Below are 57,671 nucleotides of genomic sequence, written 5' to 3'. Positions count from 1 at the left end.
AGCCTCCAATAGCAGGTGCCGCTCTAAGAATTCCAAAACCTTCAGAGCCTACTTTTAAAATATCTGTTGCAAATACGGGCAACAAAGCAATGGCACCCCCAAATAAGACGGCAAACATATCTAAAGAAATAGCATTTAAAATGGTTTTGTTTTGAAAAACGAAATGCAAGCCTTCTTTTAAACTTTGCATGACTGGTTCGCCTCGTTTGGGATTTAAAATTGGTTTTTTATCAATTTGAAGCAGACCAAAAATACCCACTACAACACAAACCACTACAATACACATGGATGCAAAAATACCAATCCAACCAATTAAAAAACCCGCTAATGCCGGACCAAAAACCGCTGCAATTTGCCAAGTAGAACTACTCCATGCAGCTGCATTAGGTTTTTCTTTATTAGGGACAATTAATCCTAATAAACTAAACACTGCAGGAATAATAAAAGCACGAATGATGCCACCAACAAATACCAATCCATAAATAGCAAAAAGTATAGTATCTTTTTCTAACTGCGCTGCAATATCTGTTTTTACTAATAAACAAAAAGCTATACTGATTAAGGCCAAACCAGAAAAACACTTAATTAACATGCTCTTTTTTTCTGATTGATCCACTATATGACCTGCAAATAAAGCCAAACTAATTGCCGGAATCACTTCCATTAACCCAATTAAACCAAGCGACCAAGGGTCTTTAGTAAGGCGGTACACTTCCCATTCGATTAACACAAATTGCATGGACCAAGCCAATACAATACCGAGACGCATAAATAAAAACCATTTAAATTCTTGGATTCGAAGTGATGAAAAGGGGTCTTTTTTAGTCATAATGTACTTTTGAAAAACAAAGGTCGGAAAGATTTTTAAAATGTATTATACTTTGAAAGTAATTTAACGAATATCTTTTAACTGCAATTGCAAATTAATTTTCCCTTTCCATTCATTTTCCTCTATAGAATAAACCGCTTCAAAACCTTGTTTATTTTTTAAAACATCTAATTTAGTTCCCAATTTAAAACCAACGACACCAAAACTTTCACTACCCTTTTGTTTTACAAACCCTCTAATATGTTCGTCGTTTGCCCCTATTGTTTTGGCATAACCTGAATCTTTGAGATGAGAAGAATAAAAAACAGGTGTCATGTTGCCGGGCCCAAATGGTTCAAATTGTTTTAAAATACGAATTAACTTTGGAGAAATATCAACGAGGTTAATTGCTGCATCGATTTCAATTTCAGGGGTTCGTAAATCGGGATGAATCGTTTCCTGCACCACTTTTTCAAAAGCCTTTTTGAACGCTACATAATTCTCTTCTTTCAGAGTCATGCCAGCTGCATACATGTGTCCACCAAATTGTTCCAAATGTTCCGCACATGCTTCTAAAGCATTATACACATCAAAATCTTTAACCGAACGAGCAGAAGCAGCTAACTTATCACCACTTTTAGTAAAAACAAGAGTAGGACGATAATAATTTTCAACCAAGCGAGAGGCTACAATTCCGATTACTCCCTTATGCCAATCTTCCTGATAAACAACGGTTGAAAACTGATTTTCTTCATTATTCTCAATAATTTGTGCCAGCGCTTCTTTAGTAATTTTTTGATCCAATTCCTTTCTATCGGCATTGTGTTGTTCAATTTCAGAAGCAAAAATTTCGGCTTGATCTAAATCATATTCCGTTAAAAGAGCCACCGCTTCATTGCCATGTTTAATTCTTCCTGCAGCATTGATTCGAGGAGCAATGACAAAAACTACATCCGAAATTGTCAATTCCTTTTTTTTGATATTTTGCACCAGGGCTTTAATTCCTGGCCTTGGATTAGAATTAATGACCTGTAAGCCAAATTTAGCCAAGACACGATTTTCTCCGGTTATTGGCACAATATCCGCTGCAATGGCGGTTGCAACCAAATCTAAATAAGGAATTAATTCAAACATCGTAATATCGCGTTTAAACGATAAAGCCTGAATTAGCTTGAAACCAACACCACATCCACACAATTCATCATAAGGATAAAAACAATCTTCTTGTTTAGGATCTAAAACCGCAACCGCATTTGGGATTTGCGCTCCAGGTCGATGGTGATCACAGATTATAAAGTCGATTCCCTTTTCTTTCGCATACGCCACATGATCAATAGACTTAATCCCACAGTCAAGCGCAATGATTAGTGAAAATCCATTGTCGTCGGCAAAATCAATGCCTTGATAAGACACCCCATATCCTTCGTTATAACGATCGGGAATATAGGTAGCGACATTCGGATAATAACTTCGCAAATAACTAGAAACCAACGAAACAGCGGTTGTTCCGTCTACATCATAATCGCCAAAAATTAAAATATTTTCTTGATTTTCAATGGCTAATTCGATACGAGCCACAGCTTTATCCATATCTTTCATCAAGAAAGGATCGTGCAGGTCGTCAAGAGTGGGTCGGAAAAATTGTTTGGCTTGATCGTAGGATTCAATCCCACGTTGTAGTAATAAAGTAGCGACAATTTCGTCTACTTGCAGTGCATTTTGTAAGGCTTGTACTTTTTCTTTTTCTGGCTTAGATTTGATAGTCCAACGCATAGTTTTATATGAATTTGAAATTATAAATTATGATTTTTGGCGTATAGTATTGAATTGTAAATATATGAAAATTTTTATTTCACGCAGATTGAAAGGATTTAAAAGGATTTTTTCACTTATCACTTTTGCCTTTTCACTTATAACTTGGATCTTTTTACTTTTTTACTAAAGCGACTCTTTCAAACTGGATGCCATCCCAACCAAAAATCATAAAATTTCTTATATTTTGATGATCGGTCCCTTCAGGTGTATTTTGAACATCTTGGAAGTATTGACCGAATAATTCTAAGGTGTCTTTTTGGCTCAATTGTTCCTGTTTTGCATACGCAAATACTTTACACGATCCATTATTTTCACCTGCCTGATTAAAGTGGTTGCCGTTTTTAAAAGCTGTGGGAGTAAAATGGTAGTTTTCATCAATGAAAGCGATGAAATCTTGGAAGGATTTTATTTCTTTATTCATCATCTTCTTTAACTTTTAAAGCTGTTGGTTTAAGTATATTAAAAACAAGAAAATCTAGAAAAACATTAGACATTTCATATTGTATGCTTATTTTAAAAACACTTGCATTTAAATTTAATTTATCATCTTCTTTAAAGTGCATATATTTTCTATTCAACAACACTAAAATAGAGTCTCTAGATTTAAGAACCTCATCTTTTTTTGAATAATCAAGATTAGCAATTTTATTGGATAATTTTTTCACTAAATTATAACATGAGTCGCATTTCTTTAATTCGTTAGGATAATTTTTATACTTATCACAACCTTTTATGTAAATATCATTATAATTTAGTTCATTTTGCTTTGTAATATCAGTTATTTTATTCAATAAATAAAAACAATTATCATCTTTCATATTCTTTTTACATGAATAAAAAAAAGTTAAAAAAATTAAAATTAATATTTTTTTCATGTCTTAAGTTTTATGAAATTATATTGAATAAATCACTTCTTCCCCGCCACACAAACCACAATTTCACCTTTAGGAGGCTTGCTTTCAAAGTACTTCAATACTTCTTCCGCAGTTCCCCTCACCGTTTCTTCGTGTAATTTAGACAATTCACGGGATACGGTAACGTGTCGGTCCGCACCAAAATACTGAATAAATTCGGCTAAGGTTTTCAGTAATTTATGAGGAGACACATATAAAATCATGGTACGAGTTTCTTCTGCTAATGCTAAAAAACGAGTTTGTCGGCCTTTCTTATCTGGCAAGAAGCCTTCAAAAACAAATTTATCATTTGGCAACCCACTATTCACCAATGCAGGTACAAAAGCAGTCGCACCCGGTAAACATTCCACTGCAATTCCGTTTTCAACACAAGCACGGGTCAAAAGAAATCCTGGATCAGAAATCGCAGGAGTTCCCGCATCTGAAATTAATGCTATCGTTTCCCCAGCCTGCATCCGTTTTACTAGTGTTTCTACTGTTTTATGTTCGTTGTGCATATGATGACTTTGCATAGGCGTACCTATTTCAAAGTGTTTGAGCAACTTACCACTATTACGTGTATCTTCTGCTAAAATACAATCCACTTCTTTCAGCACTTTTATGGCTCTGAAAGTCATGTCTTCAAGGTTACCAATGGGCGTGGGAACGATATAGAGTTTTGACATTTAAGTTTATAATTTAGAAATTAGAAATACAATCTCTAAAATCATTATTTAAATTTATTTTCTACGATTTCTAAGAAACGAGTTTCATATTCATCCTTTCCAGACCAATTATTGTAATCCGGTTTTACAAAATCTAACACAAAAGACCTAGCCTCATCTAACGAAGTAAAAGTATTTAGTTGAGAAATAACACGATTTAAATCTTCGGTATTACCTGCAAAAAGATTCTTTTCAAAAGCTATTTTATCGTTTAAAGTCAACACAATCCCTTTTCCAACATTTCCTTCTGTTTTTGCGGCTACTTTAGGTTCTTCAACAACAGGTTTTACTTCTTCCACTACACTTTCAGGCTTTACTTCTTCCACCTTTTGTTCTTCAACAATTTTTACATCATCAAAAACAGGAACAGGAATTATATCTTCTTTTTTAACAAACAAAGTATCTTGATAATCGTGCACTAAAACCTCATCAATAGTAATTTGTTTTGTGACTTTGGTACCAATAATTGTCGTTTCTTTAGGCAATTCAGTGGTGATGTTTTCTTTTTTTGCATCGCCTATTGGATCAGGCAAGATTACTTCTTCCGTTTCCTTTTTATCCTCAACTACTTCAACAACATTACTAACAACTTCATTAAAAATAGGTGCATCATGTGTAACCTTTACATTTTCCATTAACTCTTGCTCAATTTTTTCTATATTTTCTGGAGAAGCCAACTCCACTACTTCATCTTCCAATTCTTCCTCTGGAATTTCAATCGTTCCAACAATCACTTTTTCAACTTTTTCTTCATATGCTGCAACCCCCATATCGCTTTCTATCGTTGTGAAATTTTCTTCATAGAAACGCAACAAAGTTAATTGGTCGTACAATTTTTTTACATCGTTATGCAATTGAACAGTATCTTTATAATTATTCATTTTTAATAAACGATGAGCAAGGCTTACTAATTCGGCTTCGATTTTTTTCTTCATAACTTTTTGCAGAATAAATTAAGTTGTAAACGATTTTTAATACTTTTGTTATACTTACAAAGTTACTATTTTTTACACATGTAAGCCTAAAGTTTTAAAAAATGTTTCTCGAAAATACCGTAAATCAAGAAGAACAATTTGGCTGGATTGAAGTAATCTGCGGCTCTATGTTTTCTGGCAAAACAGAAGAATTAATTCGTCGATTAAAAAGAGCCCAATTTGCCAAACAGAAAGTTGAAATTTTCAAACCTGCAATTGACACGCGCTACCATGAAGAAATGGTGGTTTCACACAACAAAAATGAAATTCGTTCTACTCCAGTACCAGCAGCAGAAAACATTAGAATTTTAGCTCAAGGTTGCGACGTAATAGGTATTGATGAGGCCCAATTTTTTGACGATGAAATTGTAGCTGTTTGCAATGATTTAGCGAATAGTGGAATACGTGTAATTGTAGCCGGATTAGACATGGATTTTAAAGGCAATCCATTCGGTCCTATGCCTGCATTAATGGCTACTGCAGAATACGTTACTAAAGTACATGCCGTTTGTACAAGAACAGGTAATTTAGCCCATTTTAGTTATAGAAAAGCCACAAGTGAAAACCTAGTTTTATTAGGTGAAACAGACGAATACGAACCTTTAAGTAGAGCTGCTTATTATAAGGCTATGCGAGAAAGTAAAGAAGAAGAATAATGAACTTCATTATTCTTCTTTAAAGCTAATTTACTTTTATTGAAATATTTTTATTTGAATGCAACATAAACTTTGCTTCTTTATACTCAGGAGGACCAAAATAGCCTCGAACATTATTTGAAAAACCAAAATCTTCCGTTGGAATTTTAAAAAAATTAGAATCTAATTTATTATTTAAATTTTCATCATGAAATATACAAACAGCGTATTCTCCGACTGGAATATTATCAAAAACAATAATAGCTTTTTTATTTTCAATTTTTTGAGTTTTCCCATAAACAAATACTTTTAAAAAAGTTTTTTCACTATTACATAACCCAACAACCACTTGACCTTTATTGTTTTCGAAACCAGTAACTTCTATAGTTAATTTTTTATTTTGACCTACAATTGTATTCATCAAAAACAAAAACATTATTAAAAAAACTTTAAACATAATTTACAGTTTAGTATTAATCATAGTCTTTTCTTTTTCCACTTCTTTTTGTTCTTTTTCTATTTCAAAATTCTCATTTTTCACATTTTTACTATTCCCAAAATGATACGTAATTCTGAAATTATACATACGTGTATCCTGTTTTTCTTTGTAATAAGCGTTTAAATTATCAAAAATACTAAACCCATGAATTTTATTAGTATTAAATAAATCATCTACTCCAATTAATACTTTTAATTTTTTATTAAAAAAGGATTTAGTTATCGAACAATTAAAAAACTGAATAGGCTCTATTAAGTCGAAAATTTGATAAGTCCCCTTAGACACTCTAGAATATTGAGCGATAAATTTTGTTTGATAAGGCATGTTAAATTGTGCATTAATATTATAAAACCAAAATGGTTTCCTCTCAAAATTGTATACATAATCACCTACATCATGGTTATTGTAGGCAATATTAAAATACAAATAATTAAGCTTATCGGGTGAAGAAGAATTATCCTGAACATATTTAACACCTTTTGATATAATTTCTAAAGGTAATGGAAATGAAAGATTAATATTTGTATTTCTGATAGTATAAAATGTTTTAAAGGAATCATTAGTTAAAATTGAATTGGGTTCAACTTGAAAATATCTAAAATTGGAACTTCTTAAAAAAGAAAAATTATATGTTAAATTAAAAAAGTTCATAAAACTAATACCTGCTCTATAATTACTAGAAAAATTAGCTCTCAATAACGGATTCCCAATTTCAGAATTATAACTATCGAAATTTCCAAAGTTATTAGGATCTAAATAAGAATACGCAGGAATCTCAATTTTTCTACTATAATTACAGAACAATTTCAACATTGAATTTACTGCGTAATTAACTGAAAAAGAAGGGAATAAATTTGAATATTTTAATTCATTTAATCTATTACTATTCAAATCACTTGAAAACTGAACCAATTCCCATCTTAAACCTCCAGTTAAATTAATATTCCATATTTTCTTTTTTAAGTCGAAATACGAAGCAAAAGAACTTTGGTTAAAAAAGAATTTTTTATATTCATTAAAATTAGCATTTAAATCATTAATATTGTTTTGATTTAACAAATAATTTCCATCATTATGTACTTGCAAAATATCGTATTTAAAACCTAAATTATACTTTAAATCTAAATTAGAAAAACCTGAGTTTAAATCTGTTTTTACATAAAAATTAGATGAATCAAAATCAAAAAACAATTTTCCATACTGTGGATTATTATTAATCAATTGTTCAGAATATGAACTTTGCTTTTTATTTAAATTAGAATAATATAAAACAACATCAAAATTGGCATTATCAGACAATTTATTTTGTAATTTTCCAACCAATTCATTAAAAGTTTTATTATCATTTGATGTAGTAGAGTTATTCAAATTTAATGATGAGGCTCCATTAAGATTAAAAAAATCTCCACTATTATTTAAATAAATATTATAATTATTCAATACATAATTAAAAATTAATTTAGACTTTTTAGAAAGATTAAAATTTAAAGAAGGCCTAAAGAAAAAGACCCTTTTGATTGGAGTAGACACATTCTCTCTAACATAATTTTGGACTGGATTAAAATAAGAAAATCCATAATCTGAAGTAGTAGCTTTTTCAGATTCATAATAGGTATAGCCACTATACAAATTAAATCCCACTTTTTTATATGTACCATTTAAAATAACAGAAGGAGTAATTTTATCATAATTATTTTTAGAGTAAAAAAGCCCCATACTACCATTAATTCCTTTAACACCCTTACCTTGAGTAATTATATTAACTATCCCTCCAGAAGTATTTGCATCATATGCAGCACCAGGATTTTCAATAATTTCTACTTTTTCAACGTAATTGGCCGGTAAACTTTGTAAATAAGTGTTCAAATCTTCTCCTCGTAAATTAGTTTGAACACCATCTAAATAAACAACTAAGCTCTTCCCATTTATGGAAAAACCACCTCCAGTTGGAGCCATCATAATTCCTGGCAACTTAGAAATTGCATCATAAGATGTTCCTGAATCATATACTGGATTATCTTTAATTTGAACTATTGTTTTATCAGCATCAACTTTTATAAATTTGTTTAAATTGGATTTAACCACAACAGTTTCAATTTGTTTTTGAGTCGCTTTACTTTTCAACTCCATCAATAAATAAGTTGTTTCTACAAAGTCTTTATCTCTTGTAGAAAAATCCAAAATTCCAACTTCATATCCTGACGAACTTACTTCGAATTGGAAATCAACATTATTTTCTGGTAATTTAAACTCAATAAAACATTCCGTAAATACTTTACTAAAGACGAGTTTTTTTTCATCATTGTTTATTGTAAATACATTGATTTTTTTATCTGTAATTACATTTTCACATAAAATATCATCTGTTTTTATTTTAAGAACTATTTTCTTTTCTTGAGAAAAAACAATTTGTAAAAAGAATAAAAAGAAAAGAATTTTTGATAATTTAAACATTTTAATATAATTTATATAATCCATTAAAACTCATAAACATTTTATTGTTTAAACTTGTAAAGGAAGCTTTAACTTTAAGGTTATTATTATTGGAAGCGTTTTCAATTTGCACATTAACAGCAAAAGAAAGTTCGTTTTCGAAAATTGGATTAACAAATTTTACTTTGTCAATAGATTCTAAAGAAATATTTTCATTTTTTACAGCTGACATTATTATTTTTTTTAAAATATAGAGTTCTACTACTCCAGGCACAATGGGATAATTTCTAAAATGCCCATCAAACAAACTATGGCTAAAGTTTAAATCTATTTGACATGTGAATTGATTGTCAACGCTAGTCAAATTTTTAATTTTAAATACACCTTCGAGTTCCATACTATTTATTTACTAGAATCAAAATGCAATGTCATATCACAACTCATAATCTCAATTCCATCAAAAAAAGACTTTGCCTTGACAGAAATTAAATCATTAAATTCCATCATTAAATTAATTTCAGATTCTATAACATCGTGAATTTTTAACTCAAATTGTTCTTTTTTTAATCTACTTATTGATCCAATCATACCTATTTTGTTACCATGCAAATAACCATAAAACAAAGCTGAAGACTGAGCCAAATGTTCAATCACACCATGATATTCGAAATCTGAGTTACTAACAAAAACACTATCTTTAATCTGATAACTAGTATGGGCTTTAGATCCATCTATTTCTAATAAATTATCTACTAACAAAATTGGGGATCTTTGCGGAACATAATTCTCAACATTTTTAGCATCTACAAGCATATTTTCTAAATAATTAATTTCTATTTTAGCTACAAAAACTTAAATACTTTATTTCATATTTTTTATAATGATAGCAGCATTAGTCCCTCCAAAACCAAAAGAATTTGACAAAAAAGTATTAATTTCTTTACTTTCAGTTTTTGTAATTAGAGGCAACTGTTTACAGTCTTCATCTATTTCCTCAACATTAATATTTGGAGCAATAAAACCATTTTTCATCATTATGATTGAATAAATTAGTTCACTTGCTCCCGCCATCCAACATTCATGACCTGTCAACGACTTTGTTGAAGAAACGGGCGGGCAAGTTTCACCAAATACATTTAAAATGGCTTTTGCTTCATTAATATCTCCAACAGGAGTAGATGTAGCATGCGCATTGATATAATCAATCTCACATTTATTAATACCTGCAATTTGTACTGCTTTTTCCATAGCTCTTTGCGGACCACTTACATTAGGGGTAGATAAATGGTCTGAACCATTAGAACTGAAAGCATACGATAAAATTTCCCCATAAATTTTAGCTCCTCTTTTTAGGGCACTTTCATATTCTTCTAAAATTAATATTGCACCACCACCACTAGGCACCAATCCATCTCTATTTTTATCAAAAGGCCTTGACGCTTTTTGGGGATTAGTGTTATTTTTAGAAAAAACACCTAATGCATCAAAAGTTGCCATTGAAATTAATCCAGTCTCTTGAGCACCTCCACAAATAACTACATCTTGCTGTCCACATTTAATTAAATTGTAACCCAATCCTACAGAATGAGAACCACTTGCACATGCGGCACTAATAGTTAAATTAATTCCTCTAATTTTAAAAATAGTAGCTAAATTCATGGTAACGGTGGAATTCATACTTTTAAATATATGAGACGCTCCAAGTAAAGACGTGTCTTTTTTTAACTTCAACAAATCTAAAGATTCAGATGAATCAACGACAGTACTATCATTACCAATCAAAATTCCTACTTCATTAGATTCGAAAAAAGTATCATTGATGTTAGCGTCTTCAAGCGCTCTTTTCAATGCTATATATGCATATTTTGTAGGCTGACCAATACCCAATCTCTGTTTTCTTGATAAAAATTGACTTAAATCTGGTTCGCTAACATAACCCGTTAATCCAGATTGATAACCAAATTTTATGCGCTCTTCATCAAATACGATACCTGATTTTCCTTCAAAAAGAGATTGTTTTACCTCATCAATAGATTCACCCAAACAAGAATGAATTCCTAAGCCTGTTATTACTACTCTTCTTTCCATATTTATGTATGCATTCCACCGTTAACAGAAATTACCTCACCCGTTATATAGCTACTATCATTTGAAACTAAAAACCCTACACATTTAGCTACTTCTTCAGGATTACCAAATCGATTCATCGGAATTGTATTTTTAAGTTGGTCTTGATTTAAAGGGCTTGTCATATCTGTAGTAATAAAACCTGGCGCTACAGCATTTACTCTTACATTTCTTTTAGCAAACTCTACAGCTAAAGACTTAGTTACACCTATCAATCCTGCTTTAGCAGCTGCATAATTTGCCTGACCGGCAATACCTGTTAAACCCGCTACAGATGCAATATTTACAACAACGCCAAATCTTTCTCTTAACATATCGCCAATTACTGCTTGTGTTACATTGTAAAAACCGCCTAATGAAGTATTTATAACATTGTTCCAGTTATCCTTAGTCATCATTAAAAAAACACTATCATTTATTATACCGGCATTGTTAACAAGAATTGAAATCTTTTTACCTAGATTCTTCAATTTCCAATCCTCAATTGCCTTTGCAGTCTCTTCAAATGAACTCACATCAAAAGCAATTGTTTCAGCAGAATAACCCATTTTTTTTATTTCTTCTTCAACCAAATTTGCTGCCTCTTTATTACTTTTATAATTAATCAGAACATGGATATTTTTGCTTGCTAATTCATGACAAATTGCCCTACCAATTCCTCTTGACCCACCTGTAACGATAGCTATCTTATTTTCCATTGAAGATTTAGTTTAAACTAATTTTAATTTCCGTGTTCTGATTGATACTAATTTTTGCATCATTATATTTAGGCGGACCAAACTTTCCTTTAGCATTATTTGAAAAACCAAATTTTTCAATAGGCATACCATATTCATTAGTATCTAAGTTATTATTATTGTTTTCATCATGAAATAACGAAACAGCATATTCTCCACTTGGAATATTATCAAAAACCACTAAAACTTTTCCATTAGTAATTTTTTCAATTTTCTTATAAGTAAATTCTTTTAAAAACTGAACTTCCTTATCACAAATCCCAAGAATTAATTGTCCTTTATCATTATTAAAACCATTTACTTCAATAGTTAATTTATTTTGTGCTTTACTTGACATGGCAAAGCTTAGTATTATAAAAAAAATTAAATTTCTCATTTTTATTAATTTTTAATTTGATATTTTTTGCTACTTGGTTAATAAAGCTTGTGTTTCTTCATAAAGAAAAAGATGTAAATCATTTAAACAGTTAAAATCGGCAAAATTTTCCGCTTTAACCTTAACTTTATATTCTTCCTCAAGATATACGACTAAATCAATTAAATCTAAACTATCTAAACTTAAGGCTTCCGTAATCTTTAACTGATTATTAATCCCATGATTTATTTCAAATTTTTTTGCTAAAAACAAATTCACTTCATTTCTAAAATTTTCAAATTGCTTTTCCATTTAATACTATTTTTGGTTTATTTAAATTATTTTATATGAGTATATTTTTTTCAATGCAATTTTGAATTATCGTTCTATTGCATTTTGTAACATTTTTACTAAAAATAACATCGGTTATATCTGCATCAATTTCATAAGACAAATGAGTATTTTTATCCAATAAAAAATTGTTTTCTCCTAAGGAAAAGAATGCATATTTTTTAGAATTAAACTTTAACTTTTTTAATTTCTTATTGGTATTCGATTGATTTTCTGTAGCCTTTAAATTGGTAATATCTAACCATCTATGAATATATAACCAACCATCCCATTCTAACGGATTTGCCTTAACAACTTTTTCAAGGATTTTATATATATTAATAATTGAACTTTTACTAAAATCCTCCCTAGACATACTTCTATCCGGATGAATTAAATCAAAAGAAGTAATCTTCATTTTATTTTTTCTAATTCTAGTTGAAATAACAGGTAATATTGGCACATTAAACGCATAACTTAATGAAGGAAGACCATATTTTACTTTCACAACCTGTCCCATAAAGCTAAGCTCAACTCTATTTTTACTTTCAAACTTCATTATTCCATCCAAACCACTATTTCCGTCAACAAACATTAATAATATGAATCCTTCATTTAATAATTCCTTTGCTTTAAAAACAAAAAGTTCATCTTGAACAGACAAATATTGTATTTCTTCTATATCAATTGAAGGGTGTGCTTTTTTGTATTCCTGAAGACCTTTATTACTCTCGTCAATTATATTTTTTTTAACTGCAACTGTTTCATTTACTGCTACTATAAATTTTTTATTATTCTTAATTAAATAGGATGAAATTAGATGATATGAACCATAATGAAATCCAGCTATAATAAAACCTTTATCCGTATTTGGAAAAACAAAATCTTCATCATTAATAGTGTCAATCAACTTAAAGTTCAATCTTTCATACTTAGCTAAACTTGAATTAAAAAAAACTTTCATAAAATTTTTATGGTGATCTTTATAATTCATGTTGGGTAAAAAAACCTGAAAACTTGCCGAACAAAATGCTTCAGAAGCACTTAATTTTCTTTTATTGATCATCCAAGATTTTTTAAATTCTGCTTCAATTTTCCTTAATTTTATAGCATCAATATCAAAAAAACAAGCCTTAATTCCTTTTATCATTCTTTCTAATTTTATAGTATGAAAAAACAAAACCGTACACAATCCTAAAAGCTAGAATTAATGTTATAACATATCCCAAGAGATAATCGAGATTATTCTTTATTGAATGAAAAGTTTTTATTCTTTTAAAAAAAATATCAAAATTTAGCACTATATATTTTGTAATTAAACACCAAATGAATAGCATAAAAACAAAATACAACACTGCATAAACTTTCACTATAACTATCTCATTTTTTCTTGAACCATTTAGTTTTATTAATGAAACTAAATATGCATTTGCTTTAGCTCTAAGATTTGGAATTTTTAAAACATCCGAAAAAACCCAATATCCATCAAACTTAAAAAAGGGATTAAGATTAAATAAGATTATACCAAAATTGATTGTAAAAAATAAAAACAACAGATTTTTATAATCATTTAACCAATAAAAAAGACCTATTAAAATCAAATTAATAAACAATTGAAAATAAATTCCTCCTAAATTGACTATAACTTTTTCAAATTTATTTAGCTTCCAAATTTGTGTAAGATTTGTATATAACGCAGGATAAATAAAATAGAAGCCAAATCCAATTTCCTTTGGTATTATTTTAAATTTTAAAGAAGCTACAACATGACCTAATTCATGAATTAGCATAATAAAAACTAAAAAGAAAAAAGAAAAAAACCATTCTATTTTAAATTCTGCCATTTGATTATAAAAAGATAGGTTTTTATAAATAAACAAACTACTAATTACTAATTGAAAAATAAAAGCGGTCCAAAAAAAATTCAAATGAAATAACTTAATTAAGAATGAAAAATAATTAAGATGTTTTTCAGGTTTGATTACTGTAAATATTTTTTTTACTGGATTTTTACTATCATTCAATTGTGAATTAAACAATGGTGTAATTTCATTTTCTAGAAACTGATGTAATTTTAAAATAGTGAAATTTTCATAACCTTTAATTCCTTTAATATCATCAACAATTTCATCTTCAGATATCGATTTTTTAATTCTCGACAAAATCATATAAACAACTTCTCCAACTAGAAAACTCTTTTCATTTATTTCTAATATAAATTGATTTTCTTTGTTTTTAGTTATTTGAAAGTTATTGTTTATCATTAATTTAAGATTTGAAAAAACTTAAGATTAGAAATCTAATCTTAAGTTTTAAAAATTATTTAAAAATTGAAGTGCGTACCTACTTGCACTGAACCTGGACCAGTATGAATATCAATATTCACATCGCTATCTGAAGCAGCAACCATTTCAAATCGCTCTTCTAATTGCGAAATCGTTAATCCGCTTTCTAAATTATTTTGCTTCATGGTAGTGTCCTTCAATACTTACTGAGCTATCACCTTCTGCAACTGTTAATTCAAATCTTTCTTCTAATTGAACAATTGACAAACCATTCTCTAATTTTTCGATGTTTTTCATTTTATTTAATTTAATTTTAATTGTCTCCTAAACATTTTAAATCAGTTAGGACTCTGATTCACTTGCGCAAGTATTTTTTATTTATTAAATCATATAATTATTTACTATGAAATCTATTAACAACCAATTTTAATTATCATAATCAAATCTTTGGATCAATAATTCTGTTTACCTTAACCATTAAAATCATTAAAAGTTAATAGTAGTATCCATTTATCAATTTTTATATTCTCTAAAATATTTGTATTTCTACCTTTGTAGTTTTTTAACTACCTTTTAAAGGCTTAGCAAAGATATTTAATCAAAAAAAAGCTACATCAACTGAATTCAGGGGTTATACTGATAAAATTGTGTTAATTGCATTACTTGCATAATATCATTACATTTGTTTAAAAAAAAGTTGAATAAAGCTATTAGTAATATTGTTAAAACTTTAGGTTTTACAAATGTTGAAAATATAGACCACATTTCTATAGACAGTCGTTCGTTACAAAACGGGAATTCTACTTTGTTTTTCTGTTTAAAAGGACACAATCACGATGCGCATCAATATATAGAAGGATTAATTCAAAAAGGCGTTGAATATTTTGTAGTTGAATACATTCCTTCAGAAGTTAAAGACAAAGCACATTTTTGTGTGGTTAATAACACCACTGAAGCATTACAAAAATTAGCCCAAAAATATAAAGCTGAATTTCAAGAATTAGAAACCATTGCTATTACTGGAAGTAATGGAAAAACCATTGTAAAAGAATGGTTGAATTTTTTATTGAGTCCGGATTACTTTATTGTTAGAAGTCCAAAAAGTTTTAATTCGCAAGTTGGTGTTCCTTTATCCATATTTGGAATTAATGAAAAACACAATTTAGGAATTTTTGAAGCAGGCATTTCACAACGCAATGAAATGTTACTATTGGAAAAAATAATCCAACCTACTATTGGAATTTTCACTCATTTAGGTGATGCCCATAACGAAGGATTCACGACTATTGAAGAAAAAGTTAAAGAAAAAACCCAATTATTTATACATTGCAAAGTTGTTATTTTAGAAAAAAATGATTTCATAGAAAAACACCTTTCTGTCCCTAGCTTTACGTGGAGTTTTGATAATCCTGCCGCAGATATTTTTGTGATTTCCAAAGTTAAAAACAATCAAAAAACAACTTTAGAACTCCAATTACATACCGAAAAAATAGTTGTTACCCTACCTTTTTTAGATGACATATCAATTGAAAATGCTTTAACCTGTATTGCAACTTTAGCTTACTTGAAAGTAGATAACGCCACTATAAAAGAACGAGTTGCTAATTTATATGCTGTTGAAATACGATTACAAGCCAAAAAAGGCATTAACAATTGCTTACTGATTGACGACAGTTTTTCTAGTGATTATCAATCGTTAAAGATAGCGTTAGACTTTTTAGACCAACAAAAATTACATGATAAAAAAACCATCATTTTATCTGATATTTTTCAGAGTGGCTTAGCGGTTGATCAATTGTATCAAAATGTGACAAAAGCACTTCAAAACAACAAGATCGATCGAATTATTACCATTGGAGAAACCATTGGCAAACATTTAGAGCATTTACCTAATGTAATATCTTTTCCCACTACCCAAGCTTTTTTACAACAATTTAACACCCAATCATTTCAAAATGAAACCATTTTAGTTAAAGGTGCACGTAGCTTTCATTTTGATGAAATTGTAGTTCTTTTAGAGGAGAAAAAACACGAAACGATATTAGAAATTAATCTCGATGCCATTACTTATAACCTCAATTTTTACAAATCAAAACTTAAACCAGAAACCAAAGTAATGGTAATGGTAAAAGCCTTTGGTTATGGCAACGGAGGGTATGAGTTAGCCAAACATTTAGAATTTTTAAAAGTCAATTACCTTGGTGTTGCTTTTGCAGATGAAGGTGTTGACTTAAGAAAAGCAGGAATTACAATGCCAATTATGATTATGAATCCGGAAACGAGTAGTTTTCATACCATGATTGCCTATAATTTAGAACCGGAAATCTATTCGATAAGTGCTTTAGAAGCTTTTTTAAAAGTTTGCAAAGAAAAAAACGTAAGCAAATACCCTATTCATATCAAAATTGATACGGGGATGCACAGACAAGGATTTGAATATAAAGACATAAAAGATTTAGTAAATTTATTACGTCAAAACAATTTAATAGAGGTCACTAGCATTTTCACACACTTAGCCGCAAGTGACGCTTTAGAATATACTTCTTTTACAGAGCTGCAAGTAGAACGATATCATAATTTTGCTAAAGAATTAAAAGAAAAACTAGAAATTAAACCAATTGAACATATATTAAACACTTCTGGAATATTTAACTATAGTAAATATCAATTAGATATGGTTCGATTAGGCATTGGATTGTATGGGGTTGGAAATTCTGAAGAAGAGAACAAACAGTTACAACAAGTAAGCACCTTAAAAAGTATAATACTTCAAATTAGAGCGGTGGCTCCAGAAGAAAGCATAGGTTACAGCAGAAAATTTATGGTTACTCAACCTATTCGAGTTGCAACAGTTCCTATTGGTTATGCTGACGGCATAAGAAGAGCATGGGGAAATGAAAAAGGTTATGTAACAATTCACAATCAAAAAGCGAGGATTTTAGGCAATGTTTGCATGGACATGTTAATGGTAGACGTGACAAACATACCTTGTAGTGAGTTAGATGAAGTAATTATATTTGGTAATTCTCCAACGGTAGTTGAAATGGCAGAAGTTTTACAAACCATACCTTACGAAATCTTAACTAGTATTTCACAAAGAGTTAAAAGAATTTTTTATAAAAATTAAAAATATTGTTAAAATTTTCATAACTTCGATTTACCAAACTAATTAAACAATTAATTTATGTTAAAAGAATTTAAAGATTTTATTGCAAAAGGCAATGTTATGGATCTTGCCGTAGGGGTTATCATTGGTGGTGCATTTAGTGCCATTGTTACTTCATTAGTTTCTGATGTTATCACTCCAGCTTTATTAAATCCAGCTTTAAAAGCGGCACAAGTTGAAGATTTAGCGGGTTTAAAAACAGATGGTGGAATTTTATATGGTAAATTTTTAGCTGCTATTATTAGCTTTTTGGTAATTGCCTTTGTAATTTTCTTAATGGTTAAAGGATTAAATTCAATGAAAAAGAAAGAAGAACCTGCTCCTGCCGCGCCAGCTGGACCAACGCAAGAACAATTATTAGCTGAAATTAGAGATTTATTAAAAAAATAAATAAAAAATTTAATACTCTTTTTTACAACGTATTAATTATCTAAAACAAAAAAAGCTGCTTCACTTGAAGCAGCTTTTTTTAATATATACTATTTTATAATTCGTGTTTTGGGGTGAAACCATCTTCACTTAATTCTTTGTGTTCATAGTTAGCAACCATTAATTCACTATAGTTTACTTTTTCAGCCTTTCCAAATCTTCTTTTTAGACTATCAAAAATAGCATATACCACAGGTACCACCACTAAGGTTAAGAATAAAGATGAAATTAAACCTCCAATAATTACCCAAGCTAAACCATTATTCATTTCTGCTGCTGCACCTTTAGCCAATGCAATTGGAATCATACCAATCACCATAGCAATTGTAGTCATTAAGATCGGTCTTAAACGAGCATGATTGGCTTGTATCAACGCATTAAAAGTAGTTTCACCTTCTGCTTTTCTATGATTAGCGAAGTCTACTAGTAAAATAGCATTTTTAGTTACTAATCCAATCAACATAATAATACCTAAAATAGTAAAGATATTTAATGAATTATCTGTTAAAGCCAATGCAAATAAGGCACCAATAAAAGATAACGGAATTGAGAACAACACTACAAAAGGCGTAACAAAATCGTCGTATAAAGCAACCATTACTAAATATACTAAGATAATTGCAGCTAACAATGCTACTCCCAAAGTACCAAATCCTTCTGTTTGGTTTTCCATATCACCTCCCCAAACATAGTTAACACCAGCAGGACGTTCCATTTTAGAGAACACAGCTTCCCATTCTGTTGCTACAGTTCCTGATGGACGACCAACGGATTGTGCTTGTACAGTAACCGAAGTACTTTTATCTCTACGTTCCAACATACTTGGGCCTGAACTTTCAATTACCTCTGCAAATTGTGACAATTTCACTTGTTGTCCCATATTATTTGTAAATATTAAATTATTTACATCTTTAATATTAGAACGATCATTTTCATTGAAACGGATGTTGATATCATACTCATACTGACCTGCTCTAAATTTACCATCGGTATTTCCGTTAAATGCTGTTTGCATTGTTAAACCAACGGTTTGTAAATTCAGACCTAATGCAGCCATTTTATCTCTATCAACTTGAACTTTAATTTCTGGATTTCCAGCTTCTGAAGTCAATTTAATTTCCGTAGAACCCGGAATTTTTTTCAATTCAGCAGCAGCTTTTTGCGCAAATGCCATTACATCATCAAGATTAGAACCTGTAACCGTCAATACAATTGGAGCCTCATTTGCACCAAGTAATCCCATTGGAACTGTTTTTACTTTTGCACCAACCAACACCTTTTGCAACTCACGTTTTATTTTTGCTGCATAAATAAATGAATCATCATTACGTTTTGATTTTTCTACTAAGGAAACTAAAATTTCTGCTTTATATGCTGTTGAAGTTGTAGCTCCCATTCCTTCACTGGTTTGTCCTACAGTTGTAATTAAATCCACAACATTTTTATCTTTCCTTAAAAACGCTTCTGCTTTTTGTGTCATAAAATTCGTTTGTTCAACTGAAACATCTTTAGGCATTTCAATTTGAACTAAGAACTCTCCTTTATCAGTTTGAGCAAAGAATTCACCCCCAATAAATCCACCACCTAACAATCCAATTGTAGAACCAAAAAAAGCAACTAACATAATAGCTAACGTTGTTTTTTTATGGTTTAACGACCATTTTAAAACATCAGACACTTTGTGTGTAAATTGCTCTAAATAACTTTCAAAACCAATAATAATTTTTCCAAAAATAGACTCTCTATTCAAGTGTTCTAATTTTCCAAATCTAGAAAACAACCAAGGAACAATTGTAAATGATGCTAATAACGACAACAAGGTTGCAATTACTACTGTTACACAGAATTGTGTAATAATATTAGAAACCAAACCTGTACTCATTGCAATAGGCAAGAATACCACAACAATTACTAAAGTAATAGCTGTTACAGTAAATCCAATTTCAGCTGCACCATCATAAGCCGCACGCACTTTGTTTTTACCCATTTCCATGTGACGGTGTATGTTTTCTAGCACCACAATGGCATCATCAACCAAAATACCAACAACCAATGAAAGTCCTAATAAACTCATTAAGTTTAATGTATATCCCATTAATGAAATACCAATAAATGTTGCAATCAACGATGCTGGGATAGAAACCATTACTATAAGCGCATTTCTTAAACTGTGTAAGAAGAATAGCATTACAAAAGCCACCAAGATAACCGCTAAAAACAAATCGTGAATTACGGAATCAGCAGCAGTTAAAGTAAACTCACTACTGTCGTTTGCTACCTTTAATTTTAAATTAGATTTTACATAATCCTTCTCAATTTTTGCGATAGCTTCTTTTACTTTTTTACTTACTTCAACAGCATTCGCATCGGATTGTTTAATTACTTGCAATAAGATTGAACTTTTTTGATTAATTCTTGAAATCTTAGTTACATCTTTTTGAGCATCTTGTACATCTGCTACATCACCTAACCTTATTTGAGCCCCATTTTGTGAAGCAACAACCAAGTTTCTTAATTCTTCCACCGTTTTATATTTTCCAGACAAACGAATAGTAGTACTATTTTCTCTTGTTTTTATATTACCGGTAGGAAAATCTAAATTAGAAGACAATACTGCTTGCTGTACTTGAGGAACTGACAATCCAAATCCTTGTAATTTAACAGCATCTAAGCTCACTTTAATTTCTCTTTCTTGACCTCCAATTAGGTTTACTTGTGCTACACCAGCAACACGAGAAATAATAGGTTGTATTTTCTTATCTAACAAGTCGTAAAATTCTACTTCATCCATTTGAGCAGTAGCTCCAATTGTCATGATTGGAAAATCACTCAATGAAAACTTACTCAATGAAGGCGGATCAACATCTTCAGGCAAATCTTTTAAAACCGCATTAATTTTACGTTGAGCATCATTTAAAGCATAATCTGCATTTGCATCAGCCGTTAAGGTGATCATAACAACAGATAAACTTTCATAAGATTTCGACTCTAGTTTTTTAATATTTTCCATAGTCGAAACCGCATCTTCAATTTTCTTTGTAACAGTATTTTCTACTTCATTTGGAGAAGCACCTGGATAAACAGTTGAAACGGTTACTACATTAACTTCGAATTTTGGAATTAATTCATAACTCAACTGTTTATAACTATACAAACCGCCTAATAAAAGTATCGTAAATAATACGATAACCACAGAAGGTCTTTTAATTGATATGTCTACAATTTTCATATTATTTTACTTATTTTACGATTGAAACTTTTGTATTGTCACTTAAATTAATTTGACCACTTGTTACAACAACATCGCCGTTTTTTAAGCCACTTAAAATTTCAACTTTATTACCATAAACTTTACCAGCTACAACTTTTTTCAAAACTGCAGTTTCATTTTCTACAACAAAAACTTGATTACTATTTACACTTCCTACAAATGCATTTCTTGGGATGTACATAATTTCAGGTTGATTTGCAGATGTGGAACCAAATACTACAGAACCATACATTCCTGCTTTGATTTCATTATTGGGATTATTAGTCACAGCTACTTCAATAGGGAAATTTAAAGATTCATCTGCCTTTGGAGCTACAAAAGTTACTTTTCCAACATATTCTTTATCAGGATAAACTGTAGCTTTTACTTTTACAATTGAGCCCACTTTTAATTGTGCCACTTGACTTTCACTAACACTTACTTTTAATTTTAGAGAACTAGTGTTTACAATTTCGAACATTTGTGTTGGCGGCATGGCGCTCAAAATAGTTCCTACTTCAATGTATTTTTTATTGATAATTCCACTAAATGGCGCTTTTACTCTTGTATCTCCAACATGAATGTTCGCTTGTGTTAAACGCGATTTAGCATTAACCATATTGATACGAGCCTGATCTAATTGTTGTTTAGTAACACCTCCTGTTTTAAAAGCACTTTCAAAACGATTGTAATCATTAAGTGCATTTTGATAATTTGCATTTGCCGTTTGTGCTTCAACATTAGCAACATCTCCTCTAATAATAACTAATGTTTGACCTTTAGCTACTCTATCTCCTTCTTTAACTAAAACGCTAATTACCTTTCCTGAAAATTCAGCTGCTAAATTTAATTCTTGAGCCGGAGCAAAATTCCCATTAGCAACAAAATTATCATCCAAAGCTCCTGTAACTACTTCTGCAACTCTAACTGCAACCGCATTATTTTCTTGAGCTACAATTGCTGTATCAGCTTCGTTTTGTTTTTTATTATTCATCAATGTTACAACTGCACCACCAACTAATGCTACACTTATACCGATATAAATTATTTTTTTCATTTGATTATTAGTTTAGTAAATTTTTAAGTTCTCCTTTTGATTTAATTATTTGAATTTCAGCCAATTTGTATTCTAATTGAGCCGTAGTAAAATTATTTTGTGCTTCTGTTAAAGCATTTTCAGCATCTAACAATTCTGTTAAAGTAGCTAATCCATTTAAATAATTATTCTTGGTATTATCCAAAACTTCTTTAGCTAATTTCATGTTTTGTTCTTGAGTACTTACATTAATAACACTATTATTGATTTGTGTTTTAGCATTTTCGAATTGATAATTCAAAGCCAATTCCGTATCTTTAATATCTTCTTGGATTTTCTTTAAACTCACCTCTGCTTGTCTCACTCTAGAACGAGTAGAAAAACCGTTAAACACAGGAACATTTAAATTTAAACCTATTGAAGAAAAGTTAGTCCAGTAAACACCGTCAGCTGGTTTTACAAACCAAGGCATTTTAGCTCCTAATCCTTGATAACCATAATTAGCCGTTAAAGACAACGATGGGTAATATTCTGCCAAAAAGGATTTCTTTTTAAAACCAAGTAGTTCTTCTTGTTTTCTTAGCACTGCCATTTCTGTTCTTTTAGAAACCTCAGTGGTTTGCTCAAAAGCAAGTGCTGTAACATCCATAGTATTAATTGGCAATTTAATTTGTTGATCCATTGGCATTCCAATAAAAAACTTTAGAGTATTTTCTTGTAATTGCACTGCATTTATTAATTGCAATTTAATTGCTTCAAGATTACTCACTTTAACAGATATTCTATCCAAATCAATTTTTCTAGCCAAACCATTTTGATATTGACCAGTAATAATATCCTTTACTTTTTTTGTTGACTCTAAATTGCTTTCAGCATTTTTTAACTTTTGCTGATATACATATACTTGATAATAACTTGAAGAAACTTTCTCAATCAATTGCTCTTCTGTTAATTGCTGATTTACTTGATAGAACTCTCGTGTGGTTTTGGCAGCTTTTAATCCTGTAAAAACAGATTGATTAAATAAATTTTGAGACAAAGAAGCTACAGCAGTACTGTTCCATTCCTGTCCGAAAGGCACCAAAATCACTTGTCCAGGCGCACCTAGTAAATCACCTGGCAATGCACTTTTTTGTAAAATGGGATTATAGGTTAATCCACCATTCAAATTTATTTGTGGCAATGCCATTGCTCTAACTTCTGCGATTTGATGACTACTATTTTCTACATCTAGTTTTGCTTTTTTAGCATCAGTTTTATTTTCTAACGCATATTGTAAAGCGTCTTTCAAGGTTAACTCCTTTACTTGCGCTTGAATTACACTAGTAAAAAATGCTAAAGCAATGATTAGTTTATTTTTCATTTTTGGTTATGGATTTATTAATTTTAAATTATCTTCTAATTCTTGTACTCCTTTTGTAGTTGCAATAGCTCTTGTATGATACTCTAATGCTTTCAATTCCAGAAATGAGGCTTCTTTTTCTAAAGAGGTGTTTTCATTGATAGAAAAAATCAATGTATAATAAAATTTAACTGCTATTGCAACATCTGTGTCAGCTCTGTACAATCCTTCTGCTATTCCTTTATGTACATTTTGGGTAAATACAGACTCACACTCTTTAACCTCATCCTGCATCATTTTTTCATAGATTTCTGGATAGTGTTTTTTCAATTGAAACGCTGGTGAATGGTCAACGGCTTGAAACATTTCTTTAAACATCTTACGGATTTCAAAATTTTCCTTAATGGCATTGTAATTTTTAGAAATCACTTCACCCATTAAAGAATGAAACTTTTCTCTAACCATTTCAGTACCTTGCTCAATCAATATTTCTTTATTGCTAAAATATTTGTAAATCGTTTTTTTAGACATGCACATTTCACTTGCAATATCATCCATGGTTACACTTTTAAAGCCAAGCTTTAAAAACATATCTGTAGATTTAGCGATTATTTTGTTTTTAATTTCGCAAGCCATATTTAATTACTTAAAAATTCAAAATTTCCTTCAATATTTATATTTTTCCCAAAAGCAAACCCATTTATAGTTACTTGTTCATCTACCCCTAAACCAAAATCTTTTTTGTTAATTTCTCCTACAACATCAAAAATCACTTTAGATTTTCCATTTCTGATTTTCTCCGTTTTCACATATGCTTCTAACTCAACCATTTTTGTTATGTTGTTTATCGTCACATAACCTTTTATAAAACTGATGTTGTCGTTTATTCTCTGATAAGAAACAGACTGAAAATGAATAGAAGAATTTTTCCTTAGTTTTAAAAAGCCTTTTGAATCTGTGTATTTAATTTTGTTTTCAGCTTCAATTACTAAATCGAATTGTAAGGACACATTTTCTACTTTTTGATTCCTAACCAATACAAATCCAGAAGAATGCTGAATTTTATTCTTTAAATAAGAAGCCAAATTCTTTCTAACTTTAATAAAAAAATTCGACTGATTTTGATCTAGTTCTAAACTTAACACTTGCATGGTGATACTATTTAACGGTGCAAATGTATAATGGAAACTTTTAAAACGCAAATAGTTTCCATAGTATTTGCAAAAATTTAACATTTGATATATTCCGTTTATATCATGTAATTAACTTAAATTAGCAAAAAAAAAGCATCATGTTAACACTTTCTGATTATCAAGAAGTTATTAAAAATCATTTTGAAAATATCAACTTAGATAAACAACCTAAAAATCTTTATGAGCCCATTTCATATATTTTATCCCTTGGCGGAAAAAGAATTAGGCCTGTTTTAACTTTGATGGCTGCAGATATTTTTGATGGCAATTACAAAGAAGCATTGTCTGCAGCTGTTGCCGTTGAAGTTTTTCATAATTTTTCTTTAGTACATGATGACATTATGGATGATGCTCCTCTACGAAGAGGAAAGAAAACGGTACATGAAAAATGGGATTTAAACACTGGAATTCTTTCAGGCGATGCCATGTTAATTTTAGCCTATCAATATTTTGAAGTCTATGAACCATCTATTTTTCAAGCATTAGCCAAATTATTCAGCAAAACAGCACTAGAAGTTTGCGAAGGCCAACAATACGATGTGGATTTTGAAACGAAAGACGACGTTTCTATACCGTCTTATTTAAAAATGATTGAATACAAAACTGCGGTTTTATTAGGTGCAGCAATGAAAATGGGAGCAATAATTGCAAAAACTTCAGAAGAAAACTGTAACTTAATTTATGATTTTGGCTTAAATTTAGGGATTGCTTTTCAAATACAAGATGATTATTTAGACGCATTTGGAGATCCTGAAACATTTGGCAAACAAGTAGGTGGAGACATTATAGAAAACAAAAAGACGTATTTATACTTGAAAGCAAAAGAATTTTCAAGTCCTGATCAACAAAAACAATTAAGTCATTTATTTTCAATACAACCAACAGACAATACTGAGAAAATTGAAGCCGTTAAAAGTATTTTTGACGAATCAGGCGCTAAGGAAGCAACAAAAAAGGCTATTGAAACGTACACATTTAAAGCTTTTGAGACTTTAGAAAGCATGTCTATATCAGAGGAAAAGAAAGATTTGTTGAAGAATTTTGGTAAAATGTTAATGGGAAGAAATGTATAACCCTCCACAAAATATTGATCTATTAATCACTCAAGCAGAAGAGGAAAATTTGTATTTCAAATTAATTGAACAAGTTAATAAGGATTTTAGTTTGGCAAATGAAAACATCGAACTTCCTTCAAGTATACTTCCTTTTGAATTTAAAAACAGAGTTCAAGATAAAATCCTTCATTTAATTCAGCATAAATTTGGAGAATATCTCAATTTACTTTACATAATAGACGTGTCTGAGGCTGAAGTTAAAAAGCTAGACGGTTCAGATTTGATTAAACTATCTGAACAAGTTGCGTTTTTGGTATTAAAACGTGAATGGCAAAAAGTTTGGTTCAGAAAATATTATTAAAAAATAACCCTCATAAACGGCATCCAGGCCTGAGAATACACATTATTTTTCTCCCTATATAAAATATTATAACGAGCACCAATAGTAACATTACCAGAACGGTATCCTAAACCTAAAAACAAAGCAGTATTCCAAAAATCATCAGTGTTTTTAGAACCAGCATAAGTATCGTATTTCAGGTTTACTCTTAACTGCTCTAACTCTGCAGACAATTGCAATTCTTCAACAGGATTTACAAGTCCAATTACCGATGCACCATACATTACAGAAGAAAAATCACCACTACTCTTTACATAACTTCCAATTAATCCAAAACCAATCATGGTAGTAGTAGTAATTGGCTTATAGGCTGTTGGTGCTAAAAAAATATCCGTGTAACCACTTCCAATTGCTAGACCTAATCCACCACCAAATTGAACATCTTTAAAATAGGAAGGCTTGTTTTTTGAAAGAGTATCATTTTGAGCATACGATTTTGCAAAAAAGACAAATAAATAAACCAAAAAAAATGATTTTAACAACTTTAACATATTTTTCATCCGTAATTTAAACAAATTCAAATTTATAGTATAAAAGTATAAAATTCTTTGAAAGATTAGTAAAAAAGTTTATACTTTTGCATAAATTTTTTAACACAAAAGATTGAAAAATCAATATCATGGATAGGTTTTCCTTTTTAAACGCAGCACATACAGCATTTTTTGCTGACTTATATGATCAATATTTAGAAAATCCAGACAGCGTAGAACCAAGCTGGAGAAGTTTTTTTCAAGGTTTTGACTTCGCAAATGAATTCGCTAGTCCCGTTGATCAATTAAACCAAATTTCTTCTGGAACTATAGATAATTCTCAACTTTCAGAAAAAATTCAAAAAGAAATCAAAGTACTCCAATTAATTGAAGCATATCGAGTAAATGGACACTTATTTTCTAAAACAAATCCTGTAAGAGACAGAAGAACTTTTACTCCTACTTTAGACATTGAAAATTTTGGCTTAAACACTAACGATTTATCTACAGTTTTTCAAGCTTCAACTTTAATAAGCACTACAGCTTTAACCTTAAATGATTTAGTTGCATTATTGCAGAAATTATTCTGTCAATCCATTGCATTTGAATACAAATACATTCGTGACCCTAAAACACAAGCATGGATTGAACAAAAAATCAATGCTATGGTGAACGAAACACCTTCAGATAGAAAAAAAATTATCGTTGAAAAATTAAACGAAGCGGTTTCTTTTGAAAACTTTTTACATACAAAATATGTAGGTCAAAAACGTTTTTCATTAGAAGGAAATGAAGCCGTGGTACCTGCCTTTGATTTGTTAATTGAAGATGCTGCACAACTAGGCGTAGAACAAGTTGTTTTAGGAATGGCACACCGTGGTCGTTTAAATGTCTTAGCAAACGTATTTGACAAATCACCTAAAAATATATTCAGCGAATTTGACGGAAAGGATTATGCGGATGGCGATCATTTTGATGGAGACGTTAAATACCACTTAGGAATCACGACTCACAAAACCACAAGATCAGGTAAGGCAATCAATATTAATTTAGTTCCCAACCCATCCCATTTAGAAACGGTTGGTGCTGTAGTTGAAGGTATTACTCGTTCAAAACAAGACCGCTATTTCCCAAATCAACCCAATAAAGTTTTACCTGTAATTGTTCATGGTGACGCTGCTGTGGCAGGACAAGGTTTAGTGTATGAAGTAGCTCAAATGGTTACTTTAGATGGTTACAAAACTCAAGGAACTATTCACGTTGTAATCAACAACCAAGTTGGATTTACGACTAATTACACCGATTCACGTTCGGCTACGTATTGTACAGATATTGCTAAATTAACCTCAGCTCCAGTTCTACATGTAAATGCGGATGATGCTGAAGCAGTAGTGAAAGCGATGACTTTTGCATTAGAATATAGAATGGAATTTGGCACTGATATTTTTGTTGATATTTTAGGTTATAGAAAATATGGCCATAATGAAGGAGACGAACCGCGTTTTACTCAACCAAAATTATACAAAACACTTTCTAAACACAAAAATGTAAGAGACATCTATGGCGCTAAATTAGTAGAGCAAGGTGTAATTTCTTCTTCTTATGTTAAAGAAATTGAAGATAGCTATAAAGCAAAATTAGATAACGACTTAAATGCTTCTCGTGCTGAAGAATTAACCGTTATCGAACCTTTTATGCAAGACGAATGGGTTGGTTTTAACAAAGCCGATAGAGCTAAAATGTTAGAAAAAATCAATACCGCTGTAGACAAAAAAACGTTAACTGATATTGCAAAAGTAGTAACTGAATTACCTTCAGATAAAAAATTCATCAGCAAAATACAAAAGCTAATCAACGACAGAAAAGCCATGTATTTTGAGAACAACAAATTAGATTGGGCAATGGGCGAAATGTTAGCGTATGGCTCATTGTTAACAGAGGGATATAATGTTCGTATTTCAGGACAAGACGTAGAAAGAGGAACCTTCTCTCACAGACATGCTGTAGTTAAAGTAGAAGAATCTGAAGAAGAAGTAGTATTACTAGACCATATTCCAAATAAAAAAGGAAACTTTAATGCGTTTAACTCTTTATTATCCGAGTATGGCGTGGTAGGTTTTGATTATGGATATGCCTTAGCTTCTCCAAAAACTTTAACCATTTGGGAAGCACAATTTGGAGATTTTTCTAATGGGGCACAAATCATGATTGACCAATATATTTCTGCGGCTGAAGACAAATGGAACAACCAAAACGGTTTGGTATTCTTAATGCCTCATGGATATGAAAATCAAGGTGCTGAACACTCTTCTGCAAGAATGGAGCGCTATTTACAATTATGCTCTCAACAAAATATGTTTGTGGCTGATTGTACTACTCCTGCTAACTTCTTCCATTTATTAAGAAGACAAATGTTAGCCGATTATAGAAAACCATTAATGGTATTTACACCAAAGAGTTTATTACGTCATCCGGAGGCCGTTTCATCAATAGAAGAATTTGCTACAGGATCTTTCCAAGAAGTAATTGACGATGTTCATGTAAATCCAGCTGATGTAAAAACATTAGTTTTCTGTACAGGTAAATTCTATTATGATTTAAAAGCAGAAAGAGAAAACCAAGGCAGAAATGATGTTGCTTTAGTTCGTATTGAGCAATTATTCCCATTAGCCATTGATCAATTACAAGCCATTATCAATAATTATCCAAACGTTGATGATTATGTATGGGCACAAGAAGAACCAAAGAATATGGGTGCTTATGGATATATGTTAATGAATTTTGATTTAGTTAAATTACGTTTAGCTTCATCTCCAGCTTATAGTGCGCCAGCGGCGGGTAGCTACACTCGTTCTAAAAAACGTCATGCGGCTACAATTGCTAAAGTATTTGACAAAAATTTATAAAAAATAAATTCGTATTTTTGAAACAATAGATAATAACAACACTTTATAAAATTATATACTGATGATTTTAGAAATGAAAGTCCCTTCACCAGGGGAATCAATCAAAGAAGTAGAAATCGCTACATGGTTAGTGAAAGATGGAGATTATGTAGAAAAAGACCAAGCGATTGCAGAGGTTGATTCAGATAAAGCAACACTAGAATTACCTGCTGAGATGAGTGGTATAATCACTTTAAAAGCAGAAGAAGGTGACACGGTAGCAGTAGGCGCTGTAGTTTGTTTAATTGATACTTCAGCTTCAAAACCTGAGGGTGGTGCTAATGCTTCAACTACTGAAGCTCCAAAAGCAGAAGAGAAAAAAGCAGAAGTTCCAAAAGCAGCTCCAGTTCAAGAAACAACGTATGCAACAGGATCTGCATCTCCTGCAGCTAAGAAAATTTTAGCAGAAAAAAATATCCAACCTTCTGATGTTGTTGGTACTGGTAAAGGTGGAAGAATCACAACAGAAGATGCTATGAATGCAAAAGCATCAATGGGTACACCAACTGGAGGTTCTCGTTCTTCTGAAAGATCTAAATTATCAATGTTACGTAGAAAAGTAGCTGAACGTTTAGTTGCTGCTAAAAACGAAACAGCTATGTTAACTACTTTTAACGAAGTAGACATGAGTGCTATTTATGCCCTACGTGACCAATATAAAGATGAATTTAAAGCAAAACACGGGTTAGGTTTAGGTTTCATGTCTTTCTTCACAAAAGCAGTGACTAGAGCATTACAATTATATCCAGATGTAAACTCTATGATTGATGGTCAAGAAAAGATTTCATATGACTTCTGTGATATTTCGGTTGCTGTATCTGGACCAAAAGGTTTGATGGTACCAGTAGTAAGAAATGCAGAATTATTAACGTTCCGCGGAGTAGAAGCTGAAATTAAACGTTTGGCTTTACGTGCACGCGATGGTCAAATTACTGTTGATGAAATGACAGGTGGAACATTTACTATTTCAAATGGTGGTGTATTTGGATCCATGTTATCTACTCCAATTATTAATCCTCCTCAATCAGGAATTTTAGGTATGCACAACGTAGTAGAGCGACCAATTGTTAAAAACGGACAAATTGTTATTGCACCTGTTATGTATGTTGCCTTATCGTATGATCACAGAATCATCGATGGTCGTGAGTCAGTTGGATTCTTAGTAGCAGTAAAAGAAGCATTAGAAAATCCAATCGAAATCTTAATGGAAAACAATCCTAAAAAGGCATTAGAACTTTAGAATTTTTTTGCTGAACTTGATTTAGCATCTTAATAAATTAAATCCCAAACACAATTTGTTTGGGATTTTTTTATTGAATTCCATGATTGAAGCAAAAGTTAAAACTTAAAAAAAAGAAATAAACTATAATAAATTTCTATATTTTTGCGGACCAAGTTAGAACTTCTCTTAAAAAATCACCAAGCTATTTTAAATGCAACGTTTATTTTACTTTTTATTATTTTTTTTCACAGCAGCTGTACTACATTCACAAGTTTTAAATGAAACAGAAATAAAAGAAACTAGAAAAATTCAGGAACTTCTCGTTTATCAACCCAAAACAGCATTAAAAGAAGCTATCAAAGTAAGTAAATCTAAAAATATTCTATTTAGTTTACACGGCAAATTTTACATTGCAAGTTATTATTACAATCAATCTAACTTTAGTCTATCTAAAGAACATCTCCTTTCATTATTACATTTGATTGAACTAAATAAAGAAACTATTTCTCTAAAAGAATATCAGGACTTAATAGGAATGTCTGTTAACAAGCTTTTTTATATTCATAAGAATTTAGGCGAATATGATTTAGCCGTATTGTATTTAGATAAATACAAAAATAAAGTAGCTACTAACCGATTTAATGAGCAATATGGTCTAATTAAAGTGGCCATGGGTGATTGTTTAAATGGTATACCCTTATTAAAAAAAGAATTAAAAACAACGCCACATTTAAAATTGGGTATTGGTGAAAAAAAAGTTATGAATACCAAACTTTTTGCGGACAAACACAACATCATTGGCGAAGCTTATCAAAAATACTTCCTTTTAACTAAAAAGAGTATTTATTTAGATTCTGCCAATTATAATTTTCGAGTAGCTGCAAAAATGATGATTCAAGCTAATTTCTATCCTGAATACACACAAGCCTTACTTTTAATGCGACTAGGTAAAAGCGCCGCATTAGGAGGAAATTATTCGAATGCCCTTCAATTATATAAAAAAGGAGCAAAATACCCAAGCGTACAAGAAAACATTAGAAGCACACAATTAATTGACCTAGGAATGGGCGATTGTTTTTTTCATTTAAATCAAGTAGATTCTGCTATAACGTATTGCAATAAATTCATTAAAAGTTACCAAAAAACCCAAGTTTCAAAAGAGAACTTATTGATGGCATATACTATTTTGACGAAATGTTTTAATAAAAAAAACGACAACAAATCTGCCTATATTTATGCAAATAAGAGTTTAGAACTGATCCAATCCATTGAAAAAATCAAACATAATTCATTAAATTTCTTACACAATTATGATTTAAAAATTATTAAAGAGGAAGCCAATAAAATAATTACAACTAAAAATTATTTTAAAATCTTTTTATTCAGTTTATTGCTTTTACTCTTAGTAGTAGTCTACAGTTTTTATCATTACTATAAACAACAAAAAGAGAAACATAAACGCTTTTTAAAAATTATTCAAAATAGCAAAGAAAGCAAATCGTCTTTACCTACTATTTCTGAAACTAGCAAAACAGAGTATCAAACCAAACAAACTCTTGATAAAGAACTAATTGAAAAATTATCTTCAGGATTGAAAAAATTAGAACAAAAAGAATTGTTTTTGGATCCAAACTTTAAATTGGCTTTTGTTGCCAAAAAATTAAACACAAATACAGCCTATTTATCGCAGTTTTTTAATCAAGTAATGGAAAAAAGCTTTTCAGAATATACACAAGAATTACGCATTCAATATGTACTCCAAAAACTTATTAATGCACCATACTTTAGAAAATATACGCTTCAAGCAATAGCAGAAGAAGTAGGTTACAAGGATGCAAACACGTTTGTGCGTGTTTTTAAAAAGCAAACAGGACTCACGCCAAACTACTATATTGAAAAATTAGAAAACACCAATTAACAACTTGTTTTTCAGACAAATAAATCCTTTTAAAACTTCTGATTATTTATAAATAGTCCAATACATAAATTGGTCTAACTCCACATATCTTTTAGTTTTGATGAAAATTTAATCAAATTAAACTTCAAATCATCAAAATTGAAATAATGAAAAAAAAAATTACTTTTTTCTTCCTTTTAGCATTCGTTTGTATTTTCAATTCTAGCGTTGCTCAATGTGTATCAGCAGCTAATGGCGTATTTCCAAGCAATACCTACACACCAAGCTGTAGTGGAAACTATGAAACCATAACCAGCCAAAGCTGGGCAAGTGAATACAGTAATCTAAATGTAATTGCTAACAAACAATATTCGTTCTCAAGTTCTGTGACAACCGATTTTATTACGATTACAAATGCTACAGGTTCTGTAATCTATGCTAGTGGAACACAACCAGTAGTCTGGGATTCAGGCAGCACAACAGGAGTTATACGTTATTATTTGCACTCTAATGCTAATTGTGGTAATGAACAAGTGAACCGATCTCGCTATATTCGATGTGCAGATGCCTCTAATTGTGTTCCGCCATCAAATCTTACGGTTTCTAATATAACTTCCAATTCATGTAAAATAACTTGGACCGCTGCATCACCCGTACCGTCATCGAATTATGATATTTATATAGTTACAACAAATAGTGCACCTAATGCCAATACAACTCCTACATTATTCAGCACTACCAACCTAACTACTTCAATTTCTGTAGGTGTAGCAGCTGGAACTACGTATTACTATTGGATTCGTTCCAATTGTGGAGCTACAACAGGTACTTGGATTTCAGGTGGAAATTTTACCACGCCACCTGCACTAACATGTAACGGTGCAATTTACGGATTGTATCCTAATGCTACTTTTACTCCAAATTGTACAGGAAGTCCAGAACAAATAGTTGCCGATGCTTATGCTGGAGAATATTCTAATGTAAATGTGATAACCAATAAACAATATACGTTTTCAAGTTCGGTACCAACCGATTTTATAACTGTAACAAATGCTAACGGTACAGCTGTTTTAGCTAGTGGTACAACTCCATTAAATTGGTTGTCTTCAACCTATTCTGGAGTAGTGAGATACCATATAAATTCAAATTCTTCATGTGGAACTCAAAACTCTAACAGAGTAAAATCAATTAAATGTACAACAGTAGCAACATGCAATGTACCAACACAAATCTATTACGATGGATTAACATCTACAACCAATACTATTGCTTGGGCAGCACCAAATCCTGCACCAAGTAATGGGTATGTCTATTGCTATAGCACCGTTAACGATCCTTTTTCTGCAAATGCCATCACAGGAACGACCACAAATACATTTGCCAACTTGACCAATCTAACACCAAATACTACGTATTATTTCTGGATAAAATCTAATTGTGGAACTACACAATCAAACTGGTCAGTTGGAAGTTCATTTACAACCAATGCAGCGGATGGATGCAATGCACCAACACAAATATATTACGATGGTTTAACGTCAACAACAAATACGATTGCATGGATAGAAGGCGTACCTGCTCCAAGTAATGGATATATTTATTGTTATAGTACAACAAATGACCCATTTGCACCAGGAGCAATTACTGGAACGACCACAAACACATTTGCCAATTTGAGCAATCTAACACCAAATACTACGTATTATTTCTGGATAAAATCTAATTGTGGAACTACACAATCAAACTGGTCAGTTGGAAGTTCATTTACAACCAATGCAGCGGATGGATGCAATGCACCAACACAAATATATTACGATGGTTTAACGTCAACAACAAATACGATTGCATGGATAGAAGGCGTACCTGCTCCAAGTAATGGATATATTTATTGTTATAGTACAACAAATGACCCATTTGCACCAGGAGCAATTACTGGAACGACCACAAACACATTTGCCAATTTAAGCAATCTAACACCAAATACTACGTATTATTTCTGGATAAAATCTAATTGTACTACACAATCAAACTGGTCAGTTGGAAGTTCATTTACAACCAATGCAGCGGCTGGTTGTAATGCACCAACACAAATCTATTACGATGGCTTAACATCTACAACCAATACTATTGCTTGGGTAGCACCGAATCCTGCACCAAGTAATGGCTATATCTATTGCTACAGCACCGTTAACGATCCTTTTTCTGCAAATGCAATTACAGGAACCACAACAAATACATTTGCTGAGTTAACTAATTTAGTACCCAATACAACCTATTATTTCTGGGTGAAATCCAATTGTGGAACGACTCAAACCAATTGGAGTACGGGCAATTCATTTACAACCAACTCATCATCAACTTGTAATTTTCCAACTCAGCTATACACAGATCCTGAGTCAGCAACAACAGTAAATATTGCTTGGGTAGCACCAAATCCTGCACCAAGTAATGGCTATATCTATTGCTACAGTACTGTTAATGATCCTTTTTCTGCAAATGCAATTACAGGAACTACTACCGATACCTTTGCTGTTTTAAATAACTTAACTCCAAATACAACCTATTATTTCTGGGTGAAATCCAATTGTGGAACAACACAAACCAATTGGAGTACGGGTAGTTCATTTACGACACAATCACTTGATATTGTAAACTTTATAACTAATAAGATTAAAATATACCCCAACCCAGTTAAAACAAATTTCATTATTTCAGTTAACAAAAACATATCAAGTGTAAGTGTGTACAATCTAATTGGACAAGAATTAATTACTGAAAAAATTAATAGCTCGGAAGCATCAATTAATGTAACACATTTATTACCTGGAACTTATTTAGTAAAGATAAAAACAGAAAATGAAATTAATACTGTAAAAATCATTAAACAATAAAACTAACAAGTTATGAATGTACAAATTCATACCATCAATTTTAATTTATAAACCAATTATTAAACAAACCAAATTATGAGAGTAGTTACATTAGTCTTTATGGTCATTGCCTTTCTTGTTGGAGGCATTTGCACTGGAATTTTATTTAAAAACATTGACAACAGAATGGGAACAGAAGGCGATGCTTCAAAAACTGAAGAATTGTATCGCTTAGTTGAAACTGCAAAAAAAGATATTGAACAATTAAAAAAAGAAGGAATCGATGTAACAAAAATTGAAGACCCTCAAATTCAAGAAAAACTAGAATTGATTGAGAGTGTTCCGCCAAAATGGCAAGCTATTTACCCAGGTAAATTAGGAATGTTAGTGGCTGCCCTTTCCTTTGTAATGGTTGTCGTAGCTTTTATGAAAAAAGAAGTTGTAACTAAACTAAGTATTCTAGTTGCAATATTATCCATACTACTTTGGGTTATAACACCAAACATTGAAGAAACCGTATTTTCAGGAGCAATCCTAAAATCTTGGCTTTAATCGGTTGTATTGCATTAGTTGTATCTTCTACTTGTGCCTTTTTTAGCTACAAATTACACGTTAAAAAAATTCAAGCAATAGCTTAAATAAATAAAATCAAAACAATTATGAAAATCAAAAATTTATTTACTATAATATCCCTGCTAACATTTTTAAATACACAAGCCCAACTATCGGCTTACATTAACGGCAAGGAAGTAAAACCTGGCGCAACTGTTTCAAAAACAGATCTTGAATCACTTCAAGTAAGTTTCAAAAAACCAAAAGCTGTAACCGTATACTCAGGTTATACGAATCTATATGTAGAGTTTTCGGACAATTCAAACACTTACATAAATAGTTGGAGTTTTCAAAAAGAGGGTTATACAGCTATGTCCGATTTTATGAAGAATACTCCAGCAACAAAAAAATTTAGTGTTTTTGAAGGCAACGATTTTTTTACCAGAGGAAATAAACTTGAGTGGATTTTAAATGGAGCAAATGGAGTAGAAAAACAAAAAACGATAAAAGTAGAAATTGGATTTTGGGTTAGAGAAGAAACCGGGTATAAAGAGTATGGTCCAAAAGTGCAATTGTTAGAACCCATTTTCTTTTACGTACCAATTTGGGATACAAAAAACCTGTACCTTCCTTACCTTGATGTCACAATTGATAAAACTAACATAAAAGAAGATATCAATACGAGTCAGACAGGAAGTACAGACAGGAGCGATACTGAAGTAGGCTACCAAATACACAAAAATCAAGAGACTTATAAAATGTATGCCTTCCAAAAATCTGAACACCCAGGCTTAACCGTTGATGAATTAGCAAAAGATTTCATTCATAGAGTGACCTATCATTCAAATAATGATAAAGTAAAAAAGATTCATGAATATGATTTAAAAAAATACAATTTACCTTGGTATAATATCTGTGTACTTTTCAGAGATGAAGAAATACAAGAAGTGGATTATTTTATAAATAAAGAGGTGAAATCAAAAGATTTAATGAGTTTGTATGAGAAAGTAGAATTCGGAAACATGAAGGGATACACCTTTAAATCTGGGGTTTACAATAAAGGAAGACAAGATGAGAAAATTTATAAAGATGTAGGACAATTCAGAATCTATATTCTAAATCATCCAACAAACCCAGACATTGTATTAATGATATGTAACGAAATTGGAAGAGGTACAGAATCTGCAGAAGCCATTGACACTTACATGCAAACATTCATAAAGAGTATAAAAAAATAGTTTAAAACTATTTAAAATCCCAAATTCATTGAGTTTGGGATTTTTTTATTTCCTTTGTAAAGAAAGAAAATTGCTTACATGAAAAAAGAAAAGAAAAACGCAGCCATCGGATTTATTTTTATCACGATGCTGATTGATATTACAGGTTGGGGAATCATTATCCCGGTAATTCCTAAATTAATTCAAGAACTAATCCATGGCGATGTAAGTGAAGCAGCAAAAATCGGTGGTTGGCTGACTTTTGCCTATGCCATGACCCAATTTGTTTTTGCACCTATTATTGGAAATTTAAGTGATAAATATGGACGAAGACCTATCATATTACTTTCTTTATTCGCTTTTTCATTAGACTATATTTTATTAGCCTTTGCTCCTACCATTACTTGGTTGTTTATAGGAAGAATTATTGCAGGAGTTTCAGGAGCAAGTATTACCACTGCATCTGCTTATATTGCGGATGTGAGTTCCCCTGAAAATCGAGCTAAAAACTTCGGGATGATTGGGGCTGCATTTGGACTTGGATTTATTATTGGACCAGTGCTTGGTGGCTTATTAGGTCAATATGGTGCAAGAGTTCCTTTTTATGCTGCAGCTGTATTGTGCTTAATCAATTTCTTGTATGGTTATTTCATTCTACCTGAATCACTTTCAAAAGAAAACAGAAGAGCTTTTGAATGGAAAAGAGCCAATCCTATTGGCGCCTTTTTACATTTAAGAAAATATCCAAAATTAATCGGATTAGTACTTTCTATCTTCTTATTATACACAGCTTCACATGCCGTACATAGCAATTGGAGTTATTTTACCATGTATCAATTCAAATGGGATGAAAAAATGGTAGGTATATCATTGGGCGTAATTGGTTTATTAGTAGGCATCGTTCAAGGCGGGTTAATTCGAATTATAAATCCGAAATTAGGGAACGAAAAGAGTGTATATGTAGGAATGGGTTTGTATACTTTTGGAATGTTTTTATTTGCTTTAGCAACCGAAAGTTGGATGATGTTTGCCTTTTTAGTACCGTATTGTTTAGGAGGAATTGCCGGACCAGCGATGCAAGCTGTAATTTCGAGTCAAGTTCCTGCTAACGAACAAGGTGAAATACAAGGTACTTTATCCAGTTTAATGAGCGCTTCGGCCATTGTAGGACCACCAATGATGTCCATGGTATTTTATTATTTTACACATAAAGACGCACCCTTTTTATTTGCAGGCGCGCCTTTTGTATTAGGTGGACTATTGATGTTAATAAGCACTATAATTGCTTATTTTTCATTCAAAAAAAATTAAATCAGGTACAAATAATGATTGGTATAATCAATTATAGCTTTTCCTTTTAATAGAATATCAGCACCAATTATACCATCAATTGAGTTAACACCATAAGTTGACAGTACTTGATTAACATGAGATAAATCAAAAATTACTAAATTAAAATCAGTAGTTTTCCAAGTAGATAGTTGCACTTTATTCCCTTTTGCAACTTTCGTGTACATATCTGCTGAGCTCGCACTTGCAGCTTTAGTGGTTGATTTCTCTGGTTTCAAATCAAATTTCTCGATGCTTTCAAAACCCAAACACGTATTAGAAGCCCCTGTATCTAAAATAAATAATCCTGAAACCCCATTAATTTTAGCTTTTACAACTAAATGTTGGGTTTTCAGGATTTTAAATTTAATTTTTTTATATTTTTTACTTTCAAGAAAGTCTTTTAAATCTGTCATAATACTAATAAAAGACTAAAATACACATTTTAAAAATTGAAAAAGCCAATAATTATAAAAACTAAAGGCTTTTTCTCCACTCTAAAATTATTTTTTTTCTAAAATCAAATACTGCCATGCTTTTAGTTCAATGGGCGAATCTTTTTGGAAATTTAATTTATTACCAGTCATATACTCTATGAAACTACCTACGATATCTAATTTTGTTTCAACTGCCTTGTTGGATAAATTCGCAATATATATAACTTTTTTTCCGTTCTTTTCTCTTTCGAAAGCAAAAATTTGATCGTCATGAGAAGAAGCAATTTTTTTGAAACTTGCAGGTTTTTTTCCACCATTTAAGGCTAGATTTGAATTTTTGAGCGCACCCAATTTAGCACGAAGTTTCCAATGTTTTCCTTTAACTTTTGGAATTACATCTTTTTCAAAAAATTTCAAACTATAATCCAATCCATATTCGTCGCCACTATACACTAATGGCATTCCGGGCAATACATAAGTCAAGGCAGTCATCGCTTCTTCAGCAGCACCCAATCTACTTTTCATGGTTCCATTCCACGAATTTTCATCATGATTATCCACAAAGTTCATCAAGATATCATTAGATTCGTATTGGCTGCTCATTTTATTCAAATAAGCATTAAGATCTTTTACAGATTCTTTTCCTTGAGCAATTTTATTTAATGTATGATGACCATCCCAAGCATAGACCATATCAAATAATTTATCTTTAACTAGTGTGGGTTCCCAAGCTTCAGCCAACATAAAAATGTTTTTTTCTTTACGTAATTGAGGAATAGTTTGTTGCCAAAAATCTAACGGCACATTACTCGCCACATCACATCTAAACCCATCAATATTTTCATTTTTAATCCAATGTAACATGTCTGAAGTCATTTCCTTACGAAGTTCTTTATTATCGTAATTTAAATCGGCAACATCAGTCCAACCCCAAGATTTTCCTGTTTCTGGGTTGATTGGATCGATGATTTCACCTTTAGCATTTTTAGTATAAAATTCTGGATGTTCTTTTATCCAAACGTGGTTCCAACCTGTATGATTAGGAACCCAATCCAAGATTACATACATCCCATTTTCATGAGCGGTTTTAACTAAATTTCTAAAATCTTCAATTGTTCCAAACTCCGGATTTACTTTTTTGAAATCAGAAACTGCGTAGTAACTTCCTAAATACTTATGTTGTTCTTCTTTTGGCATTTCTGAAGCGAATTTGCTATTATCGCCACCAGTCGCTTTTCTTTTCGTATGCGAAATAGGAAAAATAGGCATTACCCAAATGATTTTTACACCTAATTCTTTTAATTGTGGAATATCTTTGGTAAAAGCATTAAAAGTTCCTTCCGGTGAATATTGACGAATATTGGCTTCATAAATTACCGCATTTTCTTCCACTTCGGGAGAAAATTTTTCGATTTCAGCTTTTGAATTTTCTGTTCTTTTTTCTATTTCGTTTTTACAACTCAATAAAGTTAAAACAGCTAATACAGTAACAATTGTCTTTTTCATTTTTTATAGTTTTATTTTCCAAACATAAATTCTAATGGAATATGGATTCTTTTTTGCCAAGAGGCTTCCGAGTGATTTTCGCCCTCAAACTTTAAATTTTGAGCATCTACATTCGTATAACCTTTTGCTTTTAAAATTTCATCAACACGATATTCATATTTTAAGTAGAAAGCATCCAACGTTTCTGTTCCGTAATCGAAATATATTTTGTGGTTTTTAGCTTCGGGTAATTTCTTTTCCATATAAGTGAAAAAAGATTCTGGAATAGGGTTGTTCTCAAATTCTCTGAATCCAATCCAATGCGTTGACAAACAAGCCGCTTTTCCGAATACATTTGGATATTCACATAAGGCATACATCGAAATCAATCCGCCCATACTCGAACCCATAATAGCTGTGTGATTTGCAGTAGTAAAAACCGAATACTTTTTATCTATGTATGGCTTCAATTCCTCCACAATAAATTTTAAATAGTTATCCGAATTTATTTTGCTGTCATCAAATGGGAATTGGGATTTTTTGGCTTCCATTTGAATTCTATCTTTTAACTCATTAGAAAGTGATTCATAAGGCTTTTTGGGATACAAATCCATGTGACGTAAATTTGGAATGTTCCAAATAGCTACGACAATAAAATTATTTACTTTATTTTCTTGCATTAATTGACTGGCAACTTCATCTATTCTCCATTCTTGTTTGTTCCATGTAGTTGTAGCATCAAACAACATTTGTCCATCGTGCATGTACAAAACATTGTATTTTTTTGTTTTAGCATAGTTTTTTGGCAACCAAACATCAACCGTTCTTGGCACAATATATTTTGATGGAAAGCTATCTATTCTTTCAATATTCCCTTCAAATTTTTCGGCATTTTCAAGTGCATATGATGTAATCTTACTTTGAGAAAAAGCAAAACAAGAGCACAATAGAAAGAGTAATATCTGTTTCATTATTTTAATTCTAAAATCATAGATGATTTCCCTTCAATAGACAATTCAGTTTTTAAATCGATAGTTTTTCCTGAAAGAATATCATTTCCAGAAGTAAATGATTTGATATTTTCTTGAAAACGAGAAAGATTCAATTTCTGAGTATCAGATGAATTATTAATAACCACCATAACTGTTTCTTTGTCATTGTGACGGAAATATACATACACATTATTTTCTGGAATATAATGTGTTAATTTTCCGGCATGGATAACTTCTTTGTTTTTTCTCCAATTTAAAAGTTGTTTCGTAAAATTGAAGAATTGATTTTGTTCGGCTGTTCTTCCTTTGGCAGAAAAAGCATTGTTTGTATCGCCTTTCCAACCACCAGGGAAATCTTGACGAATATCGGCATCGCCTTTTCCTTTGTCACCTGCCATACCAATTTCTGAACCGTAATACAATTGTGGAATCCCACGCATAGTAGCTAAAAGTGTCATTCCTAATTGGTATTTCTTAAAATCTTTTTTATAAATTTCATTGAAACGACCAGTATCATGATTTTCTAAGAAAATCAATAAATTATTTGGATTCGCATATAAAAAATCATTCACAAAATTTTCATAGAATTTAATCATTCCATTGCCCCAATCGGCTTTATCTTCATAAAATACATTTCCAAAAACATCGTGCAATGTAAAATCCATTACACTAGGTAAATACGAATTATAACTTTGAATTTTAGCAATTGGACTGTCTTTTTGCCAATAGGAAATTTGGGCTTGATCGTGCATCCAAACTTCTCCTACAATATTGAAATACGGATATTCATCTGTTATCGCTTTTGTCCATTTTGCAATTCCTTCTTTGTCATTGTATGAATAAGTATCTACTCGAAAACCATCTAAATCAGCATATTCTATCCACCAAATCGCATTTTGAATTAAATAATTCAATACCAAAGGATTTGATTGATTTAAATCGGGCATGCTTGGCACAAACCAACCGTCCATACATAATTTAGCATCTATTTTTGAACCATTTGTATCGTATTGTGTGGTCATGCGATAGTTACTTTGTTTGTAACCTGGAAATTGATGAAACCAATCGTAGGTTGGCATGTCTTTAAACATCCAATGTTCAGCACCCCAATGATTCGTAACATAATCTTTGATTAATTTCATGCCGCGTTTGTGCATTTCATCGGCTAGCTTTTTATATTCTTCATTGGTTCCATAACGTGGATCAATTCTGTAAACATCTGATTGTCCGTAAGTATGATACGAATAGCCTTTGTCATTATCTTCACACATGGGTGTGCTCCAAATTGCGGTTGCTCCTAATTCTTTGATATAATCCAAATTATTAATGATGCCTTGAATGTCGCCACCATGTCGTCCGCCTGGCAAACTTCTATTCGCTTTTTCTTGTAGTTCTAGTGACGAATCATTATTTGGATTTCCATTTGCAAATCGATCCGGCATCAATAAATACATCACATCAGAAGCATCAAAACTTTTACGAAGCGCCGAATTAGGTCTTCTTTTTTTGATTTCGAAATTTCTTTTGAATGCTTTTTTACCATTGCTAAACGTAAATTGCAATTCTTGCGCTTTTACATTTTTAGTATCAATTGTAACAAAAAGATAGTTCGGATTTTCGGTTTTAGTTACATTCGTAATTACTACATTATTGGAAACTTGTACCGAATTTTGAGCGATATTCTTTCCGTAAAACAAAACTTGCACCTCGCTTTTATTCATGCCTTCGTACCAAAACGGTGGTTCCATTCGGTCAATTTGAGCGACAACACTTGTTGAAAATGTAATAATTAGTAAAAGAATTAATTTTTTCATAGCTTACTTTTTGTCATCCTGAACTCCTTTCAGGATCTAATTTAATTTAATGAGAAGCTGAAACAAGTTCAGTTTGACAAATCTCTGTATTCTCTTTTATTTAACCTCAACAATACTAATAGCGTAACCACCGCCTGATGCCGTTCTCAATTGCAATTTAGTCTTATTAGTTACTTTTTGTTTTGAAATTTTGTATGCTTGTGGATTGGTTTTATAATCAGCATTATCTGCATCTGCATAGATTGTAGCTTCATATTTTTTTCCTTTTTCTAAGAAATCTAATGTAATAGTCGATATTCTTGCATTATAACCGTTTGAATTACCTACATACCAATCATTTGAATTTTTATCTTTTCGAGCAATCGTGATATAATATCCAGGCTCAGCTTCTAAATATTTAGTTGTTGCCCATTCAACAGGAACATCTTTTATAAATTGGAACGCATCTAAGAATCGATTGTAGTTTTCTGGTAAATCGGCAGCCATCTGAAGTGGTGAATACATTACCACATATAATCCCAATTGATTCGCTAATGTTGTATTGACATGTGAATTGTTGTTTGGATTCAATTTTGCGATATCCATTTCGAAAATTCCTGGAGTGTAATCCATTGGACCACCTATCTGTCTTGTAAAAGGTAAAATAGTAGTATGATTGGCTTTTGACCCTCCAAATGCCTGAAATTCTGTTCCTCTTGCAGCTTCATTTCCAATCATATTTGGATACGTTCTACAAATACCTGTAGGTCTTACAGCTTCATGCGCATTGATCATAATTTTGTAATCGGCTGCCTTTTCTACTACATATTGGTAATGATTTAATATAGATTGACTATAATGGTGCTCACCTAAAGGCAAAATATTACCTACATAACCTGTTTTTGCAGCATCATATCCGTTATCTTTCATGAATTGGAATGCTTTATCTAAATGACGCTCATAATTTCTTGTAGAACCAGATGTTTCATGATGCATAATCATTTTTATGCCTTTTGATTTTGCATATTCGTGTATACCTTTAACATCAAAATCAGGATAAGGAGTAACGAAATCGAATACATAATCTTTTTCGTGACCGAACCAATCTTCCCAACCTTCGTTCCAACCTTCTACTAAAACTGCATCAAATCCGTGAAGAGCTGCAAAATCAATATATTCTTTTACATGTTTTGTATTAGCTGCGTGTTTTCCATTGGGTTTTACTTTGGTAAAATCCGTTACTCCTAGATGTACAGATGGCACATCGTCAGTATACGCCCAAGAACTTTTACCTGTAATCATTTCCCACCAAACACCAACGTATTTAACTGGTTTAATCCATGAAGTATTTGCAATTTTACAAGGTTCATTAAGATTTAAAGTTATTCTTGAAGCCAATACATCACGTGCATCTGCACTTGCAATAATGGTTCTCCAAGGTGACACACATGGTGTTTGTAGATATCCTTTATTTCCTTTTGCATCTGGAGTTAAGTGCGATTGAAATACTAATTTTTTATCATCTAAATTCAAATGCATACACGAATAATTTATTAATGCTGCTTCGTGAATGTTTAAATAAATACCATCTACTGTTTTTAGCATCAAAGCTGTTTGTACACCGGTATCTGAAAATTGTTTTTGAGATGCATTAGAACTTACGGCCGATTTAAATAACCCTCTAATTTCTGTTAATTTACTTTCTGTATAATCATATTCCTGAGTATCATAATCTCCAGGAATCCAAAAAGCCGTATGATTACCCGTCATAGCAAATTCTGTACGCTCCTCTTTTACCACAAAATAGGTAAAGTTTTTTTGCTCTGGAAATTCATATCTAAAACCTAAACCGTCATTAAACAATCGGAAACGAATTATAATTTCACGGTTCGATTCATTTTGCTTTAATGTAACTGCTAATTCATTGTATTTATTTTGTATAGCCAATTCTTCTCCCCATACTGGTTTCCAAGTTTCATCAAAATTAGAAGTTGATTGTTGCACTACTTTAAAATCATTTAACAAGGATTTAGATTCGTTTTGCAACTCTAAACCTAACTTACTTTTTTTAATAATTTCTTTATTTTTTAGAAATAATTGATACGTGGGAGTACCATCATTTTCCAAAGTAAAAACCACTTTAAAAGATCCGTTTGGAGATTGTAATTCTTGTGCTTTTAATCCAAAAAGTGAACAAATAGCGAGTACTACTGAAGCAAAATATTTAAACATTTTTATTAATTTTTTATAAGTTGTGATGTGCCATTAACTAATATATCTATTGAATGATCACCCTCTACACTAACTTGTGTACCTTGATGATTTACCTCAACTTTTACAATAGCATTTCTATAATTTACTTTAAAAGAATAGGCATCCCATTCTTTCGGAATCCTTGGTTCAAACGTTAATTTACCTTCTTTAACACGCATGCCACCAAATCCTTCTACTATACTCATCCATGTTCCAGCCATAGAAGTAATGTGAAGACCTTCATGTACTTCTTTATTATAATCATCTAAATCTAACCGAGATGTACGTAAATAAAACGTGTATGCTTGTTCCATTCTACCTAACACCGCTGCTTGAATAGAATGCACACAGGGCGATAAAGAACTTTCGTGAACTGTAAATGGTTCATAAAAATCAAAATGTTTTTCTAATTCTTCTTTTGTAAAATGATCTTCAAAAAAGTAGAACCCTTGTAAAGTGTCTGCTTGTTTGATATATGGAGAACGTAAAATTCGATCCCAAGACCATTTTTGATTAATTGGTCGTTGTGTTTGATCTAATTCTTCAACTGTTATTAATTCTTTATCTAAGAAACCATCTTGTTGTAAAAACACCCCATGTTCTTCTGAATAAGGAAAATACATATTATCGGCTACAGTCTTCCAAGCACTCATTTCGGCTTGTGACAATTTCACTTTATTCATAATTCTGGTGTAATCTGATTGGTATTCATTAGAAACTTTTTGAATTTGTTCTAACGCATAATCAATACACCATTTTGCAATGTAATTGGTATACCAGTTATTATTTATGTTATTCTCATATTCATTTGGACCAGTTACCCCTAAAATTACGTATTTATTTCTAAAGGTAGAAAAAGTAGCTCTTTGATGCCAAAAACGAGCGATACCTATCAAAACTTCTAATCCTTTTTCGGGAATATAACTATAATCACCTGTAAATCGGAAATAATTGAAAATTGCAAATGCAATGGCACCATTACGATGAATTTCTTCAAAAGTAATTTCCCATTCATTATGGCATTCTTCTCCATTCATGGTTACCATTGGATACAAAGCAGCTCCATTTTTGAAACCTAATTTTTCAGCATTTTCAATAGCTTTATCCAATTGATTGTAACGGTATGCTAATAAGTTTCTGGCAACACTTTGATTTTTTGTAGCCATATAAAAAGGAATACAATAGGCTTCTGTATCCCAATAGGTTGAACCACCATATTTTTCACCTGTAAATCCTTTTGGCCCAATATTTAAACGTGAATCTTTACCTAAATATGTTTGATTTAATTGGAAAATATTAAAACGAATTCCTTGTTGGGCTTTTACATCACCCTCTATTGTAATATCGCTCATTTCCCAAATTTTTGCCCAAGCCTGTTTTTGGTTTTCTAACAATGTATCAAATCCTAATTCATGTGCTTTTTGAATAACATTTTTAGAAGCAAGAATTAATTCCTCTACAGGATAATTCATAGAAGAAACATAGCCTCCAAATTTTTGAAGACCAACTGTTTGTCCTTTTGCAGCTGCAATTTCATAAGAGAAAGAAATTGCATTAGCCGTTTTATTTATTTCAACAGGTTTAACATCAGAAAATTCATTGTTGATGTAAACACTATTATGCATATATGTTGAAACTGTAAAATGTGTTTTTAGAGTTCTAGCAACAACAAACCCTTGATTATCAGATTCATGTATGCTTTGCGTTTCCCAAAAACGTTCTTCCCAGTTTGTATCTTCATTTTCAATTCCTGCATCAACAAATGGTTTGAATACCACTTTTGCATCACTATTAATTGGTGTAACAGAATAACGAATTGCACCCAATTCATCTAAATCTAATGATAAAAAACGTAATGCATTAACTGTTACTTCAATACCATTTTGTAAAGTAGCATTAAAAGAACGGCTTAACCATCCTTCTTTCATATTTAATTCACGACGAAAATTTTCAACTTTTTTACAAGTTGCTAAATCTAATTTTTCGCCATTGATTTCTACATTGATTCCAATCCAATTTGGAGCATTCAATACTTTTGCAAAATATTCAGGATAACCGTTTTTCCACCAACCTACTTTAGTTTTGTCTGGATAATAAACACCTGCAATATAACTTCCTTGGAATGTACTCCCTGAATAGTGTTCTTCAAAATTGGCACGTTGACCCATTGCCCCGTTACCGATACTAAATAAACTTTCTGACGATTTAACCCTTGTTGCATCAAATCCTTCTTCAATTATCGACCAGTTATTTGGTATAATATAATCTTGATTCATTTTTTCTAATTTGTCAATTCTCAATTTGCCGTAAAGACAATTACTAATTGTTGATTAAGTCTAATAAAAATTCATTAGACATTTTTGTAAAATCCTTGAAACAGAAATCTGCTTCATTTAAAACAGTTGCATCTCCTATACCAATGCTTATCATATTTGCTAAATTTGCCGCTTGAATTCCAGCTAATGAATCTTCGAACACGATACAGGCTTCATTTGGCAATTCTGCATTTTTTGCACCTTGAAGAAAAACTTCAGGATCTGGTTTTGCATTGGTTACATCATTCCCATCAACTATAGCATCGAAATAGTTAATAATTTTTGCTTTTTCAAGAATCGGTTTTGCATTTTTACTTGCTGAACCCAACACTATTTTTTGACCATAATCTTTCAAAAAATCGAGTACACGTACTACGTCTGGAAGAATTTCATTTTCATCCATTTTTTCTATGTAAGCTAAATAATCAACATTTTTTTGATGCAACCATCTGTTTTTGTCTTCCTCTGAAGCCGAAACATTACCTAAACCAAGAATGATTTCAAGAGAACGTACACGACTTACACCTTTTAACAATTCGTTATCTTCATGTGTAAAAGTAATCCCTAAAGAATCAGCTAATTTTTTCCATGCTAAATAATGGTATTTTGCTGTGTCAACAATTACACCATCTAAATCGAATATAAATGCTTTCTTTTTCATTTCTTTGATTACTTATCTTTTGAATCTTTAACTTTAAGCACTAAAAATGCTGCAATAAAGAAACTTATACCACTCATTACTATTGCAAGAATAGCTTGATCTTGGTAAACATATTTAACTAATAAACCTCCAATTAAAGCATTAATAATTTGAGGGATTACGATAAAAAAGTTAAAAATACCCATGTAAACACCCATTTTCTTTGGTTGGATGGAACCAGCTAAAATTGCATAAGGCATAGCTAAAATACTTGCCCAAGCAAATCCTACTAAAACCATCGAAAAAATTAGCGCTTCTTTGTTTGGCATAAAATACATGGATACTAATCCAATTCCTCCAAGTACTAAAGAAATGGCATGTGTTTTTCTTCTACCATAAATTTTAGCTATATAAGGCAATCCAAAGGCAACAATTGCTGAGACTGCATTATAAACACCAAAAATAATTCCAACCCAATCACCGGCTGATTGAAATTCAGGGCTCTTGGTATCATTTACAGAAAGTCCATAAATATGTTGTGCGATAGCTGGAGTAGTAAACACCCACATTCCAAATAAGCCAAACCATGAGAAAAACTGCACCCAACTTAATTGACGCATTGTTTCAGGCATTTTAGCAAAATCTGAAAAAACATCTGAAAGCTTAGCTTCTTTAGTTTCTCCAATGGCTTCTTTATGCTCTTGTTCGTCTCTAAATTGTTCTAATTCTTCAGGAGTGTATTCTTTAGTTGTAAAAATGGTAATTAAAATTGAAGCAACTAAAATTAGAGCCCCAATACTAAACGAATAAATTAAGTTTAAAGGAACAGCTGAAGTAGTCGAAGATTGATTACTAATACCAAACCAATTGGTCAGTACGTAAGGCAACCAAGAACCTACAACAGCACCAATACCAATTAATGCCGTTTGAACACTAAAACCTAAAGTATGCTGATCTGTTCTTAAGTTATCACCAACTAAAGCTCGGAAGGGTTCCATGGCAATATTAAATGAAGCATCCATAATCATTAACATTCCGGCACCTACCCATAGAGCAGGCATAAACGCAATAAAAATTTCGGCTTGTGGCATTAATATTAAACCTACAGAAGCCAATAAAGCCCCTGAAAGAAAATAAGGTTTTCTTCTACCAAATTTTGACCAAGTATTATCACTGTAATGTCCAATTATGGGTTGAACAATAAGCCCCATTAATGGTGCAATTATCCAAAACCACGATAACTCATGAACATCAGCACCAAAAATTTGGAGAATTCTGCTGGCATTTGCATTTTGCAGAGCAAAACCCATTTGGATCCCTAAGAAACCGAAACTCATGTTCCAAATTTCCCAGAAACTTAATTTACGCTTTTCCATTTATCGTAATTAAATATTAATACTACGATAAGCGTTTAATGTGCTTATCAAAACTTTTTTTTGAAGTGAAAGATATAAGCTTTGATAATTACAAATATATAGTAAAATTAAAATACAAAATTATTTTTTTATAATTTTTGTTTGTTAAAAACACAAAATCATAAAAAATAAATAATTGATTTTCAACTATTTATGTATTACTATTACGTTGTCGTAGATTCTCTAAAAACTAAGTTTGTTTCAATAATTTCTGTTGTGTATAACTCGTCTTCTTCTTCTTTTTCTAATCGATCAATTAACATTTTTGCCGCTTTTCTACCCATTTTAATTCCGTTTTGACTTACAGTTGTTATTGTTGGAGTTGAAAACTGTGATATAATACCATCAGTAAATCCAATTACAGAAATATCTTCAGGCACTCTTTTTCCAAGTTTTAAAGCAATTTTAATTGCAGTAACCGCAAATAATTCGTTTACTGCAAAAATGGCATCGATTTCATTATTTTCAATCAAATCTTGAATTGGGTCTTGACAATGTTCAATATCTTCTATCTTTACAATCAAATTTTCATCTACATTTAATTGGTGATCTTTGAAGGATTTGTAATAGCCTTCCGTTCTTAATTTACCAACACTAACATAGTCCACAGTTGTAATTAATGCAATTTTTTTGTACTTCTTCTCAATGAAAAAATTCACTGCATCATAAGCTGCTAATTGATCATCAATTATTACTTTATCACAAAATACATCATTTGTTACTCTATCAAATAATACTACTGGCATGCCTTGATTGATAGCTTCCTCGATATGATGAAAATCTCTTTTTTGTTGTGTTTCTTTTGAGAGCGACATAATAAATCCGTCTGTACTGCCACTGGCTAACATTTCTAAGTTAATCACTTCTTTATCAAACGATTCGTCTGATAAACATACAATTACATTATAACCTTCTTCATTAGCTACTTGTTCAATTCCACTAATTACTGTTGCAAAAAAATGATGTACAATTTCAGGAATTATAATCCCTATAGTTTTCGTTTTTTTATTTTTTAAACTTAAAGCTATATTGTTTGGTTTATAGTTGTATAACTTAGCAAAAGCTTGTACTTTTTGTCTTGTTTCTTCACTAATTTCGTGACTATCTCGCAATGATTTAGAAACCGTAGAGATTGAAATATCTAATTCTTTTGCAATTTGTTTTAAAGTAACTTTTCTTCTCATCTATTCTAGCTGAATTTTAAGGAATGACAATTTATTGAAATTTAAATTATTTTCTATACAAAAAATACACATTTTTTCAATTAAAAGTATAAAGTTTTCAACACGAAAACGTTTTCGATAGTGTTTTTCAGCTAGTTAAGTTTTTTTTATGAAATATTTACATAAATTTAACATTCGGAGTGAAAATATAAGCAATTAAAAACAGACAATTAACTTAAACAATTTGTATGAAAACTATGCTCAAAAAAATGCTATTTTTTCTGCTATTGTTACCTTTTAGCGTTTTAGCTCAAAACACAGTAAAAGGTAAGGTTGTAGACAGTTCAACTTCACAACCAATAGCAGGCGTTACAGTAGCAATTACAGGTACAAATACCGCAACAATTACTGATAGTCAAGGTGAATTTACATTAAAAAATGTTAAGACTGGAAGTACAATTTCAATTTCCTTTTTAGGATACACTACGCAAACGATTAAGTACAATGGTCAAACTTCAGTAACTGTTTCTTTAGATTCTAGTGAAAAAGCTATTGATGAAGTTGTGGTTGTTGGATACGGAAAAGTAAAGAAAAAAGACGCAACAGGTTCTGTTACTCAAGTTTCTGAAAAAGATTTTAATAAAGGAGCAACTCCAACTGTTGAAAACTTATTAAACGGAAGAGTGGCTGGTGTTCAAATTAATACTGGTGGTGGTCCAGCTTCGGGATCAGCAATTAGAATTAGAGGAGGTTCTTCATTAACAGCAGACAATGAACCTTTAATAGTAATTGATGGTTTACCTTTATTAGGTTCTTCAGAAGGAACTCCTTCAGGATCAAGAAACTTTTTAGCAACAATTGACCCTACAACAATTGAGTCAATTACAGTTTTAAAAGATGCTGCTTCTACAGCCATTTATGGATCAAGAGCTTCAAATGGTGTTATTTTAATTACTACAAAAAAAGGAAGTAAAAAACTTTCTGTTGAATACAACTTTCAATATGGATCTGGAAAAAACAGAAGAAAAATAGATGTTTTAAATGCTTCACAATTTGTAAGCGCTGTTGAGAAATATTTTCCAGGATCAACGAATCAATTAGGTATTGACGATCCAAGTACTACAGCAACAGACAACCCTTTAACTCCAGGGGTAATTGAAGGGAGAATTTTATACGACACAGATTGGCAAGATGAAATTTATAGAAGAACAGATTACGCTGTTAACACATTGAATTTAGGTGGTAATTTATTTAAAACTATTCCAACAAGATTAACAATTAGCAATACTTACCAAGAAGGCTTAGTGTTAACTGATAAATTTAATAGATCCAATGTAGGTTTAGCTTTGAGTCCTAGTTTTTTAGATAATCACCTTAAACTAAACGTAAATGCGAACTATTCTAATGAAAAAAATAAATTTGCAGCTACACCAATAGGAGCAGCTTTAAGAATGGATCCTACTAAGCCAATTTATAGTGGTAACAATTCATGGGGAGGATTTACTGAATTTATTCAAAACACTTCAACAAACCAATTAACATCTGGAGGAACAAGAAATCCAGTTGGTAATATTTTATTAAACAATAATGTATCTAATGTAAATAGAGTTTTTGGAAATGTTCAATTGGACTATAAATTACACTTTTTACCAGAATTAAGAGCAGTTGTTAATGTAGGTTTTGACCAATCAAAAGGAGAAGGTGACAATTTTACGAGTAGAAATTCTGCTACTGCATTTAGCATTTTAGATGGAACATTAGAATCTAATAAACTTGGAAGTAAATCTAATTATTCATCATCAATAACAAATAAACTATTTGATGGTTATTTAAATTATTTGAAAAAATTCGGAAAATTAGAATTAGATGCAACAGCTGGTTATTCGTATCAAAAATTTGAAAGAAGTTATTTCAACTCAAACAATATTTATAATCCAAATGATATTGCAGATGAAGCTATTATTACAGATCAAGTTTTATTAGGTTTCTTTGGAAGAACTAATTTCACATGGAACGACAAGTACATTGTGTCTTTATCTTACAGAAGAGACGGTTCTTCTCGTTTCCCTAAAGACAAAAAATACGGTAATTTCCCAGGAGCTTCTGTTGCATGGAAAATCAACAAAGATTTCTTTAAAGACAGTAAAGTTATTTCTGATTTAAAATTAAGAGCAGGTTGGGGTGTTACGGGTCAACAAAATTTAGGAATTAATGACTTTTATTTACCTTTATACGGAACAGGAAACCCAGATTCTCAATACATATTTGGAAACAACGCCTATATTTTAGGACAACCAAAAGCTTTTAATGATAAATTAAAATGGGAAGAAACTACCAATTACAATGCGGGTATAGATTATGGTTTATGGAATAATAGAATTAGTGGTAGTATAGATGTTTTCTATAAATTATCTGAAGATTTATTATTTGGTAATGCTCCATTTGCAGATGGATCAAATTTTTCAAATCAAGGTGCGCAAAACTTAGGTAGTTTTACTACTAAAGGTATAGAATTTAATTTAAATGCTGATGTATTAAGAGGCACAACATTCAAATGGAATGTTAACTTTAACGCATCAACTTACCAAAGAAGAATTAAAAGCTTATACGCTGGAAGTGACACCTATGTAGGAGGAATTGGTGGAGGAACAGGTGGTACTATTCAAATATTTAGCGAAGGATGGACTCCAAACTCATTCTATGTTTACAATCAATTATACAATCAAAACGGGACACCTATTGAAGGAGCTTTTGCTGACTTAAACGGTGATGGAATTGTTAATGAAAAAGACAGGTATATCTACAAAAACCCTGATCCAAATCTATTATTAGGATTCCAATCAAACATGAATTACAAAAATTTTGATTTAGCATTTAATTTAAGAGCAAGTTTTGGTAATAAAATGTATAACAATGTAAAATCAGCAAATGCATATACCTCTTTATTAAGTGATGTTGGTGGAACAGTTGCTAATGTACCTAGTTCTACTTTTGATAGTAACTTTACAAGCACAGGTAACAATGTAATTTTCTCTGATTATTATATAGAAGACGCTTCTTTTGTAAGAGTTGACAACATAACATTAGGCTATACATTTCCACAAACAGAAAAACGTAAATCAACAATTCGTTTAACTGCAGGAATTCAAAATCCAAACTTCTTATTGTTCACAGATTATTCTGGTTTAGATCCGGAAGTGTTTGGAGGTATTGATAATACTATTTATCCTAGACAAGAACAATTCTTAGTAGGATTAAATGTTAAATTTTAATTAGTAGACTATGAAAAAATTTAAAATAAATATTTTAGCTTTAGTAAGCGGATTATTTCTTTTCACATCTTGTACCAAAGATCTAGATGTTACACCAGAGGATGATGATCTTTTTTTATCAGAAAACTTTTTTAGTAATCCACAGTCATACAAACAAGGATTAGCTGGAGTATACGGAAATTTATCTTTAACTGGAATAACAGGTGCAGGTTCATCAAATATTCAAGGATTAGATGCTGGAACAAGTCATTATGGTAGATGTTTATGGTATTTACAGAATTTAAGTACTGATGAAGTAATATGGAGTTATGAAAATGATCCGGGAGTAGCTGAAATTCAGAGAAATACATGGACATCAAATAACCCTATAGTTTTAGGAATGTTTGCAAGAGGCATGGCTCAAGTTGCATTTTGTAATGAGTATTTGAGACAAACTACACCTGAAAAATTAAGTGGAAGAGGTGTAACGGATTCACAATTATTAGCAAATATTGAGGATTATAGAAATGAGGTTCGTGCATTAAGAGCATTAGCTTATTATCATTTAATGGACATGTATGGTAAAGCCGCATTTTATACCGAAAACGATCAAATCGGAATTGCAGGTCCTGAATATAATAGACAGCAATTATTTTCTTTTATTGAATCTGACTTAAATGCAATATTACCTGCTTTGAAAGCACCAAGAACAAATGAATATGGTAGAGTTGACAAAGCATTTGCATGGATGATATTAGGAAAAATGTATTTAAATGCAGAAGTTTATATAGGACAAAATAGATATGCTGATTGTGTTACTATGTGTAATAACATTATTGGAGGAGGTTATACTTTAGAAGCGAATTACTTAGATAACTTTAAAGCAGACAATCATACTTCGACAGAAATGATTTTTACTTTACAATCAGATGGTAATGTTACACAAAATTATGGACCTACTACCGTAATGATTAATGGCCAAGTTGGATCTATTGAACAAAACGGAACTTCAATGGGAGTAAGTTCAAGTGGTTGGGGAGGTGCATTACGTTTAAGAAAACAATTTGTACAAAAATTTGATGGAGGATCTTTTACTTCTGATGAAAGAAAAACAATAATTTCTGGAACTAGACCGATTGACATTACTACAATTGCAGATAGAGATCAGGGATATGTATTAGCCAAATATTCAAATATTTCTTCTACAGGTATACCAGGTGTAAATCAAGGATTTGTAGATACAGATTTTCCTTTATTTAGATTAGCCGATGTGTATTTAATGTATGCTGAGTGCGCATTAAGAGGTGCTGGAAACGCGTCAACTTCACAAGCCTTAACTTATATTAATGATTTAAGAGAAAGAGCAAACAATGGACCTGTAGCGAATATATCTTCTGGAGATTTAACATTAGATTTCATTTTAGATGAAAGAGCAAGAGAATTACATTGGGAAGGACACAGAAGACAAGATTTAATTCGTTTCAATAAATACACGGGAGGTTCTTACAATTGGGCTTGGAAAGGTAATGGTTCAAACGGAATTGCTTTACCGGCACATTTAAAGGTTTTCCCTATTCCATCATCTAGTTTATCTTCAAATCCTAACTTATCTCAAAATATTGGTTATTAATATTATATTAAACTAAAGAATCATGAAAAATATATTTAAAACTTTTTTAGCGTTATTTTTAGCTATTAATCTTACTTCTTGTGAGGATGAAAGCAACCTGGCTTATGTTAATGAAGCAGGAGATTTTAACATTACTTCACCTGTTACTGGAAGCAGTGTCGTTTTAACACCAGATTACCCTACAAATCCGGCTTTAACATTAACATGGCAAGCAGCCAATTTTGGAACTCCAACAGCTATTGATTATACTGTTCAGGTTTCATTATCTGGAAGCAATTTTGCAGATGTAACAGATATAACTTCTACAAATAATACTTTTGCAGCTATTACAGTTGATGAATTAAACGGAGCAGCAGTTGCTGCAGGATTAATTCCATATACTGAAGGTGGTTTAGATATTAGAATTAAAGCTACTATTGGCACAAATGCAGAAATGACTAAATATTCAAATACTATTACTTATTTAGTAACGCCATATACTACAGAATTACCTAAATTAGCTGTTCCTGGAAACCATCAAGGTTGGACGCCTGGAACTGCTCCAAGAATTGCAGCTTCAGGTTTTGGACAAACAGACTATGAAGGATACATGTGGTTAGACGGTGGACACAAATTTGTTGGTCCAGATGCATCCGGTAATTACAATTGGGGTAATACTGATTGGGGAGATGATGGTTCTTTTAGCGGTGTTTTAGCTGAAACAGGAGAATCAGATTGTACAGCACCAGCAGGATACTATAGAGTTCAAGCTAATACAACTGCTTTAACTTATACTGAAACATTAACAAACTGGGGAATTGTTGGTGCAGCTACTCCAGGAGGATGGACCTCAAGTACCGCATTAACCTACAACCCTTCTACAAAAAAATGGGAAGGAACAATTGCTTTAACTGCAGGTGAATTCAAATTTAGAGCAAATGACGCATGGACAATTAATTTAGGTGGAGATAGTGATTCAGACGGTTCAATGAATTATGACGGACCAAACTTAAGTATAGCCACTTCAGGAACATATTTTGTTACTTTAGATTTAAGTAATCCTCGCGCATACACTTACTCAATACAATAAATATAAATCAGGGCTGAGCAATCAGCCCTTTTTTCACAATATAGAAATACCAATATTGTTATTTCTAATTTTTATTTTAGGCTTATGAAAAAGATTTACTCATTATTATTACTTTTATTTTATTGTTCATTAACTGCACAAGTTTCTTGGCAAGGCGGAACAACTCCAGAAGCCAATCAAACAGCTACCATTTTGTTTGATAAAACTGGAACTGGATTAGCTTCGTATTCTGGAACAAT

Annotated in this window: 49 protein-coding genes (2 of these 49 running past the window's edge); 16 read left to right on the top strand and 33 right to left on the bottom strand. The window is 31.4% G+C overall.

The window, feature by feature from the left end; all coding sequences use genetic code 11:
• The 6 genes from KQS_RS01270 to KQS_RS13910 form a co-directional block, all read right to left on the bottom strand.
• A protein-coding gene (locus tag KQS_RS01270; RefSeq protein ID WP_014387396.1) for an MFS transporter crosses the window boundary here: on the bottom strand, positions 1 to 829 show its 5' portion. Its footprint begins 428 nt before the window's first position; 829 of the gene's 1,257 nt are visible here — the first part of the coding sequence; it begins with the start codon at positions 827 to 829; its stop codon lies off the left edge, out of view.
• Positions 830 to 892: 63 nt separating this feature from the next.
• Positions 893 to 2,581 (bottom strand): single-stranded-DNA-specific exonuclease RecJ, encoded by a 1,689-nt coding sequence (recJ, locus tag KQS_RS01265; RefSeq protein WP_014387395.1) that lies wholly within the window; start codon positions 2,579 to 2,581, stop codon positions 893 to 895.
• Positions 2,582 to 2,735: 154 nt separating this feature from the next.
• Complete coding sequence (locus KQS_RS01260) at positions 2,736 to 3,047, bottom strand: HopJ type III effector protein (protein WP_041251943.1); 312 nt, start codon at positions 3,045 to 3,047, stop codon at positions 2,736 to 2,738.
• Entirely contained in the window at positions 3,037 to 3,498 is a 462-nt protein-coding gene (locus tag KQS_RS01255; RefSeq protein ID WP_014387393.1) for a hypothetical protein, read from the bottom strand. The genes KQS_RS01260 and KQS_RS01255 overlap by 11 nt, the downstream gene beginning before the upstream one ends.
• A gap of 32 nt (positions 3,499 to 3,530) precedes the next feature.
• Complete coding sequence (rsmI, locus tag KQS_RS01250; protein WP_014387392.1) at positions 3,531 to 4,202, bottom strand: 16S rRNA (cytidine(1402)-2'-O)-methyltransferase; 672 nt, start codon at positions 4,200 to 4,202, stop codon at positions 3,531 to 3,533.
• 44 nt (positions 4,203 to 4,246) lie between these two features.
• Complete coding sequence (locus tag KQS_RS13910) at positions 4,247 to 5,176, bottom strand: hypothetical protein (RefSeq protein ID WP_014387391.1); 930 nt, start codon at positions 5,174 to 5,176, stop codon at positions 4,247 to 4,249.
• A 101-nt stretch (positions 5,177 to 5,277) separates the two neighbouring features.
• Between KQS_RS13910 and KQS_RS01240 the strand changes: the two genes are divergently transcribed.
• On the top strand, positions 5,278 to 5,871 hold the full coding sequence (locus tag KQS_RS01240) for a thymidine kinase (protein ID WP_014387390.1): 594 nt from the start codon (positions 5,278 to 5,280) through the stop codon (positions 5,869 to 5,871).
• Positions 5,872 to 5,896: 25 nt separating this feature from the next.
• Here KQS_RS01240 and KQS_RS01235 read toward each other — a convergent pair whose 3' ends face one another.
• The 12 genes from KQS_RS01235 to KQS_RS14640 are packed head-to-tail and all read right to left on the bottom strand — an operon-like array spanning position 5,897 to position 14,913.
• Positions 5,897 to 6,307, bottom strand: a complete 411-nt coding sequence (locus KQS_RS01235; protein ID WP_014387389.1) for a DUF2141 domain-containing protein — start codon at positions 6,305 to 6,307, stop codon at positions 5,897 to 5,899.
• A gap of 3 nt (positions 6,308 to 6,310) precedes the next feature.
• Positions 6,311 to 8,803, bottom strand: a complete 2,493-nt coding sequence (locus tag KQS_RS01230; RefSeq protein WP_014387388.1) for an outer membrane beta-barrel protein — start codon at positions 8,801 to 8,803, stop codon at positions 6,311 to 6,313.
• Between the two features lies 1 nt (position 8,804).
• Positions 8,805 to 9,179, bottom strand: coding sequence for a hotdog family protein (locus tag KQS_RS01225; protein WP_014387387.1), 375 nt, complete (start codon positions 9,177 to 9,179; stop codon positions 8,805 to 8,807).
• A 5-nt stretch (positions 9,180 to 9,184) separates the two neighbouring features.
• Positions 9,185 to 9,595 (bottom strand): hotdog family protein, encoded by a 411-nt coding sequence (locus KQS_RS01220; protein ID WP_014387386.1) that lies wholly within the window; start codon positions 9,593 to 9,595, stop codon positions 9,185 to 9,187.
• A gap of 48 nt (positions 9,596 to 9,643) precedes the next feature.
• Complete coding sequence (locus KQS_RS01215; RefSeq protein ID WP_014387385.1) at positions 9,644 to 10,870, bottom strand: beta-ketoacyl-[acyl-carrier-protein] synthase family protein; 1,227 nt, start codon at positions 10,868 to 10,870, stop codon at positions 9,644 to 9,646.
• 2 nt (positions 10,871 to 10,872) lie between these two features.
• Positions 10,873 to 11,607 carry a 3-oxoacyl-ACP reductase FabG gene (gene fabG / locus KQS_RS01210; protein ID WP_014387384.1) on the bottom strand — a complete coding sequence of 245 codons (735 nt, stop codon included), beginning with the start codon at positions 11,605 to 11,607 and terminating at the stop codon, positions 10,873 to 10,875.
• A 7-nt stretch (positions 11,608 to 11,614) separates the two neighbouring features.
• On the bottom strand, positions 11,615 to 12,022 hold the full coding sequence (locus KQS_RS01205) for a DUF2141 domain-containing protein (protein ID WP_014387383.1): 408 nt from the start codon (positions 12,020 to 12,022) through the stop codon (positions 11,615 to 11,617).
• A gap of 30 nt (positions 12,023 to 12,052) precedes the next feature.
• The gene (locus tag KQS_RS01200) at positions 12,053 to 12,313 is read right to left on the bottom strand and encodes an acyl carrier protein (protein ID WP_014387382.1); all 261 of its coding nucleotides are present in this window, start codon (positions 12,311 to 12,313) and stop codon (positions 12,053 to 12,055) included.
• 31 nt (positions 12,314 to 12,344) lie between these two features.
• Positions 12,345 to 13,481, bottom strand: coding sequence for a lysophospholipid acyltransferase family protein (locus KQS_RS01195; protein WP_014387381.1), 1,137 nt, complete (start codon positions 13,479 to 13,481; stop codon positions 12,345 to 12,347).
• Entirely contained in the window at positions 13,465 to 14,595 is a 1,131-nt protein-coding gene (locus KQS_RS13905) for a zinc metalloprotease (protein WP_014387380.1), read from the bottom strand. The genes KQS_RS01195 and KQS_RS13905 overlap by 17 nt, the downstream gene beginning before the upstream one ends.
• A gap of 59 nt (positions 14,596 to 14,654) precedes the next feature.
• Positions 14,655 to 14,801, bottom strand: coding sequence for a hypothetical protein (locus tag KQS_RS14270; RefSeq protein WP_157868375.1), 147 nt, complete (start codon positions 14,799 to 14,801; stop codon positions 14,655 to 14,657).
• The gene (locus KQS_RS14640; protein WP_262487923.1) at positions 14,788 to 14,913 is read right to left on the bottom strand and encodes a hypothetical protein; all 126 of its coding nucleotides are present in this window, start codon (positions 14,911 to 14,913) and stop codon (positions 14,788 to 14,790) included. Before KQS_RS14640 ends, KQS_RS14270 begins: the two co-directional genes overlap by 14 nt.
• A 400-nt stretch (positions 14,914 to 15,313) precedes the next feature.
• On the opposite strand from KQS_RS14640, the gene KQS_RS01185 reads away from it, so the two are divergent.
• Both KQS_RS01185 and mscL read left to right on the top strand, forming a co-directional pair.
• A complete protein-coding gene (locus KQS_RS01185; RefSeq protein WP_014387379.1) occupies positions 15,314 to 17,743 on the top strand; it encodes a bifunctional UDP-N-acetylmuramoyl-tripeptide:D-alanyl-D-alanine ligase/alanine racemase in 2,430 nt (809 codons plus the stop codon).
• A gap of 57 nt (positions 17,744 to 17,800) precedes the next feature.
• Complete coding sequence (mscL, locus tag KQS_RS01180) at positions 17,801 to 18,172, top strand: large conductance mechanosensitive channel protein MscL (RefSeq protein ID WP_014387378.1); 372 nt, start codon at positions 17,801 to 17,803, stop codon at positions 18,170 to 18,172.
• Positions 18,173 to 18,266: 94 nt separating this feature from the next.
• On the opposite strand, the gene KQS_RS01175 is transcribed toward mscL, so the two are convergent.
• Genes KQS_RS01175 through KQS_RS01155 form a run of 5 tightly spaced genes read right to left on the bottom strand, consistent with a single transcriptional unit; the run spans position 18,267 to position 24,990 of the window.
• Positions 18,267 to 21,440 carry an efflux RND transporter permease subunit gene (locus KQS_RS01175; protein ID WP_014387377.1) on the bottom strand — a complete coding sequence of 1,058 codons (3,174 nt, stop codon included), beginning with the start codon at positions 21,438 to 21,440 and terminating at the stop codon, positions 18,267 to 18,269.
• Between the two features lie 10 nt (positions 21,441 to 21,450).
• Complete coding sequence (locus KQS_RS01170; RefSeq protein WP_014387376.1) at positions 21,451 to 22,518, bottom strand: efflux RND transporter periplasmic adaptor subunit; 1,068 nt, start codon at positions 22,516 to 22,518, stop codon at positions 21,451 to 21,453.
• 7 nt (positions 22,519 to 22,525) lie between these two features.
• Entirely contained in the window at positions 22,526 to 23,860 is a 1,335-nt protein-coding gene (locus tag KQS_RS01165) for a TolC family protein (RefSeq protein ID WP_014387375.1), read from the bottom strand.
• 6 nt (positions 23,861 to 23,866) lie between these two features.
• Positions 23,867 to 24,475 carry a TetR/AcrR family transcriptional regulator gene (locus KQS_RS01160; RefSeq protein WP_014387374.1) on the bottom strand — a complete coding sequence of 203 codons (609 nt, stop codon included), beginning with the start codon at positions 24,473 to 24,475 and terminating at the stop codon, positions 23,867 to 23,869.
• Between the two features lie 2 nt (positions 24,476 to 24,477).
• A complete protein-coding gene (locus KQS_RS01155; RefSeq protein ID WP_014387373.1) occupies positions 24,478 to 24,990 on the bottom strand; it encodes a YceI family protein in 513 nt (170 codons plus the stop codon).
• A 140-nt stretch (positions 24,991 to 25,130) separates the two neighbouring features.
• Between KQS_RS01155 and KQS_RS01150 the strand changes: the two genes are divergently transcribed.
• Positions 25,131 to 26,105, top strand: a complete 975-nt coding sequence (locus tag KQS_RS01150) for a polyprenyl synthetase family protein (protein WP_014387372.1) — start codon at positions 25,131 to 25,133, stop codon at positions 26,103 to 26,105.
• On the top strand, positions 26,098 to 26,448 hold the full coding sequence (locus tag KQS_RS01145; protein ID WP_014387371.1) for a hypothetical protein: 351 nt from the start codon (positions 26,098 to 26,100) through the stop codon (positions 26,446 to 26,448). The genes KQS_RS01150 and KQS_RS01145 overlap by 8 nt, the downstream gene beginning before the upstream one ends.
• On the opposite strand, the gene KQS_RS01140 is transcribed toward KQS_RS01145, so the two are convergent.
• Entirely contained in the window at positions 26,445 to 26,978 is a 534-nt protein-coding gene (locus tag KQS_RS01140) for a hypothetical protein (RefSeq protein WP_041252154.1), read from the bottom strand. The genes KQS_RS01145 and KQS_RS01140 overlap by 4 nt on opposite strands.
• 128 nt (positions 26,979 to 27,106) lie before the next feature.
• On the opposite strand from KQS_RS01140, the gene KQS_RS01135 reads away from it, so the two are divergent.
• From KQS_RS01135 to KQS_RS01105, 7 genes are all read left to right on the top strand, one after another.
• Positions 27,107 to 29,863, top strand: coding sequence for a 2-oxoglutarate dehydrogenase E1 component (locus KQS_RS01135; protein ID WP_014387369.1), 2,757 nt, complete (start codon positions 27,107 to 27,109; stop codon positions 29,861 to 29,863).
• Positions 29,864 to 29,924: 61 nt separating this feature from the next.
• Positions 29,925 to 31,142, top strand: coding sequence for a 2-oxoglutarate dehydrogenase complex dihydrolipoyllysine-residue succinyltransferase (gene odhB / locus KQS_RS01130; RefSeq protein ID WP_014387368.1), 1,218 nt, complete (start codon positions 29,925 to 29,927; stop codon positions 31,140 to 31,142).
• A 193-nt stretch (positions 31,143 to 31,335) separates the two neighbouring features.
• The gene (locus KQS_RS01125) at positions 31,336 to 33,042 is read left to right on the top strand and encodes a helix-turn-helix domain-containing protein (protein ID WP_014387367.1); all 1,707 of its coding nucleotides are present in this window, start codon (positions 31,336 to 31,338) and stop codon (positions 33,040 to 33,042) included.
• Between the two features lie 146 nt (positions 33,043 to 33,188).
• Positions 33,189 to 35,912, top strand: coding sequence for a fibronectin type III domain-containing protein (locus KQS_RS01120; RefSeq protein WP_014387366.1), 2,724 nt, complete (start codon positions 33,189 to 33,191; stop codon positions 35,910 to 35,912).
• 75 nt (positions 35,913 to 35,987) lie between these two features.
• On the top strand, positions 35,988 to 36,443 hold the full coding sequence (locus tag KQS_RS01115) for a hypothetical protein (protein ID WP_014387365.1): 456 nt from the start codon (positions 35,988 to 35,990) through the stop codon (positions 36,441 to 36,443).
• Positions 36,444 to 36,550: 107 nt separating this feature from the next.
• Positions 36,551 to 37,681 carry a hypothetical protein gene (locus tag KQS_RS01110; protein WP_014387364.1) on the top strand — a complete coding sequence of 377 codons (1,131 nt, stop codon included), beginning with the start codon at positions 36,551 to 36,553 and terminating at the stop codon, positions 37,679 to 37,681.
• A 78-nt stretch (positions 37,682 to 37,759) separates the two neighbouring features.
• On the top strand, positions 37,760 to 38,971 hold the full coding sequence (locus KQS_RS01105) for a TCR/Tet family MFS transporter (RefSeq protein WP_014387363.1): 1,212 nt from the start codon (positions 37,760 to 37,762) through the stop codon (positions 38,969 to 38,971).
• Here KQS_RS01105 and KQS_RS01100 read toward each other — a convergent pair.
• From KQS_RS01100 to KQS_RS01060, 9 genes are all read right to left on the bottom strand, one after another.
• Positions 38,968 to 39,405, bottom strand: coding sequence for a retropepsin-like aspartic protease (locus tag KQS_RS01100; RefSeq protein ID WP_014387362.1), 438 nt, complete (start codon positions 39,403 to 39,405; stop codon positions 38,968 to 38,970). The two genes, KQS_RS01105 and KQS_RS01100, sit on opposite strands and share 4 nt — an antisense overlap.
• Before the next feature lie 87 nt (positions 39,406 to 39,492).
• A complete protein-coding gene (locus KQS_RS01095; protein ID WP_014387361.1) occupies positions 39,493 to 40,932 on the bottom strand; it encodes an alpha-amylase family glycosyl hydrolase in 1,440 nt (479 codons plus the stop codon).
• An 11-nt stretch (positions 40,933 to 40,943) separates the two neighbouring features.
• Positions 40,944 to 41,882 (bottom strand): alpha/beta hydrolase, encoded by a 939-nt coding sequence (locus KQS_RS01090; protein WP_014387360.1) that lies wholly within the window; start codon positions 41,880 to 41,882, stop codon positions 40,944 to 40,946.
• Positions 41,882 to 43,717 carry a glycoside hydrolase family 13 protein gene (locus tag KQS_RS01085; RefSeq protein WP_014387359.1) on the bottom strand — a complete coding sequence of 612 codons (1,836 nt, stop codon included), beginning with the start codon at positions 43,715 to 43,717 and terminating at the stop codon, positions 41,882 to 41,884. Before KQS_RS01085 ends, KQS_RS01090 begins: the two co-directional genes overlap by 1 nt.
• A gap of 96 nt (positions 43,718 to 43,813) precedes the next feature.
• A complete protein-coding gene (locus KQS_RS01080) occupies positions 43,814 to 45,928 on the bottom strand; it encodes a glycoside hydrolase family 97 protein (RefSeq protein ID WP_014387358.1) in 2,115 nt (704 codons plus the stop codon).
• 5 nt (positions 45,929 to 45,933) lie between these two features.
• Positions 45,934 to 48,225, bottom strand: a complete 2,292-nt coding sequence (locus KQS_RS01075; RefSeq protein WP_014387357.1) for a glycoside hydrolase family 65 protein — start codon at positions 48,223 to 48,225, stop codon at positions 45,934 to 45,936.
• Positions 48,226 to 48,268: 43 nt separating this feature from the next.
• Positions 48,269 to 48,925, bottom strand: a complete 657-nt coding sequence (pgmB, locus tag KQS_RS01070) for a beta-phosphoglucomutase (protein WP_014387356.1) — start codon at positions 48,923 to 48,925, stop codon at positions 48,269 to 48,271.
• Positions 48,926 to 48,933: 8 nt separating this feature from the next.
• The gene (locus KQS_RS01065) at positions 48,934 to 50,280 is read right to left on the bottom strand and encodes an MFS transporter (RefSeq protein ID WP_014387355.1); all 1,347 of its coding nucleotides are present in this window, start codon (positions 50,278 to 50,280) and stop codon (positions 48,934 to 48,936) included.
• 203 nt (positions 50,281 to 50,483) lie between these two features.
• Complete coding sequence (locus tag KQS_RS01060; RefSeq protein WP_014387354.1) at positions 50,484 to 51,503, bottom strand: LacI family DNA-binding transcriptional regulator; 1,020 nt, start codon at positions 51,501 to 51,503, stop codon at positions 50,484 to 50,486.
• A 227-nt stretch (positions 51,504 to 51,730) separates the two neighbouring features.
• Between KQS_RS01060 and KQS_RS01055 the strand changes: the two genes are divergently transcribed.
• The 4 genes from KQS_RS01055 to KQS_RS01040 form a co-directional block, all read left to right on the top strand.
• The gene (locus KQS_RS01055; RefSeq protein WP_041251936.1) at positions 51,731 to 54,754 is read left to right on the top strand and encodes a SusC/RagA family TonB-linked outer membrane protein; all 3,024 of its coding nucleotides are present in this window, start codon (positions 51,731 to 51,733) and stop codon (positions 54,752 to 54,754) included.
• Positions 54,755 to 54,764: 10 nt separating this feature from the next.
• On the top strand, positions 54,765 to 56,363 hold the full coding sequence (locus KQS_RS01050; RefSeq protein ID WP_014387352.1) for a RagB/SusD family nutrient uptake outer membrane protein: 1,599 nt from the start codon (positions 54,765 to 54,767) through the stop codon (positions 56,361 to 56,363).
• Between the two features lie 22 nt (positions 56,364 to 56,385).
• Complete coding sequence (locus KQS_RS01045; RefSeq protein ID WP_014387351.1) at positions 56,386 to 57,432, top strand: SusE domain-containing protein; 1,047 nt, start codon at positions 56,386 to 56,388, stop codon at positions 57,430 to 57,432.
• A gap of 84 nt (positions 57,433 to 57,516) precedes the next feature.
• A protein-coding gene (locus KQS_RS01040; RefSeq protein WP_014387350.1) for an alpha-amylase family glycosyl hydrolase crosses the window boundary here: on the top strand, positions 57,517 to 57,671 show its 5' portion. 2,689 nt of this gene lie beyond the right edge of the window; only the first 155 of its 2,844 coding nucleotides appear in the window; it begins with the start codon at positions 57,517 to 57,519; the stop codon falls past the right edge of the window.

Source organism: Flavobacterium indicum GPTSA100-9 = DSM 17447, from assembly GCF_000455605.1.
Lineage (GTDB): Bacteria > Bacteroidota > Bacteroidia > Flavobacteriales > Flavobacteriaceae > Flavobacterium > Flavobacterium indicum.
The sequence above is the reverse complement of the archived record's forward strand: the minus strand, read 5'-3'. Positions and strand labels throughout refer to the sequence as shown.

What these genes read in the sequence shown, in the direction of transcription:
- KQS_RS01060 (WP_014387354.1), bottom strand. Translation starts at nt 51,503, where the DNA reads ATGAGAAGAAAAGTTACTTTAAAACAAATTGCAAAAGAATTAGATATT.
- KQS_RS01110 (WP_014387364.1), top strand. Translation starts at nt 36,551, where the DNA reads ATGAAAATCAAAAATTTATTTACTATAATATCCCTGCTAACATTTTTA.
- KQS_RS01090 (WP_014387360.1), bottom strand. Translation starts at nt 41,882, where the DNA reads ATGAAACAGATATTACTCTTTCTATTGTGCTCTTGTTTTGCTTTTTCT.
- KQS_RS01220 (WP_014387386.1), bottom strand. Translation starts at nt 9,595, where the DNA reads ATGCTTGTAGATGCTAAAAATGTTGAGAATTATGTTCCGCAAAGATCC.
- pgmB (WP_014387356.1), bottom strand. Translation starts at nt 48,925, where the DNA reads ATGAAAAAGAAAGCATTTATATTCGATTTAGATGGTGTAATTGTTGAC.
- KQS_RS01175 (WP_014387377.1), bottom strand. Translation starts at nt 21,440, where the DNA reads ATGAAAATTGTAGACATATCAATTAAAAGACCTTCTGTGGTTATCGTA.
- KQS_RS01095 (WP_014387361.1), bottom strand. Translation starts at nt 40,932, where the DNA reads ATGAAAAAGACAATTGTTACTGTATTAGCTGTTTTAACTTTATTGAGT.
- KQS_RS01235 (WP_014387389.1), bottom strand. Translation starts at nt 6,307, where the DNA reads ATGTTTAAAGTTTTTTTAATAATGTTTTTGTTTTTGATGAATACAATT.
- KQS_RS01225 (WP_014387387.1), bottom strand. Translation starts at nt 9,179, where the DNA reads ATGGAACTCGAAGGTGTATTTAAAATTAAAAATTTGACTAGCGTTGAC.
- recJ (WP_014387395.1), bottom strand. Translation starts at nt 2,581, where the DNA reads ATGCGTTGGACTATCAAATCTAAGCCAGAAAAAGAAAAAGTACAAGCC.
- KQS_RS01230 (WP_014387388.1), bottom strand. Translation starts at nt 8,803, where the DNA reads ATGTTTAAATTATCAAAAATTCTTTTCTTTTTATTCTTTTTACAAATT.
- odhB (WP_014387368.1), top strand. Translation starts at nt 29,925, where the DNA reads ATGATTTTAGAAATGAAAGTCCCTTCACCAGGGGAATCAATCAAAGAA.
- mscL (WP_014387378.1), top strand. Translation starts at nt 17,801, where the DNA reads ATGTTAAAAGAATTTAAAGATTTTATTGCAAAAGGCAATGTTATGGAT.
- KQS_RS01055 (WP_041251936.1), top strand. Translation starts at nt 51,731, where the DNA reads ATGAAAACTATGCTCAAAAAAATGCTATTTTTTCTGCTATTGTTACCT.
- KQS_RS01075 (WP_014387357.1), bottom strand. Translation starts at nt 48,225, where the DNA reads ATGAATCAAGATTATATTATACCAAATAACTGGTCGATAATTGAAGAA.
- KQS_RS01140 (WP_041252154.1), bottom strand. Translation starts at nt 26,978, where the DNA reads ATGTTAAAGTTGTTAAAATCATTTTTTTTGGTTTATTTATTTGTCTTT.
- KQS_RS13910 (WP_014387391.1), bottom strand. Translation starts at nt 5,176, where the DNA reads ATGAAGAAAAAAATCGAAGCCGAATTAGTAAGCCTTGCTCATCGTTTA.
- KQS_RS13905 (WP_014387380.1), bottom strand. Translation starts at nt 14,595, where the DNA reads ATGATAAACAATAACTTTCAAATAACTAAAAACAAAGAAAATCAATTT.
- fabG (WP_014387384.1), bottom strand. Translation starts at nt 11,607, where the DNA reads ATGGAAAATAAGATAGCTATCGTTACAGGTGGGTCAAGAGGAATTGGT.
- KQS_RS01125 (WP_014387367.1), top strand. Translation starts at nt 31,336, where the DNA reads ATGCAACGTTTATTTTACTTTTTATTATTTTTTTTCACAGCAGCTGTA.
- KQS_RS01145 (WP_014387371.1), top strand. Translation starts at nt 26,098, where the DNA reads ATGTATAACCCTCCACAAAATATTGATCTATTAATCACTCAAGCAGAA.
- KQS_RS01050 (WP_014387352.1), top strand. Translation starts at nt 54,765, where the DNA reads ATGAAAAAATTTAAAATAAATATTTTAGCTTTAGTAAGCGGATTATTT.
- KQS_RS01205 (WP_014387383.1), bottom strand. Translation starts at nt 12,022, where the DNA reads ATGAGAAATTTAATTTTTTTTATAATACTAAGCTTTGCCATGTCAAGT.
- KQS_RS01105 (WP_014387363.1), top strand. Translation starts at nt 37,760, where the DNA reads ATGAAAAAAGAAAAGAAAAACGCAGCCATCGGATTTATTTTTATCACG.
- KQS_RS01240 (WP_014387390.1), top strand. Translation starts at nt 5,278, where the DNA reads ATGTTTCTCGAAAATACCGTAAATCAAGAAGAACAATTTGGCTGGATT.
- KQS_RS14270 (WP_157868375.1), bottom strand. Translation starts at nt 14,801, where the DNA reads ATGAAGCAAAATAATTTAGAAAGCGGATTAACGATTTCGCAATTAGAA.
- KQS_RS01215 (WP_014387385.1), bottom strand. Translation starts at nt 10,870, where the DNA reads ATGGAAAGAAGAGTAGTAATAACAGGCTTAGGAATTCATTCTTGTTTG.
- KQS_RS01085 (WP_014387359.1), bottom strand. Translation starts at nt 43,717, where the DNA reads ATGAAAAAATTAATTCTTTTACTAATTATTACATTTTCAACAAGTGTT.
- KQS_RS01160 (WP_014387374.1), bottom strand. Translation starts at nt 24,475, where the DNA reads ATGGCTTGCGAAATTAAAAACAAAATAATCGCTAAATCTACAGATATG.
- KQS_RS01195 (WP_014387381.1), bottom strand. Translation starts at nt 13,481, where the DNA reads ATGATAAAAGGAATTAAGGCTTGTTTTTTTGATATTGATGCTATAAAA.
- KQS_RS01080 (WP_014387358.1), bottom strand. Translation starts at nt 45,928, where the DNA reads ATGTTTAAATATTTTGCTTCAGTAGTACTCGCTATTTGTTCACTTTTT.
- KQS_RS01045 (WP_014387351.1), top strand. Translation starts at nt 56,386, where the DNA reads ATGAAAAATATATTTAAAACTTTTTTAGCGTTATTTTTAGCTATTAAT.
- KQS_RS01065 (WP_014387355.1), bottom strand. Translation starts at nt 50,280, where the DNA reads ATGGAAAAGCGTAAATTAAGTTTCTGGGAAATTTGGAACATGAGTTTC.
- KQS_RS01260 (WP_041251943.1), bottom strand. Translation starts at nt 3,047, where the DNA reads ATGATGAATAAAGAAATAAAATCCTTCCAAGATTTCATCGCTTTCATT.
- KQS_RS01200 (WP_014387382.1), bottom strand. Translation starts at nt 12,313, where the DNA reads ATGGAAAAGCAATTTGAAAATTTTAGAAATGAAGTGAATTTGTTTTTA.
- KQS_RS01255 (WP_014387393.1), bottom strand. Translation starts at nt 3,498, where the DNA reads ATGAAAAAAATATTAATTTTAATTTTTTTAACTTTTTTTTATTCATGT.
- KQS_RS01135 (WP_014387369.1), top strand. Translation starts at nt 27,107, where the DNA reads ATGGATAGGTTTTCCTTTTTAAACGCAGCACATACAGCATTTTTTGCT.
- KQS_RS01100 (WP_014387362.1), bottom strand. Translation starts at nt 39,405, where the DNA reads ATGACAGATTTAAAAGACTTTCTTGAAAGTAAAAAATATAAAAAAATT.
- KQS_RS01170 (WP_014387376.1), bottom strand. Translation starts at nt 22,518, where the DNA reads ATGAAAAAAATAATTTATATCGGTATAAGTGTAGCATTAGTTGGTGGT.
- KQS_RS01150 (WP_014387372.1), top strand. Translation starts at nt 25,131, where the DNA reads ATGTTAACACTTTCTGATTATCAAGAAGTTATTAAAAATCATTTTGAA.
- KQS_RS01155 (WP_014387373.1), bottom strand. Translation starts at nt 24,990, where the DNA reads ATGCAAGTGTTAAGTTTAGAACTAGATCAAAATCAGTCGAATTTTTTT.
- KQS_RS01120 (WP_014387366.1), top strand. Translation starts at nt 33,189, where the DNA reads ATGAAAAAAAAAATTACTTTTTTCTTCCTTTTAGCATTCGTTTGTATT.
- rsmI (WP_014387392.1), bottom strand. Translation starts at nt 4,202, where the DNA reads ATGTCAAAACTCTATATCGTTCCCACGCCCATTGGTAACCTTGAAGAC.
- KQS_RS01115 (WP_014387365.1), top strand. Translation starts at nt 35,988, where the DNA reads ATGAGAGTAGTTACATTAGTCTTTATGGTCATTGCCTTTCTTGTTGGA.
- KQS_RS14640 (WP_262487923.1), bottom strand. Translation starts at nt 14,913, where the DNA reads ATGAAAAACATCGAAAAATTAGAGAATGGTTTGTCAATTGTTCAATTA.
- KQS_RS01165 (WP_014387375.1), bottom strand. Translation starts at nt 23,860, where the DNA reads ATGAAAAATAAACTAATCATTGCTTTAGCATTTTTTACTAGTGTAATT.